We start from the raw sequence: 57671 nt of genomic DNA, 5'->3' as shown, positions 1-57671 counted from the left end.
GGCAACCCCGGTTCGGGTACCTCAGCAAGGCGCCGCCATGCAACGAGAAACGTCTCGGACACCACTTCCTGGGCAGTGTGGTGATCGACATACCTGCAGGTGTACGCGAACACCCGGCCTGCGTAGGCATTCCACAGCTCGGTAAAGCGTTCCCTGTCTCCCGGCGGTGGTGACCGGTGCGGTTTCTCTCTCATATGAAGAAGTGTCCGGTCGGGTGCTGATTCTTACAGCGGTCTTCTAATCCGGTACTCCGGCCAACTACGGTGGCGACACAGGAATCCGAGGAAGGCCGACTCCCACCGTAATGGGGGAAGGACAATGAGCCGCACCTCCCCCGAGGATGTTAGACACCGGGGCCGCGCCACCGAGGTCGTAGCGGCGCCGCGGTTTCGGAGCAGCCGATTCCGTCGTCTCACGCTGACCATCGTCGACTCGGTCGCCCGTTTCCGGGTCGGAGGATGCAGGATCAGGCCCTCCCAATTCCGCCACCGGTCGAACCTACTCGAGACGTCGTCCCAACACTCTGGCATACCGATGCTCGCCGTAGAACCCATCGGCGCTGGTGCATTGACGGCGTTGAGTAAGGCTGCGTAGGAGCGCGGAATCGGTCCTGGCAGGTCTATTTGCGGGGCGTGGCGATGGTGGTGATGGCTGTGCGTTGATGGAGTTCTACGCGAAGGTGGTGTGCTTCGAGGCTGAGTTGCTGAATTTGTGACGAAGCTAGAGCGATCTGTTCGGTGAGTTCGCGATTGCGCGTGCGCAGCTTCCGATTTTCGAGTTCGAGATTCTGGAGGTGGCTGGTTGGCTCTGCGGGGGTGGGAGTACCGCGGTCGGCTTGCCGGTGCTTCGTCAGCACCTCTACTGCCTCTGGGAAATTTCGCCTCAGCGTGGTGTTTGCGATACCGAGGCGTCGGGCGAGAGCAAGCACGCTGGGCAGGACTCCACGTTCGGCTGATTCAGCCACCAGCTCGGCCAGCTCAGCCGATACCGCTGCCGCAGTGGGCATTTTTCCGGGTTGGGTCACTGCGAGTCCCCGCTGTGGCGGTCGACGAATGCGTGAATCTGTGCCGCTAGTTCGGAGAGCTGGCTTCGTAAGAGTGGCGGGAGCGTGGGGCGCTCACGGAGTGTCTCGGCGATTTCCTTGGCTTCTGCGCTCAGCTTCGTGAGGTTTACCGACGGTGAGTGCGACGTTGGGGCAGTTGAGTGGTTGGCAGTGATTGAGCTGCGGAACTGCGCTCTTGGCGGTGTTGCTGTTCAGACACAGGGCTTTTCGGGCATCGAAGATGCACGTTGCGTATTTTCCAGGGTAGATGTCTCCGGCCTTGCTTTTCAGTACACGGGTGAGCCGTTTGGGGTCGGTGATCACAGCCCCGGCGAACTGCGGATGGCTGGCCAGCGCTGCGAGTCGCGATGCTCCTTCCACTGCGGCTGGACCGGTCAATCGGGTGTGCTCGTGTTGATCGATCATGGTCATCAGATCGTTGCCTCGTAGTAGTGCTTGCTCGGCTTCGACTTCCGCGCGGAAACCCGAATCTGAAGTTCCTGCATAGCCTTCGAACATCTGGATGCTCAAGTGACGGTATGCGATCGCGCCCGCCACGGCTCCGCCAGGTTGTCGGGCAATGAACCACGCAAGGGTTCGTCGGAACTGTCGGGTGGACAGTATCCATGGTGCGCCGTTCACCGTGGGGATGCCATCGATGCGTCCGTGTTCGGTGCAGTAGTTGTTGATCCAGTTGCACAGATCGTTGAGTTGCACATTGGTGGCGCAGGTAGTGAAAACCCGATTCGGGCGGAAACCGCTGGCTTCGTCGCGCGACTGGGTGAGAAAGGTGAACAAGTACTCGGCGCCTGGCCTGCGTAGTTCGGTGAGAACGTCGATGGCGCGGGCCACTGGCGCGCCGACTGTCCACGTAGCGTCGACGCCGTGGGGATCCTTGGCGCCCTTGAAAGCGGTGCCGGAAACTGTCCATCGGTGCGGGGTTCCGTCGGATCTGCGACGAATTGTGACGCAGCCGGGTCGCAGGCTTTTGACCTCACTCTCGCGCATGCCGGACAGATAGGCAACGAGGACGTAGCAGGCAGTGAGGAGCATCCGCGAGAGCACTCGTGCGGACCTGCTCGGATGGTTGTTCGCGCAGATCCCGCTGGTCCACGGTTCTCCGTCGAGTTTTCCCGAGATAGTGATGGGAAACCATGTGTGCGGATCGACGCCGACCAGCTTCTCGGCAGCGGCGATCGATTCCCACTGTTCAGGCTGCCGGATGCCGCTGATGCCGGCCTGCGCGGCGAGGAGTGATCGGTTCACTCCTCGCCTTGTGCCGGGTAGGGGTTGCCTGGTTCGGATGTACTGATCGAGGACCTCCGTCAGGGCTGCGTGTGCTCCGGAGTTTCGGCCGAGAGCAGAAGGCTTTGGCCGGTTCTTGATCGGCCCTCTGAGTTCGAGCGAGGTCAGAATGTCGGGCGCGAAATCGTCGACGAATCTCAATGACCAGGAAATCAGAGGACCGAGCACCTGCTCGGGGATGCGCGGGGTGATGTTCTCCGCGCGTGAGCGCGATTGCCGAGACCACCCCTCGGCCGCGTATTGAGGGTCGAAGGTGAGGGGCTCGGTAACGGCGCTTCGATACCGCCACAGCATGCGAACCGCCCGTCGGGCATTCTCGCGGTGGCCGGTGTTGGGCACATCGGAGAGCAAGAAGATGGCGTAGTCCCCGAGCATCTCGGGAGTCAGGGCGGCCAACGAGGTTCCGGGTCGAGTGTCATCGGCCCAGATCAGGAACCGTTTGATCTGCGGAAACAGGGCCGTGACGGTGCCCACGGCCAGACGCTGCTCTCCTGGCGGTAGTGGACCGGACAGGATGGCCGCGAAGAGCTCTTTCGCGGCGCTCTGATGGCGGGTGGGGATGGTGGTGAAGTCCAAGCGCTCTGAACTCAGATGCGATTGCAGCTGGGCGGCGTCGAGTTGCCACACCATGTCCGTGTATCGGGGAAGGCGATCGTCGCGGATGTCGGGGCGCAGCGGCCGTCCTGTGAGTACATGGGGGCCGGTACTGAAGTGGGGTTGTGGTTCGGTCATGGAAGGTCCCAGGGTTGTTCGACGAGGTCGAGAAGAGCATCGGCTGGCTTGATCGACTCGGCGTGCGAGACTTGTCCCGGTGTGAATTTGGGCAGAATCTCGTGATCGATGGTCGCCCACACGGGTCCATAGCGGCCCCACCAGTCGGACTCTGCGAGCACCGATCGCCGTTCGTCGAGTGCCTGTCGTAAGGCCAGCACGGCAGGAAGGTGACTCGACGAGATGACGCAATTGCCGCAGTGAAAACAGTCGAGAAATGTTGTCCGACGGCATATTCGCCCAGTGGCAGGGTGAGCGTCGGGGTCAGCGCAACCATTCCACGGCGCCTCCTTATCTGCGGGCACTGTCGCGTGTGGCACGACGTTCAGGGATCCGCCCGCGGCCGCAAGCGCGCGAGCGTGAGTATCGAGTGCCGCCCTCTCGGCGTCGGCGATGGCAGCGGTGACGGTTTCGGCGCTCCATTCTGCTGCCGAAGCATCGCCACGAAGATAATTCGCAAACAACACGCCCACGCTGTTCGAGCGCGCGGCGGAGGGCAAATGGCCACCGAACTTTTTGACTCTGGCGACTTCGATCGTGGTACGGATACGGCTGAATGTCACCGTCAGCGGGGCTCCCACCTCGGTATCGCCCTGCGGGTCGGTCAACAGCGAATGCCCGGCCGCCCATGTGCTGGGTAGCAGGGGTGGATCGGACAACGATCTGCGAAACGGAGCCATGTGTTCGGCCGTACCGGAGATGCCGCCTGCGATTCCGTTGCGCCAGATTGACCACAGCGCAGTCGATTCCGTGTAAGTTCTGCCTCTCGCCATCAACCGGTGCAGAAGCAGGTACAACCCTCCCGGGGTCTCAAGTTCGCGGTGTGGTGGACCGATTTCCCAGGTGACGGTTTCATACCAGTGTTGTTCTCCTCGCCGACGTTTCGTCAGTCGTAGTTGTACAGCCTTTCCTTCGAGGATTTTGTGTTCGGCAGGTAAGTCTTTGAGGGTTTCCACATTCCGGCCGGTCAGCGTGATCAGGAGAATGAGGATCGGAACCAGATCTCTCTTCAGAAGGAATAGTTGCTCTGCCTGCGCGAGTCGGCGTCGCCATGTCAGAGGCGTTCCGGTCTGCTGCCGTGGGATCACTCCGGTAGCGGCGAGCGTTCGCAGACTCGGCACATCTACAGCCGAAGAGGACTTTTCCGTGGTCTTGGCATCGTTGTCGGAGAGGGTTCGTTCCGATGATTCGATTCGCGATCGAATTGACGAGACGTCAGCGCGTGCAGCGCCGAGGATTCGCGCGAACTCTCCGTCCGAGTAGCCGGATGCATTCAGCTTTCTGAATTTCGGGACCGAACGAGCCAGCGCAGCGTGAATATCGGGTGAGATCATCTCGCGTAACGGAGGTTCGATCAGAAGTCTCCGAAGAATTGTCTGGCATTCGAGCGAACGGTTGATACTCGCCGTGGAGGCTCGCTGTCGGAGATAGCCCTGGACATGGTGCAGCGTCAGTGCTGCAGGGTCGTGGGGTGGATGCCGAAGGGAGTCGAGGTACCTCAGGAATGAGCCCAGGAAAAGCCAGCTCCCTTGTGCTGATCTCTCCGTCCGCAAAGTCCCGGTGGGACCCGTACGTCGAGCGAATGCAGCGAGGGTAGGTCCGTGCCAGCCGGGCATGGGCCACCGGGCGGCCGAAAATGTCCGCGTTCGCCCGTCGTCTCCGATGAACCGGACCGGAGGGGTGATCTCAACGTCGATCACAGCAGCCGGGTCCAGCGGTTCGCGGCGTTGCGAAATTTCATAGTTCCCTGAGGGTGTTTCCGCTGGTCGACCTGTATGTGTTCCAGCACCTTTGCGGGGCGTCACTGCGAAAAGTCCGCGGTCTCGGCAAGTGGCGTCCATGGAGCTGGTAGTTCACCCCAGTCGTCAGGCACCAGCGCCATCCGGGTCTCCATTTCCAACTCGGCCAGTGTGTGAAGATAGATCATCGTGGTGGTGACCGAGCGATGACCCATCCTGCGGCGCACCCAGTCGAGGGGATCGCCGAACACACGCGTGTAGTGGCCACGTTGTTCCGAAGTTTGTTCACTCAACGCCGCAATATGGCCTCGTTGAAGTTGTTCGAGAGTCACCACCGCGAACGTGTGACGCAGCATATGAGGGTGCACGCGCAACGGAACTCCAACATCGGCACACCGAACATTCGCCTCATGGAACAGTCCTTTCCACCTCGACAACGACACCGGCATCCCTCGTTCGGTCAACCAGAACGAGGCGGGTTCCAAACCGAGATCACCGGCGATGTACAGACGCCGCCGGTCCGCGTGATCCAGGTTGGAGAGCTTTACACTCACCTTGACGCCGGCGCTGGTGTAGTCGACTGCGACAGGTCGTGCAGGGTTCTCGATCACGAGTGGACGAACGATTTTGTCGTACTGCCCCCGTGCTCGAGCATCGTCGATAATCTGCCGGCGATCGATATCGCGGTAGTTGATCAGTTCTCTGACAATCGATTCCGGTACGTACACCCATCTGGTTGAAGAGCCTTTTGCGATGGACAACGGGAGTCGGAAGCGCTGATAGGACACGGGCCGGGGCTCAGTGGGCAGGTCGAAGACCGTCAGTGCGGACTGCTCGGCGAGGCGCAATCCGGTTCGGACCATGAGGTCGCAGAACGCCGCGTTGCGTGCCGCCCAGCGTCCGCGGAACGCAGGGCGAGGCAGACCATCCGCGGTCATGCCCTTCATTCCAGCATCTCTCCATTGCCGGTACGAGGCTTGCGGAATCCACTCGATGTTGTCCCTGTTGACATCTCGCGAATATGTCGTGGGACTACTTACGTGATGGTCGATACGACTCGGGGTGCGAGATCGTCCGCTGGGTGCATGGTGCGGGACCGGGCTCGCGGCGACGAAACCCTTTCGCACTGCCCAGCGATAGAAGTTGTTGACGGCCGCGACTTCTCGATTCCACGTAGCTCCGGACACTCGTGGCCCGAAAACATCCCGCCGACGCCAAACCAGGTAAGCGACGTGGTCGTCCTCATTCGCATCACGCCATGAACTACCGCTCCGCGCCGAGGTCAGAAATGACAGGAACGCTGCAATGTTGCGCGCATATCCCTGTTGGCTGATCAGCGACATCGTGACGAAACTCGGGCTTCGGAAGTACGAATTGAGGTCCACGTCGTACTCGAACAACGGAGACAACAAAAACGGTGAACCTGTAAATGGGTCGTCCGGAAAGAAACTTCTCTCGACGCCCTCCGGTACGCCGCAGTCCGGGGGACGGGAGACACGCATTTCGGTGATACACACTCGCCAGGAAGACAACGACATGACGGTTTCCCCTCTGCGGTCAATGACCGACGGTACACAAGCTCGCGTGCGTCCGGATCCACGCGACAACCGCCGGCGAGCACTCCGGACTCGATATGTGGCTCTGGGTCACTGCCGACGCCGTTTTCCCTGACCCGGAATGATCGACAATGCGGAGAGGTCGGGTTTCCTGTCGGTGCGTCCCAGCGGCGGTTGTCGGCAGCACTTACGAGAAGCAACGGAATCCGTAGACGATGGACGACTTGCAACAAAGCAACGCAACTTGACATTGTAATGTTGTGAAGTGGGGAATGTCCAGGTGGAGGGCATGAAATACGCTTTTCCGCACTACTATTCACCACATGGTTGCATTAAGGGCATCGCTGTCACAGCTGCGACAGCGCTTTCGAGTGCGTCCATTTGGGCCACAACGAGATTCGGCTCTCGTAATGGAGGGTGGCAAGTAGTGAGCAAAAATTTTGACGAAACATCGCCCGACCGAGCTATCGTCGGCGAAAAAGAGCGGTTGAGGTGGGCCGCAATGAGCTGGGCGCGTGATCGAGACGCCCGGTTTCCCGTATGGATGCGCGAGAGGCAAATGTTTGGCACTGACACTGACAAGATTATCGACGACGCGCATCGTCTGCTGATGCTCCTGACGATGGTGTGTGAGCTGCCAACGGGCAGGATTGTCGACTATGACATGGAGGACTGGGCCCTCGTCCTGGGTCAGACACCGGTGGAAACCGTCGACGCTGCGGATCTTCTTTCTTCGATGGAGTTATCTTGGCGTGTAGGCGAACTAACTCGGCCGAACAATGTCGCGATCGTTGACCTGCCGATCGCAGAGTTGATGCAAAGTTCAAATTTCCTATCAATGTGAGCCACAAGATTAGAGCGTGCCTGGCCTCGTCGGTGTTCTGCATGAGGCGCCACAGATTCTGCATTTGGGCAATGTGACATTGTCAGGTGAGTGCATGGAAACCATCGAAATTACTGCGATGTCGAACACCCCACGGCCGAGGCAGCACGCACCCCCTGGGTCGACATCTAGTAGCGCTGCCATGAATTGAGTGGTGTGCCTGCCTCGTATACAGCTACTTCCGGGTGCCTGATGACGCCGTCAGGGGTCTTCCAACCCGGGCGCAGGACCGCGGCGATGGTTCCGACCTGATACGGATCGGTGGCCCGTACGTGTTCGACGGCGAGGTGATACGACGAGTGGAACCGGACGCCGGGACGGACGGCGACGGGATGGATACCAGCGTGGTCGAGATCCTCGACTATCCGGTCGCGAATGGCGCCTTCGCCGATATCGTTGTAAATGTCGATCAATGTGTGCGTGAGGTCGCGTAAGGCCCCTGCATCGCCCGACGGGGAGGGGACGGCGTCGGTGAACTCAGTGAACGATTCAATGAATACCCGGTCGAGGTCCAGCGTGCGGCGACGCTGCCAGCGCAGCATCCACCCAGTGCCGACGCCTGCAGCGAACACGAAAAGAGCGGCGGCGGCAGTGATCAGCATTGTTGGCCCGTCGGCAAGTTGTTCGAGCAGGTCGGCACATCGCAGACGATCACCGTGCGATGGGGTAATCGATCAGTGTCGGCGTACATGTGTCCCCCTGAAAGAAAACGCAGTTGCGTGTATTCACGGCCCTATTCCCCGCAGTGACCGAACGCGCATTCTGCGGCGTAACGGACTCGACTATCCTACTGCGCGAGAAGGCAAGATGCCTGGTGGGAGCGTAAGTAGCGCAACATATTTGAAACATGAACAAGTTTGCTCACGTCCACTTGCTGCCATTTCGGAGCGTTTCGGCATGTTCGGAAGTAGATCCGGATCGAGCAAAAGGTAGCGGCACTCGACCTGGTCCAGAGAAGGGCAGAAGGGTCGAGTGCCGCTACTGGAGGACGTGCGCCACAAAGTCGGATTGCAGAGGGTGATCTGCCGGCGGACAGTTATTGGGGGCACTCCAGATGTGGATTCGAAAGAGCGGGTGGCAAATCTACTGCCGTGACACTGCGCCCGAGGCCTCTGATCAGTGGGCGGCGTCGAAAGCCGCGATGATCTCTGTTTTGATCCTCCCTCGCGGGGATACTTCGTATCCGTTGATGGTCGCCCAGTCGCGCACCGCCCCCAGTTGTTCTGCTGACCGACCGGACCCGGTCACCTTCTTCGTCACGGGCTCTTTGCGTGCGCGCCGGGATCCGACCTTCATCGCGGCTTTCACGTAGGGCGCCATGGCGGCGTCGAGCTTGGCTGAATTCGTTGCACGCAAATCGATTACGTAATCGATTCCCTGGTAAGAGAATTCGATCCTATCCTCGTAGCCGTCTTCGATTACGTTTCCGTCGAGATCGTCGATCAGCTGTCGAATCATTATCTCTGCCATAGACTGTCCTTAGAATCGATGTTCCTTCGGTGATTGGGAAACCCTACCAACCGAAATCGGTACTACGCCTGTCGATCGTGTTGGCGAGCAGCTCCGGACCGTGCGAATCGCGCACTTTGAGATTGCCGGGAACCGACAGAGCGCACTGTGCGTCTAACCAGGTGTGACCGATGACGATCGTGCCCTGCTACGTGAACTCGGCGAGGACCCCGACGATCCCCGGTGGATAGCCGACTATGCCCATCTCGACAAGGCGTTGGCCGACTATTCCACGCGCTATCACCATCACAGAAGTGGTCTCGGAATCGACGATCTCAAACAGGAATGCACGGAATAAACCGGCTCTTCCGGATCTGGAGTGCATGAGGTCGATACGGCGATGATCCGATGAGACACAAGATGTAGAGGCATACAGAGGGCCCTGGAATGTGAGGATGAAGGTTCTCACGCCAGTCCCCTCACAGCCCAGGACCCACCTTGCAGCCTATCGACCTTGTTGCCGACACCATCTGCCGAACCGTCGAACTCGGTGTGACAATCACCGGCGCCGCCATCGCGGAACAGCTCACCCACATCGAATGCCGACCCGTCGAACACGACCCGACCTGCCGAACATGCGGTCAGTCCGGCAGGCTCCGCGACCACGTCACTCGCACCCTCACCGACCTCCCCGTCGTCGGCCACCCCACCCGCCTTCACATCCGGTTACCGCGCTTCACCTGTGAGAATCCCGGCTGCGAGGTGGCGGTGTTCCGCCAGCGCCTCGACCGGGTTGCCGCGCCGAAAGCCTCGACCACTCGCCGTACTGCCGGATGGATTCTCGGGCGCCTCGCCTGCGACAAAATGCCGGTCTCCGCGGTGGCCACGGCGTTGGGTTTGGGTTGGGACGTGGTCAACTCCCTCGCCTTGTCGACGGTCCGGCACCTGGTCTATGACCAGCCCGGCCACTTCGACAGGGTGCGGGTCCTCGGGGTGGATGAACACAAGTGGAAACATGTACGCGGACAGGGTGATCCGAGCTTCGTTACCGTGATCGTGGACCTGACCCCGGTCATCGACGGTACCGGTCCTGCCCGGTTGCTCGACATGGTTCCCGGCCGAACCTCCGCCGCGCTCACAGACTGGCTCCGTGAGCGTGATCAGGCGTTTCGGGATCGGGTGAAGGTCGTCGCGATGGATGGATTCGCCGGCTACCATAAGGCAGCGAAGGACGTATTACCGCAGGCCAGGACGGTAATGGATCCCTTCCACGTCGTGCATTTGGCTGCGGAAAAGCTCACTGGGTGCCGGCAACGAGTCCAGCAGGTCACGCTCGGTCACCGCGGCCGTTCCGGTGACCCGTTGTACGGCATCAAACGGGTCCTACTGACCCGCAAGGTATTGCGTACCGACAAGCAGAAAGCGCGACTCGAGGCCGTTTCGGTGACCCGTTGTACGGCATCAAACGGGTCCTACTGACCCGCAAGGTATTGCGTACCGACAAGCAGAAAGCGCGACTCGAGGCCGTATTCGCCGACGAGCAGCACATCGATGTCGAGGTCACCGAACGCGTCTATCAGGATCTTGTTGCCGCGTACGCCGATTCGGACAAGCGGGCGGGGAAGTTGGCGATGTTCAAGGTCCTGGGACACATCAAATCCGGTGTCCCCACAGAGCTTGCAGAACTGGCGCAACTCGGCCGCAGCCTGTGGAAACGCAGGAAAGAGATCCTGGCCTATTTCGACACCGGCGCATCGAACGGTCCGGTCGAAGCGATCAACGGCCGGCTCGAACACCTCCGCGGTATCGCCCTCGGCTTCCGCAACCTCGAGCACTACATCTTGCGGTCACTGATCCACTCGGGTCAGCTCCGGGAACGAATCAATGCACTCTAAAACCGGAAGAGCCACCAAACCCATGTTCGACACCTTGCTCGACATCTACGCTGCCCCGTTTTACGTCGGTCTCGCGTTGATGGTGGCAAGTGCCACGCTCATCTCGGTCACCGAACGCAAACCTCCGAAAGAAGCTGCACCTTGGCGGAACTGGCAGATCGCACTCGGCATCATGGGTGCGCTACTCATCCTCGGCGGCGCAATCATCTCCCACGGCCCCTTGAGGATCCGCATCATGCTCATCACCGGAGAGGTGGCCTTCCTGACCTTCATCGGCTGGATCCTGTGGCGCATACCGTCCGACCAGCAAACAGGCGACTAGGAGAATGCGAATGTTGACCCTATTTCTGCTGAGCCTCGGCACCGTCGCGCAGGCCGGAGTGCTGACATCCCTGACCGCAGCGGTCGTGTTCGGCGGCTGGAAACTGGCCACCTACCTGCGATCGCAGAGACATCGGAAAGCCACTATCCGGCATGCCACCGAGCTACTTCGAGCGCGCCGCCCATCAGATGAGGATCGATGGGGCTTCGCGGACTGGGACTGGGCGCTCGCAGAGATCGCCGCACACGGACGAACACCAGGCGCGCGCACCTGATCTCCACCCCAGGCGTCACCTGAAAGGGCTTTCACCGCAACGGTGAGGGCTTTTTCGTTATTCGGCGAGTGTCCAGTGTGGCCACTGATGATCGTGGAACCACTAGAGCGCTTGCGAGAGGCGCGCGGCGGCTTGGTAGATCGCGACGCAGCCGCGCGGATCGCGCTCCATGTCCGCTGGGCTTACCGAGAATGAGTGTCATCAGCTGTCGATATGTCGTGTGATTACCGACTACTTCGACACTGTGAAGTAGTCGGACGGATCAAGGGTATTGAGTGCGATCCACCGCTGTGTTAGCGCCACGGTAGATACTCGGGTGCTACCCGATGGGGCGCGGAAGAAGTCCTGGATATCGAGCGCAATTCGAGGATCGTCATCGACACGTCGTGCCATTTCGTAAAACACGGCGAGAATGTGGATACAGCGCCCAGTGCCATTCGAGCAGGAGCAGTCGACGCCCGCGAGTTTCGGTGCAGGCCCGTGGCCTGCCTCGGTTACCGTGCGGTGTACCTCATCGGTGAGGATAGGTTGAGCACCGTATGACTGAGCGCCGTATAACTGGCCAGAGATTCTCACAATCGTCTCCCGGGGCATCGGTGCCACCTCGATGCAGGCCGCTAATGTGTTGCGGCCACGCTGGACCACGCCGCGCACGATGCGGCCGTCGATCGTGACGTGTACTCCTCCGACGCGCGCCAGCTTGCGGGCTCGCGGCAACGCCGGGTCGGGTCGGGTCTGGCGTAACGGCTGGGCGAGCCGAACCCAGTCCCGCCCCCACGCGGTGTAGCCAAAGTCATCGTCCGCCATATCAACTGGCTCGCTTCCGTCGCAGGGTGGCAATAAGCCGGTCGTCATCCAATCGGGCCAATTCGACAACTCCTGACATATCGGCAATATCGGATAGTGCGGATTTGCGCGAATGCATGGCCGCAATGTGCTCCTCCACGGTGGTATTGGTAGTCAGTGTGGTCACGGTCACAGTGCGGGTTTGGCCGATCCGATGGACTCGATCGGAGGCCTGCGCTTCCACTGCCGGATTCCACCAACGATCGAAGTGAATGACATCGGCTGCGCGGGTAAGGGTGAGCCCGGTGCCCCCAGCTTTCAGGCTGAGTATTAGCACTTTCGGGCCGTGGTCGGTCTGGAAGCGTCGGACGATGTCCGCTCGCTGTTCTTGATTCAAGCTGCCATGGAAGAACGGGACAGGCAGATCGAACTGCTCGCCGAAGTGCCGGACGAGCAGCTCGCCCGTCTTCCGATACTGGGTGAAGATCAGTGTTGGCGAACCAGTTTCGAGGTTATTGGCGACAATGTCGGTGCACAGGTCAAGCTTGCCCGACCTCCCAGATAGTTCGCCTGAGTCGTCGGGGGAGACCAGTCTCGGGTGATTACAGACCTGCTTGAGTGCGGTCAAAGCTGCAAGCACACGGGCCTGGCGCTGTGCGCCGCTACCGAAGCCATCGCTGATCGCCTTTTCCAGTAGTTGGTCGTATAGTTGCTGCTGTTCCATGGTGAGGTCGCAGATCAGGTTGGCGTGGATCTTAGGTGGGAGCGATGCTGCAACCTGAGACTTTTTCCGCATCAACACAACTGGCTCGATCGCTCCGCGCAGTCGGGTAGCGGCGGCGATGGAACCGTCCGCGATCGGCCGGATATAGCGCCGACGGAACTGCGCCTTATGTCCGAACAGCTGCGGTGCGACCAAATTGATCAGTGCCCAAAGTTCCTCAAGGCGATTCTCCACGGGCGTTCCGGTCAGCGCGATTTTCGCATCGGCCGAGATGGTTCGCGCGGCCTTCGATACTTGTGTGCGGGGGTTCTTCAGCACTTGCGCCTCGTCGAAAACCGCCGTGGCCCAGCGATGCTCCATGAGGGCAGAGCTATGTATGCGGAGCGTCGGATAGCCGGTGAGCACTACAGTTCTGTCATCTATCGTCTCCAGCGGGCCGCCACGCCAGATCATCGTCCTTAGATCAGGTGCAAACTGCGCGATCTCGTGTGCCCAGTTCCCGACCAGTGATGTGGGGCAAACCACCACCTGTGGCCCCGCATCGGCGCACCCGACGAGATAACCGATTGCCTGCAGCGTCTTACCGAGCCCCATCTCGTCGGCAAGTACCGCACCGCCGTGCGCGCCGACAGTCTCGCGTAGCCAACTCACCCCGCGGACCTGATAAGGCCGCAGCTCGGCGGTCAGTGTTGTGCGAAGTTCGGCTCCAACAGCACTAGTGTGGCGAAAGACTTTTACGGCATGCTCCGCTGATATCACGGCGGTACCAGTGGCATCGGGAATGGCATGCCCGGCGATCGGCAGGGCCGAGTCGCTGCCTGAAACCAGCTCCCGCCAAGCTTCGACCGACCGACCGGTTGATTCGAGAAGCGCGCCGTCGAGCCCGCGCGGCTCGATAAGTGCGCATTCGACGTCGGACACCTCGAATTTGGAGAGGTTCGGCGTAGGGACAACCAAGGCAACCGTCTCGACGTCACCAACGGGTGGGGCCGTCCCCACCTTGCCGCAGAACCAGGTCCATAGGGCGAACATATGACGGTCGAGGAGGTACGTGGCTTGGCTGTCAGCCCGGACATCATGTAGGTGTTGTCTGATTTCCATGGCGTCAATGGCTGCCGACATCGACCTGGGCTGCCCCAGTGTCGGAACTGCCGGCCTTGTCGTAGTCCGGCTCCGGCATCGGACCCTCCTCTTTTCTGACGGCAGGCAGAGTAATCAGCAGCACACCTGCTCCGAGGAGTGCGATGACCGCGATCCAACCTGCGCCGACATGCATGGCATGGATAAACGCATCATCAGCGGCCTGAGCGAGAGTGGGCCGGTCGATAGCGGTGGCGACATGGCGGGCCTGTTCGGCGGAAACTCGCGCCTGATCCTGCACCGCACCGGGTGCACTCTCCAGCGAAGGTTCGATCGCACGTCGGTACACGATCGACATGATCGTGCCGCCTATCGCGATTCCGATCACGCTGCCGGTTTGTCGCACGGTGTTGGTGACGGCCGATCCTGCACCGGCCTGTTCCAACGGCAGGTCGCTGATCAGTGCGGCAGTAACGGGACCGATCACCATGCCGATCGCGAGACCCTGTACCAACAAAAGGATCTCGATCCAGACGAGTGGAGTGTGCAGTCCGAGGAACCCGTACCCGCCCATGGTCAGCGCAGCCACGGTTAGCGCCGGCACGGCGACGGGGCGTAGCGACAGGCGCCGAACCAAACGCGAGCCAAGGGGCGCCCCCGCGAGCGCGCCGACTGCGGTCGGGACATTGGCCAAACCCGCCTCCATCGGCGAAAATCCGAGCGCGCCCTGCAAGTAGAACGCATTGTAGAAAGTGATGGCAGCCACACCGAAGAGCAGTAAACCAAGCGCCAAATTTCCTCCACCGAATGTGCGTTGTGCGAGCAGTCGCGGATCAAAGCTGGGCACCTTGAGACGCAGTTCGACGAGTACAAAAACGGCCAAGAGAACCAGACCGACAACGATCGGGCCCCAGACATCGGTACGAGTCCACGCAGTCACTTGTCCTGCCCGGATCAGCCCGTAGGCCAACGCCACGAGTCCACTGACCGACAGCAACATTCCAGCGGGGTCCAGTGGCCGCAGAGTGGGGCTGCGGAAATTCGGGACCAGCAAGGCGAGCCCGATCAACGCCAATACTGCGAACGGAACATTGATCAAAAAGACCGAGCCCCACCAGAAATGATTGAGTAGGAATCCCGCCAGCACTGGGCCGGCAGCCATTCCGACGCCGGCCGATGTCGAGAAAATGCTGATCGCGGCAGTCCGCGCGGGGCCGGTGAAGGTCCACATGAGGATGGCCAACATGGCGGGCGTGATCAGTGCGCTGCCCACCCCCATCACAGCTCGCGCTGTAATCAGCTGGCCCGCATCGCTTGCGTACGCCGCCCAGAGCGAGGATCCGGCGAAGATCACCAATCCCATGGAAAACACGGTCCGGTGACCGAAGCGATCGCCCAATGCGCCTGCAGTGAACATCAATGCGGCGAAGGCCAGAGTGTACGAACCTGTCGCCCATTGCAGTTGACCGGGATTAGCCCCCAGTCCGCGGACCGGGTCTGCAAGGGTCTCCAGCGTGGTACTCAGAACAGTATTGTCCAGCCAAATCAGCAGCGAACACAACATGAGAACGGCAAGAATTAATTGCTGCTTGAACTTCGGCAATGTCGGAGGCATGGTCATGAACACCTTCGTATATCGAATCGGTAAGAACCTGAACGACTAGACAATAAGCAAACCCCACGGCGCAGTCAATCTTAGAGTTTATTGTCAAATAATGTAGCGGCCGAGCAGATTACATGCCTCTGGGTCGGATTTGCGGACTGAACATTTCTGTGTCTCTGGCGACTTACGACCCGAAGGGCTTCACAATTCGGAGAGTTGCGAATTGAAGGGTTTCATGTCTCCGGCGAGCTGTAGCGCTGCATCTTGCGAGCTGATAAGCGGACATTGGCCAAGTAGAGGCAGCAATGGGCCGCCGATCCACCCCCGAACTGGACGGTTCCTGCGAATCGTGCCATGCTTATTTTGCGGGGAGGACCTTCGATTTCTACTCAAAAAATGTGTCATGCAGATGGAGGGATATCAGATAATTCTGACGTGAGTATTTTGGGTTCGCATTCAAATTTATGTCTATGCGTCGACTGGGCTAGATAGGGGCAAGGTGGTAGATCTAATGACAGTTGCGTCCCGTTTATTTCGAGGAATTAATGCCACGATTGTTGAAGTAGCATCTCTATTGGGGCATGTATTCACTGGTCTGCATATTCGAAAATTAGCTGCATTCGATTCCTGGGAGCAGGCGATTCGTCGAATCAACTCCAGAAATTTATTGATGAGCTGCGATACAACAAATCGATCGGACGTCGTCAACGTATTCGGTGGCTTCCGCGAAGAGGTTGACACCGCCGGTCATGCCGTTCGGACTTGGCGCGACGATAGTCCAGCCAGTATCTCCAGAAGCGCACTGTCTCGGACCCATGCCGGAATATTTGCAGAGGATCGCTGATATGGATAGCGTGAACGATAGACTGACGTGGCAACCGAACTCGAGCAGCGAAAATTACGAACGCTACACCCATCATCAGGCGGACTACTCGTTACCTCATATGCGTGACAGACGAGCTTCTCCGAAGGCTGGACGATCGCCGCTACAAACTGAGATCGAGGTGCAGGTCGGCACCCTCGATGCAAATCTTCAGACGATGCTGATAATCCAAGACAACATTCGTCGATACAGTATCGAGGGAATGCTTCGTTCACTCGACATCCGGTTGACAGCGAAATTCAGGACGGATATCGAAGATCTCTCGACATTCCGCAACGGCCACCTGATCATTTCATCCAAAAATGCATTGGAGCCAGTACCTGACGAGATCGCTGAAAAGCTGCGTATCCACAAAATATATGTACTGATCATGGTAGATTCGGCAGACGTTGTTGATCAATCATGGGTCGACCATGCAAACGGTTTCATGGATTGGGCAGATCTCCGTCCCGAGACCCTGCGCGAAGCGATCGTGGGCATAGAGGCTGGACGATTTCATGTATCGGACACTCTGATCCGACGATCCGTGGCGGCACTCGGCCATGCCCGTGATGGCGCCACCTCGAAGCGCGCATCCATGATTGCATTGACAGCACGTGAAAACCAGGTATTGCGCCTGATTGCCGAAGGGCTAAGTAACCGACAAGTCGCTCGCTCGCTGAGTATTTCTGAACATGGAGTTAAACGCGCGGTCGGCATCATATTGGCCAAGCTAAACTGCCCAAATCGGACTCTTGCGGTTGTTCGGGCCATAGAGTCGGGGCTCCTCCATGTGTGAGGTATCGGCCAATTGGCGAAGTCCTGTCCGTCGGCGCGGCTAGTTGTTGCACTGTCCAGTTGTATGAGGCGGTGACGTTAGTTGCGCGGTGCCGGCGGTACGCGGCAGGCGGTCGTCCTCCGCGTGTTGAATGCGGTCGGTGGTAATTGTAGTGAACATTTCACACCTCGACGGCGGGGCGCCGTTGTTGCTCGCTGGTGTATTCGCGGGAGTACAGTAGTTCTTCGGCGAGGATGCGGTTGTAGCGTTCAACTTTCCCATTGTGTTTCGGGGTGTACGGCTTGATGCGGTAGTGCCGAGCCTCGCGGAGTGAAGACGTGAAATCGGCTGATCGATAACATGATCCGGTGTCGGTAATCACGCGCTCGATACGAGTGATGCCATGTGCGGCGAAGTACACGCGGGCGTTGTTCATGAAATCGATTGCTGTTGCTGCGGTTTCGTTGTCGCGTGCCTCGGTGTACGCCAGGTGTTCCCGTCGATCGCGGAATGCAGGTAGGTGTAACCGGCACGTGCATGCTTGTTCTTCGTTTTCCGGCGCTGGGATCGTTTGGCCCGCTCGGACCCGCGACCGTGGGCACGGCAGCCACCGCCGTCGGGGATCTTCCCGACTTTCTTGATATCGACGTGGACCATCTGGCCTGGTCGCATCGCGACGATAACCTGGGGGTCACGGTTGGTTTCGCCGTTCGGGTCGATGAACCGGCGGCGGTGCAATCCCAGGTTTCGCAGGATTTTCGTGACGGTTCGGCGGGCAACGACAGTTCCATCCATTCGGAGTTCGAACGTGATTCGTGAGGCCGACCATTTTCCGCGTCCGCCGCATCGCTTCGATCTCGGCCATGGTCTCCGCTGGTGTGGCGGTCGGTGGGTGTTTCGGTGTGCTGGATCGGTCCTGTAGTCCCAGGTCGCCGTATTTGCGATACCGGTTGACCCATGTGGAGGCGCATTGGCGGGAGATACCCATTTCGGCGGCTACGTGGGCGATCGGACGACTCTGGCACCGCTCGATCAGGCGGCGTCCTCCTCCCACTGTCAGCGGAGCATTACGATGTGTCACAGGGCTGGTCCTTTTTGGTCGAGAACGGTTGTGTCGCAACTCCTATCCTTACGCCGAGGACCAGCCCGTCTGCTTCAGTCCCACGTCAGCAATGTCCATGCCTACAACAACTAAAGTTGTTGAGAATGCCAGATCGGGAATGATCCGATGATGTTGTCTACGTAAGGGTTCCGGTTACCGTGGGAGATCATTTCCCTTTGCGTATGGCTCTACCACCGGTTCACACTTTCGTTCCGCGAGATCGAGTTATTCATGGCCGAGCTTGGAATCGAAGTGACGTACGAGACGATCCGCACCTGGCGTGCGAGGTTCGGTCCCGAATAGGCCCGCAGGCTAGGCCGACATCCACCACAGGCCGGGAACAAAGTGGCATCTCGGCGGGGTGTTCGTCAAGATCGGCGGAGGTCATCGGGCCAGCTGCTGCCCAATGTCTTTGAGCACCGCCGCCTGGTGTTGGACGAGATAGAAGTGGCCGCCGGTGTACTTCTGCAAGATGAACTCGCCGGAGGTGTGTTTTGACCAGTCGCGCGCTTCGTCCTCGGTCACCATCGGGTCGGTGTCGCCGATGTAGGCGTGAATCGGGCAGCCGAGTTCCGAGCCGGCCTGGTACGTATAGGTCTCGGCAGCCTTGTAGTCGTTGCGTATCGTCGGCAGTGTGAGGCGCAGCAAGTCCTCATCCTCGAAAAACTGCTGGTCCGTGCCACTCAGAGAGCGCATTTTTGTAATCAAATCAGCGTCGTTGAGGTGTGCGGTTTGCCCGGCGCGGTGCCGCGAGGGCGCCGGGCGGGCGGAGACGAATAGCCCGTGCAATGGTAGGCCCGATGCCTCGAAGCGTCGGGCGAGTTCGAACGAGACGGTCGCGCCCATGCTGTGTCCGAACAAGGACAGCCTGCCCGACTCGGCGTGCGGCCGAAGCAGCGGGAAGAGCCGATCGACGAGCGCATCGATGGAGTCGAGCAGTGGCTCGGTACGTCTGTCCTGGCGGCCGGGATACTGAATTGCGAGGACCTCGACCGAGGGGTGACAGGGCCCGCGCCATTGGGAAATAGAACGTCGCGCTGCCGCCCGCGTGCGGCAGGACTACGAGCTTCGGCGCTCCGGGGTCCGCCGGATGATAGCGGCGTATCCAAAGGTCGCTAGTGGTTTCGGTGGCAGTCATTGCTCGTACTGTCCTTTCTGTGACCCGCAGCGCGCCCGGGCTGAGTCGTAGGGCGAGGATCGAAAAGATTCGGCGGTGATCCTGGACGTACCGATCGGCAAGTTCGGCAGGACAGGATGGTTGGCAAGAATCTGTACCGGACCGATAGCAGCCAAAGGCCGAACACCGACGCTGGCTTTTGGTCACGAACGCGGCTTGACATGTTTTGGCAGTCTGTCGAGTGTAACCGGACAGTTCACGGAGGATCCGTCGAGACGACGCCGATGCGGGCGAACGCAACCGACATCGAGTACCGCTGTGCCCCACTACCCAGCCGCCGCAGCGGTATCGCTCACACCAAATCGCAGGTCATTCCCTTAAATCGAGAACGCCGACATCTAGGTAGCCGAATGGCTACCTAGATCGGGACCTCGTCCGACGCACCGTTATAGCCAGTCGAACGATCTACCACTTACTTCAACTGCATGACGAAGATTGAGTTGCCCAATCGGACAACATCGCGATAGTTGGCGAATCAAAGGAAGGTCCCATGAGCCTGCCCAACCATTGGTGGAGTTCGAGTCGAAGTTATGTCTCGGAGATCCTCGCACTGCTCGCGGCCGCGCCGGATCGCGATGTCGCTCATTGGCGAGGCGAAGCCTTCTCTGGCGGTGACCTGACTCGGTCTGTAACTGAAACATTCATTGCGCTGCGCAATCGCGGAGTGGGTAGGGGCGATGTAGTAGCCATTCTGGTCGCGCCCAACAGCCCTGAGATGCTCACCGTGCGGTACGCGACACATCTGCTCGGTGGCGCCGTGTGCTATTTGCGAACCACTAACCCTGGTACCAAGGCAACGGTCCTTCCACTGGATCACCAGCTTCAAATCTTGCGTGACACAGAAGCAGTGACCGTCTATGCCGATGCCGAATATTCGGAGCGCGGGATGGAGCTCGCTGATGCTAGCGGGATTCCTGTAACGCGACTACAACATGGGGACCGCAATGAGGCCGGCCGAGTCGATCCTATCGATCCCCCGGAAGCCGTGGTGTGGGAGCCGGATGCGCTGGCCGTCATCAGCTTTACGAGTGGCAGCACCGGACGGCCCAAAGGAATCCGTTTGGCGGGTCGCGCGTGGGAAGCCACGCTGCGTGGATGGATGGATCTCGGTCGTGAATCCAACTGCGCGTCGATGCTGGTGTCGACCCCGCTGAGCCATGGCGTTGCCGCAATGGCAGACGCAGTCCTCGCCGCGGGCGGAGCGCTCCATCTCCACGAGACATTCGAAGCCGAGAAATTCGTGCACACCGTCTCGACAGAAGAAGAGATTTCGTGGACGTTCATGGCTACAAACCACGTCTTCCAACTCATCGACCATCTGCTCGAGCGGGAAATTCGCGACAGAGACGCTGTGGAGGCCGCGGGCTTGTCTTCGCTGAAGCGGATTGTCTACGGCGGCAGCCCCGCGGCACCCGCTAGAACTACACAGGCATTTCGGCTTTTCGGCCCTGTTCTGTGGCAGGGGTATGCCACGACTGAGTCCGGTCGAATCACGACCCTGGCACCTTCGGAGCACTCATCAATGGAGCTTTCAGCCACTGTCGGTCGACCGTTCCCTGGGGCGGAGGTCGTTGTCTACAGCTCAGATTCGGGGGCGGAATCCGCGGCGGGGGAAATCGGTGAGGTCCGCGTCCGCTCGCCTCAGATGATGGACGGCTATAACGGAAACCCGGAATTAACTGCACAAGTTCTTCATGACGGCTGGTATCTCACCGGAGATATCGGTTATCTCGACGAGCGAGGATATCTGACTCTCTTGGGTCGAGTGGCTGACGTCATCAAGGTCGATGGCGTCAAGGTTCATCCAATTGTTGTCGAGGCGGAAATTCTTTCCCACTCAGGCGTCCGACACGCCGCCGTCTACGGCGTGCGAGACGAGGATGGTAGCGAGCATATCCACGCTGCGATCGAATGCGATCCGGCAGGAGTGGTCGAAGTGGAAAATATTCGCGCCGGAATTGCTGAGACGCTATCCCCGATTCACGTGCCCGAGAAGATAAAGATCTTGGCCGCGCTGCCGATGAATAGCAACGGCAAGCCCGACAAAGTGTTCCTACGGTCCAAATGTATCTAGCGTCGACCTCTTAGTTCCTATCTCAATCCAACCGCTACGTCGAGAAAGAGATGAAATGAACGTTCACCTGGAATCATATCTCAGTGGGAAAACCGTTGAAGATCTAGCTGAAAGCAAACGCGATTTCCTGGAGATCGGCCGTCGTTCCGGTAATTATCCGATGGCCACTGCACGGCGCGATGGGACGGTTTCTGAAGTAAGTGTCTGGTGCAGCAACGACTACCTGGGAATGGGCCAGAATCCTCAGGTGATAGCGGCCATGCATGCTGCGATCGATACCCATGGCGTAGGCTCCGGAGGTTCCCGGAATATCGGTGGAAATAACCATTATCATGTGCTTCTGGAAAATGAACTGGCGGATCTGCACGGCAAGGAATCTGCGCTACTTTTTACATCGGGATACACGGCCAACGATGGCTCTCTTTCCGTGTTGGCGGGGATGCCGAAAGATACCATCGTATTTTCCGATGCGAAGAACCATGCCTCGATTATCGACGGTCTCCGACATAGCGGCGCAAAGAAGCACATCTTCAGACACAACGACGTCGCTCATCTGGAAGAATTGATCGCGGCCGCTCCCGCTGACTGCCCGAAGCTTATCGTCGTGGAAACGGTCTATTCCATGTCGGGCAATATCGCTCCGCTCGCCGAGATTGCCGATATTGCGGACAAATATGGTGCCACGACCTTCATCGACGAGGTCCACGCGGTCGGCATGTACGGCCCGCAGGGTGCCGGTATCGCCGCGCAGGAAGGCATCGCTGATCGGTTCACAGTCGTGATGGGTACCTTGGCAAAAGGTTACGCAACGGTCGGCGGCTACATCGCGGGACCTGCGGCTCTCGTAGATGCAGTGAGGACCTATTCGCGCTCGTTCGTCTTCACCACCTCGTTGCCGCCGGCGATCGCAGCCGGTGCGCTGGCGTCGGTTCAGTACCTGCGGTCGTCCGATGTCGAACGAAAGGCTCTTTCGGGGAATGCGCGGCTTCTGCACAGCCTTCTGGTCGCGGCCGACATCCCGTTCATTTCGACTGACTCCCATATCGTTTCGGCCTTCGTCGGTGACGACGATATTTCCAAGCGGGCGTCCCAGATGCTGTTCGAGCGGCACGGGATCTACGTCCAGTCCATCAACGCTCCGAGCGTGCCGGCTGGCGAGGAGATCCTGCGGATCGCTCCGTCTGCTGTGCATAATCAGAACGAAGTCGAGGACTTCGCCCGCGCTCTTTCTGGAATCTGGAACGAATTGAACATCCCGACCGCGAGCGCCCGAGATTGGTTCACGTCCCCGCTCTGCGGTGGATCCCGCACTGCGACGAAAGACGGACTGCTGACGCAATGACCGTGTCAGTTGCCGCCGTGCTGGCCGACACGGCGGCGCGGCAACCGAACCACTCTGCCGTGATTTACGACTCCGAGCATTTCACCTACGGGTGGCTGTGGGAACAGGCACGTCGCTACTCATCCGTGCTGCGAGCCAACGGAGTACGTCCAGGAGACCGAGTCGCTATGCTCCTGGTCGACACCCCTCAGTTTCCTGTTGTGTACTTCGGCATTTTGGCGGCCGGCGCCGTCGCGATCCCGCTGAATGTCATGTCGACCGCCTCGGAGATCGAGCATGTACTGACCGATGCCGCTGCCCATTTTCTCGTGTGCGCTGCCTCGTTACTCGCGAAGGCGACAGAGGCGGCGGAGCCGCTCGGTACTGTGCTCCTCACAGTCGGCCGGGGCCCCGGGGGCACTGTTGATCTGGAGAATGCGGCGCAGGACACAGCGCCGATCGACGATTTGGCGCTACAGGAACCCGACGATGTCGCTGTCGTGTTCTACACGTCTGGCACGACGGGTGCCCCGAAGGGGGTGATGCTCACCCACCGAAATATTCTGTACAACGTCGACCGGATGGTCGCCACTCCGTTTGCGTTCAGGAGTGACGACATATTGCTCGGGTGTTTGCCGCTATCACACAGCTTCGGTCAGATTTGCGTCATGCTGACTGGTTTCCGTGCCGGCATATCCATTGTCATGATGCCAAGGTTCTCCGGGCGAGAGGCACTCGCTCTGATGACGAACCACCGATGCACGGTGTTCATGGGGGTGCCGACAATGTACTTGGCGTTGCTCGATGCGGTACAGGGAGATCAGGTTCCCCAGCTCGACCGTGTGTACAGCGGCGGATCGGCGCTTCCGGTCAAGACTCTCGACGATGTCCGAAATGCCTTCGGATGTCCTGTGTATGAGGGCTACGGGTTGACCGAGACCTCCTGCAGCGTTGCCTACCATTATCCCGGCCTACCTTTTCGATCTGGAACTGTCGGTGTTCCAATCAATGGCGTCACCGTCGGAATAACTCGTCCGAACGCCGAGGACATCGATCTCCTGCCCGCCGGTGAGGTGGGCGAAATCGTGGTGCGTGGCCCGAACGTCATGATGGGATATTTCGATCGCCCAGCTATCACTGCCGAGGTTTTGATCGACGGCTGGTTCCTCACCGGCGATCTCGGCAGGCTGGATGGCGACGGCTATCTATCGGTCGTGGGCCGGAAGAAAGACTTGATTCTGCGTGGCGGCTACAATGTTTATCCACGTGAAATCGAGGAGATCTTCGTAGAGCATCCGGCAGTGGCGCAAGTGGCGGTTATCGGTGTTCCGCACCTTGTTCTAGGTGAGGAAGTATGGGCAATTGTTGTTCCTGCCCGGCCGGAGGACGTTACCTCTGGATTAGGTAAGGAAATCATCGAATGGGGTAAACAGCGTCTCGCCGCATATAAATACCCTCGTCGAGTCGAGTTCATCGATGCTCTACCGATAGGTACCAGCGGAAAAGTTCTCAAACGGATGCTTGTCTCGAAATACGAGTCGGACGCCAGCGCGTAGCCGAAAATGAAAGATTCTATTCTGAGTGGAAAGACCATGTATTCAGGTCGCCGATAATTTACTGATCGGCGATTCTCGAAGAAATGCGGGTAATCGGGCCGACACATAATCAAATTGGCAATGGATCCGCTCAAACATCGTAATTGACAATAGGTAGGGCAGCTCGATCATGGTTGAATTCCGAACGGACACCTCGACATCGACCGAGGCGATCGCCATCGTCGGCATCTCCTGTCGACTGCCACATGCGGAGAACCCCGCTCAGCTGTGGCAGCTGCTGCGCGACGGCCGCAGTGCGATTAGCGCGCCCCCGGCAAGCCGCCCGGAACTGCCCTCTCGGCCGGGAGGCTACCTGAAGGATGTAAGCGGTTTCGATGCAGCCTTTTTCGGCATCAGTCCACGTGAGGCATCGTCGATGGATCCGCAGCAGCGGCTCATGCTCGAGCTCGCCTGGGAGGCACTGGAGGACGCCAAGATCCTCCCAACCGATCTTGCCGATAGTCGGACCGGTGTCTTCGTCGGTGTTATCGCCGACGACTATGCCGCTCTCACCCATCAGCACGGACTCGACGGCATCACCAGCCACACCCTGACCGGTCTCAACCGCGGCATCGTTGCCAACCGGATCTCCTACACCTTGGGTCTGCGCGGACCCAGTGCGGCAGTAGACACCGGCCAGTCCTCTTCGCTGGTCGCTGTGCACCTGGCAGTCGAGAGCCTTCGCCGCGGCGAGTCCGCCATGGCCATCGCCGGCGGCGTCAACCTCAATTTGATGCCGGATAGCACCATCGGCGCGGAGCGGTTCGGCGCACTTTCACCAGACGGTCTCAGCTTCACTTTCGACGCGAGGGCGAATGGATATGTACGCGGTGAGGGCGGCGCGTTCGTGGTCCTCAAGCCGCTGCATGCCGCCCTAGCAGACGGCGACTCAGTCTACTGCGTGCTACATGGCAGTGCGATGAACAACGACGGGACGACCGAAGGTCTTACCGTGCCGAGTCCGGCTGGCCAGCAGGATGTCCTACGGCAAGCGTACGAACGTGCCAAGGTGTCCGCGGAGCAAGTGCAATACGTCGAACTGCACGGCACGGGTACCAAGCTGGGCGACCCGATCGAAGCGTCGGCTCTGGGCGCGGTGTTCGGTAACGGACGCGCGGACGGAGCCGAGCTGCGGGTCGGATCGGTCAAAACCAACGTCGGACACCTCGAGGGTGCCGCTGGCATCGTCGGCTTGCTGAAAGCGGCGCTCTGCATCCGTAATCGCGAGCTGGTGCCGAGCCTCAACTTCGAAACCCCCAACCCCGACATTCCGTTCTACGAGTTGAAGCTCGCCGTACAGCGAAGCGTCGAGCCATGGCCTCGGCCGGACGAGCCGCTCTACGCAGGTGTCAGCTCATTCGGTATGGGCGGCACAAACTGCCACATCGTGCTTTCGGACATACGCGCTGAGTTGCCCGCGAATGAGTTGCCTAGCGCTGAATTGGGCTCAGGTGTGGTGCCGTGGGTCGTGTCGGGTAAGTCGGTTGAGGCTGTGGCTGGTCAGGCGGAGCGGTTGTTGTCGTTTCTGGAGGAGCGGCCGGAGCTGGATGTCGCGGCTGTAGGTCGTTCGCTTGCGGTGTCGCGTGCTCGTTTCGATCATCGTGCGGTGGTTGTCGGGGAGTCTCGTCAGGAGCTTCTGGCGGGTGTTCGGGCGTTGGCTGCGGGTGCGCCTGCAGCTGGTGTGGTGGCGGGTCGTGTGGTGGCGGGTGGTGCAGTGGCGTTCCTGTTCTCCGGGCAGGGTAGCCAGCGTGTGGGTATGAGTCGCGAGCTGTATGTGAGCGAGCCGGTGTTCGCGGCTGCATTCGATGAGGTTGTTGCGGCTCTTGATGCGTATTTGGATCGTTCTCTTGCTGCGGTGATGGAGGGCGAGTCAGAGCTTTTGGAGCGAACTGTTTTTACCCAGCCGGCGTTGTTTGCGGTTGAGGTGGCGTTGTTTCGTCTGTTGGCTCATTACGGGGTGGTGCCGGATTATCTGCTGGGTCACTCGGTGGGTGAATTGGTTGCGGCTCATGTGTCGGGTGTGTTGTCGCTTGAGGATGCGGCGCGATTGGTGTGTGCGCGGGCGCGGTTGATGGAGGGTTTGGCCGCGGGTGGGGCAATGGTTGCTCTCAACGCGGGTGAAGTGCGGGTCGCGGGCTGGCTTGAGGGTCGGGCTGGTGTGGGTGTGGCTGCGGTCAACAGTCCTGGGAGCACGGTGGTTTCGGGTGACGAGGCGGCGGTGTTGGAGGTGTTGGAGCTGGCTCGTGCGGAGGGTACGAAGGCGACTCGTTTAAAGGTGAGTCACGCTTTCCATTCCGCGCATTTGGATGCGATGTTGGAGGAGCTCACGGAGGTTGCGCAGGGATTGACATATTCGGCTCCGCAGATTCCGGTGGTGTCGAACGTGACGGGTGGGCTGGTCGAGGAGTTCTCGGCGGAGTATTGGGCTGTTCAGGCTCGGTCGGCGGTTCGGTTCGCGGACGGTGTCGCGACGCTGACAGGTCTGGGTGTGTCGGCTTTTGTGGAGCTGGGTCCGAATGCGACGTTGGCGGGTCTGGCGGGTGAGTGCCTGACGGGTGTCCAGGATGTTGTGGTGGTTCCGGTGTTGCGTGGGGGACGTCCGGAGGGCCGTTCTCTGTTGACCGCTTTGTCCGTGGTGGATGTGCATGGTGTCGGGGTGGAGTGGGAGCGGGTCCTGCCAGGTTCAGGATTGGTGGATTTGCCGACATACGCCTTCCAGCGCCAGCGCTTCTGGCTCGACGAGTCAGTGATCGGGCCGGTCCAGATCCGGACCGTTGCGGCAAGGCAGAGCGGTCCGAAGCGGTCCGCGGCGCAAGGCGATGAGCTGGAGCTGGTGCGTGCCCACGTGGCAGCTGTGCTCGGCTACGGATCGGCGCGAGACGTGGATGTCGACACGACCTTTAAGGACCTGGGCTTCGACTCCCTCTCGGCCGTCGAGCTTCGGAACGCGCTGAATACGGCCACAGGGCTCTCGTTGCCATCTGGTCTCCTTTTCAACTACCCGACCTCGGCCAGACTCGCCGAACACCTCGGTGATCAGCTCCTCGGCCTGGACCAGGGCCACGATGACGGCGCGGACGAGGCTAAAGCCGTTGAGGAGCCGATCGCGATCGTGGGCATGGCATGTCGGCTGCCGGGCGGGGTCGCCTCTCCCGAGGACCTGTGGCGTCTGGTTAGCAGCGAGGTCGATGCAGTCGACGAATTCCCGAGCAACAGAGGCTGGGACCTTGATTCGCTCTTCGCCCCCGATCCGGGCAGCCCCGGCCAGACCTATGTCACCAAAGGCGGTTTCCTGCACGATGCGGACCGGTTTGATGCAGAGTTCTTCGGCATCAGCCCCCGCGAAGCGGCGGCGATGGATCCCCAGCAGCGGCTGCTGCTGGAGACGGCCTGGGAGGCCTTCGAGCAGGCGGGAATCAACCCCGCCGCGCTGCGTGGCACCCGCACCAGTGTGTATGTGGGCGCGACGGCACAGGAATACGGGCCGCGGCTGCACGAGCCGTCCGGCGGATACGACGGCTACCGGCTGACCGGCAACACCGCTAGTGTGGCCTCGGGTCGGCTGGCCTACATCTTCGGGCTGGAGGGCCCGGCGGTGACGGTCGACACCGCCTGCTCGTCCTCGCTCGTCGCGCTCCACCTCGCCGCGCAGTCGCTGCGCCAGGGCGAGTCCTCCATGGCCATCGCAGGCGGTGTATCCGTCATGGCCACGCCTGGCATGTTCGTTGAGTTCTCCCGGCAGCGTGGACTGTCACCGGACGGGCGTTGCAAGGCGTTCTCCTCGTCGGCGGACGGTACGGGCTGGGCCGAGGGTGTAGGTCTGCTGGTGCTGGAGCGGCTATCGGACGCGGAGCGCAACGGGCACCAGGTGCTCGCGGTGATCCGTGGTTCCGCCGTGAACCAGGATGGTGCGAGCAATGGTCTGACGGCCCCGAACGGGCCTTCGCAGGAGCGGGTCATCCGCGCCGCGTTGGCCAACGCCCGACTGTCGGCGTCCGAGGTGGACGCGGTGGAGGCACACGGCACGGGCACCAAGCTAGGCGACCCGATCGAGGCGCAGGCGCTGCTGGCCACCTACGGCCAGGACCGCAAAGTTCCGCTTCGGCTCGGCTCTCTGAAGTCGAACATCGGTCACACGCAGGCCGCGGCAGGTGTCGCGGGCGTGATCAAGATGGTCATGGCCATGCGTAATGCGGTTCTCCCGGCGACACTGCACATAAGGGAGCCGACCTCACACGTCGATTGGTCGGCCGGATCTGTGGAGCTGCTAACGCAGGCCCAGGAGTGGCCGGAGCTCGACCGTCCGCGCCGTGCAGGTATTTCGTCCTTCGGCATCAGCGGTACCAACGCACACCTCATCGTCGAGCAGATCACGAAGATCGAAGCACCGGTTGAGGAGCTTTCGGTGTCGGGTCCGGTGCCGTGGGTGGTGTCGGGAAAGTCGGGGGCTGCTCTGTCGAAGCAGGCGGATCGGTTGGTGTCATTCCTGGAGGAGCGCCCGGAGCTGGACGTCGCGGCTGTGGGCCGTTCGCTGGCTGTATCGCGTGCTCATTTCGATCACCGGGCGGTGGTTGTGGGGGAGACCCGTGAGGAACTCCTGGACGCGCTGCGGGCGCTGACCCCGGGCAAGGGTGTCTCGACGGGTTCGGTCGCGTTCCTGTTCTCCGGGCAGGGTAGCCAGCGTGTGGGTATGAGCCGTGAGTTGTATGCGGCGGAGCCGGTGTTCGCGGCTGCTTTCGACGAGGTTGTCGGGGCGTTGGACGTCCACTTGGAACATTCGCTTGCTGGGGTGATCCAGGGTGAACCGGAGCTGCTTCAGCGGACGGTGTTCACCCAACCGGCGTTGTTCGCGGTCGAGGTGGCCCTGTTCCATCTGCTGTCTCATTACGGGGTGACCCCCGATTATCTAGTGGGTCATTCGGTGGGCGAGCTGGCGGTGGCCCATGTCGCGGGTGTGCTGTCTCTTGAGGACGCTGCGCATTTGGTGTGTGCGCGGGCGCGTCTGATGGAGGGTGCTGCCACAGGTGGGGCAATGGTTGCCCTGAACGCAGGTGAAGCGCGCGTTGCCGGGTGGCTTGAGGGTCGTCCCGGTGTGGATGTGGCCGGGTTCAACAGCTCTGCCAGCACCGTGATTTCGGGTGACGAGACGGCAGTGCTCGAAGTCCTCGAGCTGGCTCGCGAGGAGGGCGTGAAGGCGACGCGGCTGAAGGTGAGCCATGCTTTCCACTCCGCGCACATGGACGGAATGCTGGCGGAGCTCACCGAGGTAGCCCGGACTCTGACCCATTCGTCTCCCCGGATCCCGGTCGTTTCGAATGTCACAGGTGAGGTGATCGAGGAGTTCACTGCCGAGTACTGGGCTGTTCAGGCCCGCTTAGCGGTCCGGTTCGCCGACGGCATCGCCACCCTGGAAGGACTGGGTGTGACGACGTTCGTGGAGATAGGGCCCGACGGGACGCTTGCGGGTCTGACAGGCGAATGCCTGGCCGACACCGAGGGCATCGTCGTGGTTCCGGTGCTACGCAAGGACCGTGCTGAGAAGCGTTCCCTCCTCGCAGCCCTGGGCATGGTGTACGCACACGGTGTGGGTGTGGACTGGGAGAGATTCGTGCCGGGTTCCGATCTGGTGGAGCTGCCGACGTATGCGTTCCAGCATGAGCGCTTCTGGTTGGATGTGCCGCGTTCCGGTGATGTGGCCAGTCTGGGTCTGACGGCTATGGACCATCCGTTGTTGGCTGCGCTGATCACGGAGCCCGATGGTGATGCGGTGCAGTTCTCGGCGTCGATGTCATTGTCTTCGCATCCGTGGCTGACTGATCATGCGATTGGTGGGACGGTCCTGGTTCCGGGGACGGTTTTCCTAGAGCTCGCGGGCACCGCAGCAGAGCAGCTGGGTTACGTCACAGTCGAGGAACTCATCCTCCAAGCACCCCTCATCCTCTCGGAAAAAGTGGGCTCTCAGCTGCGGCTGTCCGTTGACCGCGCCGACGTACGCGGCGATCGTCAGTTCACCGTGTACTCGCGGACCGGCGAAGAGCAGTGGACCGCCCACGCGGCTGGCCGGCTCACGTCCTCCGTCCCCTCGCCAGGCGTTTCACTGGACCAGTGGCCCCCGGCCGATGCCACCCCTATCCCGATGGACGGCGTCTACGACCGCCTCGATGACTTGGGCTACAGCTACGGGCCGGCTTTCCACGGATTGCGCGCCGCCTGGAGCGCCGGTGACAACCTCTTCGCTGAGATCGCCCTGCCCGACCAGCTCCACACCGAAGCGCGCGGCTTCGGTGTGCACCCCGTTCTCCTCGACGCGGTTCTGCACCCGCTCGTGCTGGAAGCCGCGGCCTCGGCGCATGACGACAGCACGATCCTTCTGCCGTTCTCGTTCTCCGGCTTCGTGCTCCACGCGGTCGGTGCTACGGTGCTGCGCGTCCGCTGGACCCGTACCGGTCAGGACACGGCCCGTCTCGCTCTCGCCGACGGCGCCGGCGCTCCGGTGGCGACGATCGAGTCGGTAGCCCTGCGGCCTATCGCCCGCGATCGGCTGGCCGTTGTCGGCCCGGCCGTGGAGTCCCTGTACCGAGTGGCCTGGGAAGACGTCCCGGCGGGCGAGCCGGTCGCCGACCAGCGATGGGTCCGGCTGGGCGAGGCGCCCTACGCCAACCTTGCCGCGCTCAGCGCCGCAGTCGACGCCGGATCTTCCGTACCGGAGTTCGTGGTGATCGGCGAGCGGGAGTTCGTCGTCGACACCACCGGCGATGTACTCGATCAGACCCACGCCACGGCGGTGCGCGGGCTGGAAGCGGTGCAGGAATGGCTGGCCGCCCCGCAGTTCGCGGAAAGTCGTCTCGTCCTCGTCGTTCCGGACGGCGCGCTGCACACGGCCCCGCTCGTGGGCCTGATCCGTACTGCGCAGACCGAGCAGCCAGGCCGACTGGTCCTCGTCCACGTGGAACAGGGTGATCTGGAGCTGCTGCCAGCCGCGTTGACTTCCGGTGAGCCCGAGGTGGCGGTGCGGGGTGGCCGGTTGTTCGTGCCGCGTCTTGCGCGCGCTGCGGGTGTCGTGGCGGGTGTGGTGGAAGGTCTGGATCCAGAGGGTACGGTCCTGGTGACCGGCGCTCTGGGTACGTTGGGCCGTCGGGTGGCGCGTCGGTTGGTGACGCATCACGGTGCACGGCACCTGCTGTTGGTGTCGCGCCGTGGTAGTGAGACTCCGGGTGCGTCCGAGTTCGTGGCGGAGCTGGTGGAGCTGGGCGCGCGGCCTGTGGTGGCGGCGTGTGACGTGGCGGACTTTGACGCGCTGGTGGGCCTGTTGGATGACGTCGCGGTCGACCGTCCGTTGACTGCCGTGGTGCATACGGCGGGTGTGCTGGACGATGCGACGGTCGCGTCGCTGTCGGCTGCTCATCTGGAGCGGGTAATGCGTCCGAAGGTGGACGCGGCCTGGAACCTTCACCGCCTCACCGAGTCCCTCGGCCTCGCCTCGTTCGTCATGTTTTCGTCCATCGCGGGTCTCATGGGCAACGCCGGCCAGGCGAACTACGCGGCCGCGAACACCTTCCTCGACGCACTCGCACAGCACCGCCGCGCCCAGAACCTGCCAGCCACCTCCCTCGCGTGGAGCCTGTGGGACAGCGCCGACGGCATGGCCGGAACCCTCACCGACGCCGATGTCGCGCGGTGGAAGCGGAGCGGAATCGTCCCGCTGGACCCGGAACTGGGTCTCGATCTGTTCGACGCAGCACTCACCTCGACGGAGCCTCTGCTGGTGCCCGCCCAACTCGACCTGTGGGCCCTGCGTGCCCAGGCCGAGGAGAACGCGCTCCCCGCGCTATTCAGCGGCCTGGTGCGCGTCGGCCGCCGGCAGGCGGCCGACGCGCACCGCGGCGCCGACTCGTCCTGGGTTCAACGGCTGAGTGCGCTGGCCAGGGAGGAGCGGGAGCAGGCCATACTCAAGACCGTACGGGAGACGGTGGGGCTGGTTCTCGGGCACGCGGCCAACGCCGACATCGACCCGACCAAGGCATTCAATGAGACCGGCTTCGACTCCCTCGCGGGCGTCGAATTGCGCAACCGGCTCAACTCGGTGACCGGTCTGCGTCTACCCACCACCCTCGTGTTCGACCACCCGTCGCCCCAGGCGGTGACGGACTTTCTGCTGAACCGGCTCGACGCGACCGGAACGGCCGTCGTCCGGTCGGTGATCGCCCACGCCCCGGGACTGGACGAGCCGATCGCCGTGGTCGGTATGGGTTGCCGTTACCCGGGCGGGGTCTCCTCGCCAGAGGACCTGTGGCGGCTCGTGGCGGAGGGCAGGGACGCGATCGACGAGTTCCCGTCCGACCGTGGCTGGGACGTGGAAGGCCTCTTCGACCCGGACCCCGAGAAAATCGGCAAGTCGTACACGCGCAAGGGCGGGTTCCTCTACGAGGCCGCGGAGTTCGATGCCGAATTCTTCGGTCTGAGTCCGCGTGAGGCGATTGCGACCGACCCACAGCAGCGTGTCTTGCTGGAGGTCGCTTGGGAAGCCCTGGAACGTACGGGAATCGACCCCGCCTCTCTGCGCGGGTCCGCGACCGGTGTCTACGCGGGTGTGATGTACAACGACTACGGGTCGCGACTGGGAAGTGCTCCGGATGGCTTCGAGGGGCATTTGCTGACGGGCACGATCGCGAGTGTCCTGTCGGGTCGGGTGGCTTACACATTCGGTCTTGAAGGGCCGGCGGTGACGCTGGACACGGCGTGTTCCTCGTCGCTGGTAGCGGTGCACCTGGCGGCTCAGGCGCTGCGACTGGGCGAGTGCTCGATGGCACTCGCTGGCGGTGTCACCGTGATGTCCACGCCGACGACCTTTATCGAGTTCTCGCGTCAGCGTGGTCTCTCGCCGGACGGGACTTGCAAGTCGTTCGCGGCTTCGGCGGACGGCACGGGATGGGCCGAGGGCGCGGGCCTACTGGTGCTGGAGCGTCTGTCTGACGCTCGGCGGCTCGGGCACAACATCCTTGGTGTGATCCGAGGTTCCGCGGTCAACCAGGACGGTGCGAGCAACGGTCTCACCGCCCCCAACGGGCCCTCGCAGGAACGTGTTATCCGCCAGGCCCTCGCCAACGCCCGCCTCGCTCCACACGAGGTGGACGCAGTCGAGGCGCACGGCACTGGCACCCGGCTCGGTGATCCGATCGAGGCCAACGCGCTGCTGGCCACCTACGGTCAGGACCGCGAAGAGCCGCTGTTTCTTGGATCGATCAAGTCGAACATCGGTCACACGCAGGCTGCCGCGGGCGTTGCGGGCATCATCAAGATGCTGATGGCGATGCGCAACGGTGAGCTCCCGGCGACGCTGCACGTGGACGAACGGACGCCGCACGTCGACTGGTCGACGGGTGCGGTGGAGCTGATCACCGAGCGTCAGGCGTGGCCGGAGGTGGCACGTCCGCGTCGTGCGGCCGTCTCCTCGTTCGGTATCAGTGGTACGAACGCGCATGTGATCCTGGAACAGGGCCCGGAGCCAGTCGTGCCCGATGAGCGGGTGGTGGCGGGGCTTCCTCTGGTGGTCTCTGCGAAGAGTGAGGCGGCCTTGGCGGCGCGTGCCCGCCAGATACGTGAGCTGCTGGCCTCGGAGATCGTCGATTCGGCTCGGGTGGCTTCTGCTCTCGCGACCAGGGCTCCGCACCTCCCCTTCCGAGCGATGGTTTCGGGCGCCGGCAGGGATGAGCTCTTGGAGGGTCTTGACGCGCTGGCCGCGGGTGGGTCCGCGGCCAACCTGGCGCAGGGTGCAGTTACTGGCTCGGGCAAGACGGTGTTCGTGTTCCCAGGTCAGGGTTCGCAGTGGCAGGGCATGGCTCTGGAACTCTTTGACTCCTCCTCGGTGTTCGCCACCCGGTTGGTGGAGTGTGGGCGGGCGTTGGCGCCGTTCACAGACTGGTCGCTGCTGGACGTTCTGCGCGGTGTGGAGGGGGCGCCCAGTTTCGATCGGGTGGAGGTGGTGCAGCCAGCGCTCTGGGCGGTGATGGTGTCCCTTGCCGCGTTGTGGCGTTCGGTGGGTATCGAGCCGGATGCGGTGATCGGTCACTCGCAGGGTGAGATCGCGGCGGCCGCAGTGTCGGAGGCACTGTCGCTGGACGACGCGGCGAAGGTCGTGGCGTTGCGCAGCCGGGCGATCGTGAAGTTGGCGGGTACGGGCGGGATGGTCTCGGTGGCTCTACCTGCCGACGAGGCCCGCGAGCTCATCGCCCGTTGGAACGGCGCCATCGGTATCGCCGCACACAACAGCCCGCGTTCTGTGGTGGTCGCCGGCGGGGTGACCGCTCTTGAGGAGATGCTCGCCTACTGCGAGGACAACAACATGCGTGCCAAGCGCATCCCAGTCGACTACGCCTCCCACTCCGCGCACGTCGAAAGCGTGCGAGACGAGCTTCTCGACGCCCTGTCCTCGCTCACCCCGCGTGCCGTCACGGTGCCCTTCCTTTCCACCGTAACCGGGCAGCCGCTGGACGGCACAGAGCTCGACGGCTCCTACTGGTTCCGCAACCTCCGTCAGACCGTCCAGCTCGAGGAGGCCACCCGGACCCTGCTCGACCAGGGCCACCACGTCTTCATCGAGGCCAGCGCCCACCCGGTGCTGACCATCGCTCTCCAGGAGACGATCGACAGCACGCCGTACGACACCGCAGTCACCGTGCCCTCGCTTCACCGTGACGAGGGTGGACTCGACGACTTCCTCGCCTCCGCGGCCAAGGCACACGTCTCGGGTGCCTCGCTCGACTGGACTGCCGTGGTCGGCGGACCCGGCGAGGTCGTAGACCTCCCGACCTACCCCTTCCAACGTCGGCGCCATTGGCTGGAGGGCCCGGCGCTGGCAGGGGACGCGGGCGGGCTCGGAATGGCCGCCGAGCGGCACCCGCTAATCGGCGCCGCGCTCTGGATGGCAGATGAGGACAGGCTGATCCTGAGCAGCAGGATCGCCTTGAACACGCATCCCTGGCTGGCGGACCACGCCGTGGCCGGCACCGTGCTGCTCCCCGGTAGCGCCTTCGTGGACATCGCCATCCGGGCGGGTGACCATACGGGCCTCGACCAGCTCGACGAGCTGACACTCCAGGCGCCGCTGGTGCTCGATGGTCACGGAGTCCAGCTCCAGGTGATGGTCGACGCTCCGGACGAGGAGGGTCGGCGTGTGCTGTCGGTCCACTCCCGCCCGGAGCCCGAGTCCGACGACGACGCGAGCCACCTGTGGACTCTGAACGCCACCGGCATTCTGGGTCACGCTGAAGGACGTGCGGGCGTACCGGCCGACACCACCTGGCCCCCGACCGGCGCCGAGCCGGTCGATCTGACGACGGCGTACGATATTTTGGCCGAACGGGGCTTCCAGTACGGGCCCACGTTCCAGGGCCTGCGGGCACTGTGGCGCGTCGGCGAGGAGATGTTCGCCGAGGTCGCGCTCCCGAAGGACGTCCCACTGAGCGAGTTTGGGATCCACCCGGCAGTCCTCGACGCCGCCCTGCACCCGCTGGCGCTCGCGGCCGATGGTCCCCTGGTGCTGCCGTTCGCCTGGAACGGCGTTCGGCTGCACGCCGTGCAAGCCAGCGTGCTACGCGTACAGATCACCCCAGAAGGCTCGGGCGTTGCTCTGTCCCTCTCCGACGCGAGCGGTGCGCCGATCGCGTCAGTGAAGACGCTCAGCCTACGGGCCGTGGACCCCGCGCAGTTGGCCGCCTCGGCCACACCTAGCCAGCCGCTGCTTCAGGTGGAGTGGACGATCGCTCCGGAGGCCACCCCGGCCACCGGATGGGCAGTCCTCGACGAGTACGGCTACGGTCTGCCCGCCCCCCTGGGCAGCTACTCTGACCTCGCCGACATTGTCGGAACCACTCCGCTCGTCGTGGTCCCCTTCCCCGGCGAGGACGGGCCCCGCGCCGAGGCACACCGGGCCCTGCGACTGGCCCAGGAGTGGCTCGCCGAGGAGAGGTTCGCCGCCTCACGCCTGGTCTTCGTGACCCGTGACGCGACCACAGCCCGTACTGAGGCCGGACTCGGGTCGGCTCCTGTCTGGGGGTTGGTGCGTACCGCCATGGTCGAGAACCCCGACCGGTTCGGTCTGCTGGACCTGACAGACTGGGACCTCTCCGCGACCGACCTCGGCCGCGCGCTGGCCGTACCGGACGCGCAGGTGAGTCTGCGGGACGGGAAACTGCTGGTACCCCGGCTGGTCAAGTCGCCTCCGACGGACGACACGTTGCCCGCCCTGAATCCCGAGGGCACCGTGCTCGTCACGGGTGCCACCGGCACCCTGGGCCAGCTGTTCGCCCGCCACCTTGTCGCCGAACACGGTGTACGGCATCTGCTGCTGGTAAGCCGGCGCGGCAGGGATGCGCCGGGCATGTCGGAGTTGGAGGCCGAACTCACAGCCCTCGGAGCCGACGTGTCCGTGGTTGCCTGTGACACAGCCGATCGCACGGAGGTCGCGGCGATGTTGGATGCGATCCCCTCGGAACACCCGCTCACCGCGGTCCTGCACACCGCCGGCGTCCTCGACGACGGCACGCTGCACGCACTCACGGCCGAGCAGCTCGACACTGTACTGCGCCCCAAGGTCGATGCTGCCTGGAACCTGCACGAGCTGACGTCCGATCTCGAATTGGATGCGTTCGTCCTGTTCTCCTCGCTGGCCGGTACGGTCGGCGCCGCAGGACAGGCCAACTACGCTGCTGCCAACACTTATCTGGACAGCCTCGCGCACCACCGACAGGCCCTTGGCCTGCCCGGTACGTCGCTGGCCTGGGGCCTGTGGGCCAAGGGCAGCGGGATGACCGGTCACCTGACCGAAGCTGACCTCGCCCGTATGGCCCGGGGCGGCATCGCCCCCATCGGCAGTGAGCAGGGGCTGGCGCTGTTCGACGCGGCCCTCGCAACCCGTCAGCCGGTGCTTGTTCCGGCGCTGCTGGACCTCACCGGACTGCGGGCACAGAGCGAGGACGGCACCCTGCCCGCGATCTTCCACGGCCTGGTGCGCCCGGCGCGGCGCGCCGCCGTCGGCGAGCAGGTGGGCGGGGACTCCCTCCAAGAACGCCTGGCGCCCCTGGCCCCCGAGGACCAGGAGCGCGCACTGCTGGAACTGGTCCGCGGTGTGGTGGCCTCCGTACTGGGATACGCCGACGCCGACCAGGTCGAGCCCGACCGGGCCTTCAACGGGCTGGGCTTCGACTCGCTCAAGGCAGTGGAACTACGCAACCGGTTGAACGCGGCCGTAGGTCTGAAGCTGCCCGCGACGCTGGTGTTCGACTACCCGAACATGGTCGAGCTGGCAGGCTTCCTGAGGACTGAACTGCTCGGCTCGGACGCCGCGGTGGCTGTGGCCGAAACGGTCGTCCATGCCTCCGACGAGCCGATCGCGATTGTCGCGATGGCCTGCCGATACCCGGGCGAAGTCAACTCCCCGGAGGAGCTGTGGGCGCTGCTGTCCGACGAGCGGGACGCCATCGGCCCGTTCCCGAACGACCGCGGCTGGGACCTGGACAACCTGTACGACACGGACCCCGACCACGTGGGCACCTCGTACACCCGGCACGGCGGATTCCTCTACGAGGCTCCGCAGTTCGATCCCGAACTCTTCGGGGTGAGTGCCCGGGAGGCCACCGCCATGGATCCACAGCAGCGCCTGCTGCTGGAAATCTGCTGGGAGGCCTTCGAGCGCGCGGGCATCGCCCCGACATCTCTGAAAGGCAGCCAGACCGGGGTGTTCGCCGGTGTCATGGCCAACGACTACGCAGCACGCTTGAAGGACGTTCCCGATGCCTTGGAGGGCTACCTGTCGGTTGGCAGCACGGTCAGTGTCGCCTCCGGCCGCGTCGCATACACCCTCGGCCTGCAGGGACCGGCGATCACTGTCGACACCGCCTGCTCCTCCTCACTCGTCTCCATCCACCTCGCCGCGCAGGCGTTGCGAAACGGCGAATGCGGGCTGGCCCTTGCCGGCGGTGTGACCGTACTGGCCGCGCCCACGCTGTTCGTCGAGTTCAGCAGGCAGCGCGGCCTGTCGCCTGACGGCCGATGCAAGTCCTTCTCCGCGCAGGCGGACGGGGCGGCCTGGGCCGAAGGCGCCGGAATCCTCTTGCTGGAGCGGCTCGCCGACGCACAGCGCAACGGCCGCCGGATCCTCGGCGTGATCCGCGGATCCGCCGTCAACCACGATGGCGCGAGCAACGGCCTCACCGCCCCCAATGGCCCCTCGCAGGAGCGGGTGATCCGCCAAGCCTTGACCAATGCGGGCCTGACCACCGCGGACGTCGACGCGCTGGAGGCCCACGGCACCGGCACCACGCTGGGCGACCCGATAGAGGCCCGGGCCGTACTCGCCACCTATGGGCAGGAGCGCCCGTCGCCCCTACTGATGGGCTCTCTGAAGTCCAACATCGGGCACTCCCAGGCCGCCGCCGGCGTGGCCGGCGTCATCAAGATGGTCATGGCGATGCAGCACGGGATGCTCCCCAAGAGCCTCCACATCGACGAGCCCAGTCCGCACGTGGACTGGGCCGCCGGTGAGGTGGAACTGCTCACCGAGGCGGTGCCGTGGCCCGAGTCCGAGCGGCCGCGTCGGGCGGGCGTGTCCTCCTTCGGCATCAGCGGTACCAATGCCCATGTCATCGTGGAGCAGCCGCCGACCGAGGCTACGGCCCCGCCGCCAGAGCGGATGCCGGTCGTGCCGCTGCTGCTGTCCGCCCACAACGCCGCGGCCCTGATGGCACAGGCCGACCAGGTGGGTGCGGCCCTCACCGACACCCGACAGCAGGTCCTGGCATCAACGGGCCGGACCCTAGCCTTCGGGCGGGCCAGACTGCTGCACCGCGCCGTGGTGGTGGCCTCCACCGTCACCGAAGCGGTCGACGGACTCGCGGACCTGACCGTGCGGGGTACACCCGTGGATGGGCGCACGGCCTTCCTCTTCGCCGGTCAGGGCAGCCAGCGACTCGGCATGGGCCGGGAGCTGTACACGGCCTACCCCGTCTACGCCGATGCCCTGGACGCCATATGCGAAGAGCTCGACCAATGGCTGGACACGCCACTGCTCGACGTCCTCTTCGGTGAGGACCCGGCGCTGCTCGACCAGACCGGCTTCACGCAAGCTGCCCTGTTCGCAACCCAGGTCGCGCTCTTCCGGCTCCTCGAAGGCTGGGGCATAAGGCCGGACTTCCTCGCGGGTCACTCAATCGGTGAGCTGGCCGCCGCACACGTCGCTGGCGTCCTCTCGCTGGCGGACGCGGCGCAGCTTGTCGCGGCCCGCGGCCGGCTGATGCAGGCATTGCCCGGCGGCGGCGCGATGCTTGCCGTACAGGCCGAGGAGCAGGAGGTGCTGCCGCTGCTCGCTGGACGGGAGGACTTGGTGGGCATCGCCGCCGTCAATGGCCCCACCTCCGTGGTGCTCTCGGGCGACGAGGAAGCCGTCGAGGCCATCGGAGCCGAACTCGCCGCGCAGGGACGCAGGACCAAGCAACTGCGGGTCAGCCACGCTTTCCACTCCCCACGAATGGACGCGATACTGGACGAATTCGAAACGGTCGCGGCGGGGCTCACGTTCGCCTCGCCCACCATCCCGATCGTCTCCACTCTGACCGGGCAGCTGGTCGGCGCCGAGGAACTGACCACGCCTGACTACTGGGTCCGGCACGTTCGCTGGCCCGTGCGCTTCCTGGACGCGGCACGCGCCCTGGAGGCCGAAGGCGTACGGACCTTCCTGGAGCTAGGCCCGGACGGCGTGCTCAGCGCAATGGGGCAGGACTTCCTCGGCGACGGATCGCTCCTGGTCCCGGTTCTGCGCGTCGGGCGCCGTGAGCCGCATTCCGTAGTCGCCGCTCTGGCCCACGCCCACGTACGGGGCGTGCCGGTGGACTGGCGCGCACTGTTCGGCGAGAACGCCGGACCTGCTGCGGACCTGCCGACCTACCCCTTCCAACGCCAGCGTTACTGGCTCATGGAGGGGCCCCGCGGCGGCGATGTCACTTCGGCCGGATTGGACTCCGCAAGGCACCCGCTGCTCGGGGCCGCGGTTCCGCTGGCCGACTCCGACGGTGCCCTGTTCACCGGCCGGATCTCGGCCCGAAGCCATCCCTGGTTCGCCGACCATACGATCGCCGGCACCCTGCTGGTCCCGGGCACGGCCCTGGTAGGCCTCGCGCTCCACGCGGGCGCCGCAGTCGGCTGTGAGCGGCTGGACGAACTCGTCCTTCAGACACCCTTGGTCCTTCCCGACGAGGGTGCGCTCCAGCTCCAGATCACCGTCGGGGGCCCCGACAGAGACGGCCGCAGGCCTGTCTCCATCCACTCGCGCGGGGACCAGGTAGGCGACGTCTGGAACCGGCATGCCACCGGAACCGTGGTGGCCCCCGTTCCAGGCGGCCCCGAACCCGACCTCGTGTCCTGGCCGCCGGCCGGCGCTGAAGCCCAGCCTGTCGAGGGCCTGTACGACCGCCTCGCCGACAAAGGCTACGGCTATGGTCCCACCTTCCAGGGCCTCCAGGCGGTATGGCGCTCTGGCGAAGACCTCTACGCCGAGGTACGGCTATCCGTCGAAACTGATGGATTCGCCCTGCACCCGGCACTATTCGACGCCGCGCTGCACGCGCTACTACTCAATGAGTCGGCCGAACTACGGCTGCCCTTCTCCTTCGGCGGTGTCCAGCTGACCGGGTCTCAGGCCAGCACCCTGCGGGTCAAGCTGGCGGCCGGCCCTGACGGAACGGTCGCGGTCAGCATCGCTGACGAGACGGGTGCGCCGGTCGGCACCGTCGCATCGCTCGCCCTGCGGGCCCTACCAGCGGGGACCGCACTGACTCGGCCCCTCCGACCAGCGCGTTTACGCGGTGGAGCGGGCTCGTGTGGAACTCCGCACTGGTGGCGACACGACCTTCGTGTTCCTCGGTGAGGCCGACCTCGGACTCGCCGGGGAGCACCACGCCGACCTGGCCGACCTGGCCGCCTCGACGGCGGACGGTGCGGATGCACCCGACGTGGTCGTCCTTCCGGTACGCCCAGCCACTCCGCAGGAGACCGGCCGGGTCACGGAGGAGGTGCTGGCGGTACTGCGGCAGTGGCTTGGGGTCGACGCGCCGGCCGGAGGTCGGCTCACCGTGGTCAGTACAGGGGAACTGGCGCACAGCGCACTCACTGGGCTGATGCGGACCGCCGAGTCGGAACACCCGGGACGTTTCCAGCACGTGATCATGGAGGACCTGTCGGCCGGCCGCGAGCTCCTGGCCGCAGCCCTGGCTGACTCCCGACCACAGCTCGAGCTGCACGGGGGACAGGCTTACGTGACCCGCCTCGCTAGGGTCCCGTACCCGGTCTGGAGCCCGGACGTCGACGATGCGTTCGACCCGGAGCGTACGGTGCTGATCACCGGTGGCACGGGCGCACTCGGAGCCCAGGTCGCCCGGCACCTGGTGACCGGCCGCGGTGCCCGTCGTCTGCTTCTAACCAGTCGACGAGGTAGGGCGGAGGGCCTGGTTGCCGAACTGACGGCGCTCGGTGCCGACGTACGGGTCGTGGCATGCGACGCGGCCGACCGCGACGCGCTGGCCGGGCTGCTCGCCTCGATTCCGGACGAGCACCCGCTCACTGCGGTCGTACACGCGGCCGGAGTCGTAGAGGACGCCACGCTAGAGGCTATGAGCCCCGACAGCCTCTTCCGGGTCATGCGGCCGAAGGTGGAAGGCGCCTGGAACCTGCACGAGCTGACCGCCGGACTAGAGCTGACGGACTTCGTCCTTTTCTCTTCCATCGCCGGTCTAGTTGGCAACGCCGGACAGGCCAACTACGCCGCCGCCAACACCTTTCTGGACGCGCTCGCCAAACACCGACGCGCTGAGGGCCTGCCCGCAGTGTCCCTCGCCTGGGGCATGTGGCAGGACGGTATGGCGAGCGATCTCGACGGTGCCGACCGGGCAAGGCTCGCACGCAATGGGATCCTGCCGATGCCGACTGACCGGGCACTTGCGGCCCTCGACAGCGCCCTGGCCGGCGCCAAGGCGCCACAGGCCGACAGCGAGGCGGGGACACGACCAGTACTCGCGCCGGTGGCACTCGACCTCGCGGTACTTCGGAGCCTCGGGGACGCACTGCCCGAGCTGTACCGGGGCCTGGTGAGCGCCCAGCGCCGAGCGGGCCGAGGCACCTCCGCTCCTGCGGAGATTCCGCTGGCGCAGCGGCTCACGGGCCTGACTGTGGAAGAGCAGCTGCTGCTGCTGCTCGATTTGGTCAGGGAACAGGTCGGCATCGTCCTGGCTCACCCCGCCCCGCGGACGATCGACGTCCAGCGCGGACTGCTGGACCTGGGCTTCGATTCCCTCACCGCAGTCGAACTGCGCAACAGGCTGAACACCACCACCGAACTGCGGTTGCCCAGCACGCTCGTCTTCGACCACCCGACCACTCACGCTGTCGCCGAATACCTGCGCGGCGAGCTGGTCGGCGAAGTGGCAGACCCGGTCCAGGCAGCGTTGGACGCACTTGAGACCGCTCTCGCGGCCGGACTTTCGTCGGACGGCGACGGCTCAGCAGGAACATACGCCGCGCGACTGCGCGGCCTGCTTCGGACGGTGGACGCCGGACCCGACGGCACCGATCTCGGCCTGGCAACCGACGACGAACTCTTCGCAGCATTTGACAACGAACTGAGCAGGTAGACATGGACAACGAGCAGAAACTTCGCGACTACCTCAAGCGGGCAATGGTCGATCTGCGGGGGAGCCGTCAGCGTGTGCAGGATCTGGAGGATTGCGCACATGAGCCGATCGCGATCGTGGGTATGGCATGCCGACTCCCGGGCGGTATCGCCTCCCCGGAAGACCTGTGGGACCTGCTGAGCTCCGAACGTGACGCAGTTGGTCCCTTCCCCCAGGGCCGCGGCTGGGACCTGGAAAACCTGTACCACCCAGACCCCGACCACCTCGGGACCTCGTACACCCGTGAAGGTGGGTTCCTGTATGAGGCGGATCGGTTTGATGCTGAGTTCTTCGGCATCAGTCCTCGCGAGGCTGCGGCGATGGACCCCCAGCAGCGGTTGCTGCTGGAGACGGCCTGGGAGGCATTCGAGCACGCAAGCATCCCCCCGGCCGCGCTGAGGGGTACTCGAACCGGGGTGTACGTGGGCGTCATGTACGACGACTACGGCTCCCGGATCCCCGATGCGCCCGAGGGTTTCGAAGGCTATCTGCTGACCGGAAGCGCGGGCAGTGTCGCGTCGGGTCGTTTGGCCTATACCTTCGGGTTGGAGGGGCCGGCGGTGACGGTCGATACCGCGTGTTCGTCCTCGTTGGTCGGTCTTCATCTTGCTGTTCAGTCGCTGCGTCAGGGTGAGTGTTCGATGGCGCTTGCTGGTGGTGTGACGGTGATGGCGACACCAGGCACGTTCGTGGAGTTTTCTCGGCAGCGTGGGTTGTCGTCGGATGGGCGGTGTAAGGCGTTCTCGTCGTCGGCGGATGGCACGGGTTGGGCCGAGGGCGTGGGTGTGTTAGTGCTGGAGCGGCTGTCGGACGCCGAGCGCAGTGGGCATCGGGTGCTGGCGGTGATTCGTGGTTCCGCGTTGAATCAGGATGGTGCGAGCAGCCGGCTCACTGCGCCGAATGGGCCTTCTCAGGAGCGGGTCATTCGGGCTGCGTTGGCTAACGCCCGCCTGTCGGCGTCCGAGGTGGATGTCGTGGAGGCGCACGGTACGGGTACGCGGCTTGGTGATCCGATCGAGGCGCAGGCGCTGGTGTCAACTTACGGCCAGGCCCGTGGGGACGACAACCCGTTGTGGTTGGGTTCTGTCAAGTCGAATATTGGTCACACCCAGGCCGCAGCGGGTGTCGCGGGCGTGATCAAGATGGTTATGGCGATACGTGAGGGGGTCATGCCCTCGACGTTGCACGTGGACAAGCCGACTCCCGAGGTCGATTGGTCGGCGGGCACGGTGAAACTGCTAACGCAGGCTCAGCAGTGGCCGGAGCTTGATCGTCCGCGCCGAGCGGGGGTGTCGTCCTTCGGGATCAGTGGGACCAACGCGCACGTGATCCTCGAAGAGGCGCCGCGCGAAGGTGCTGTCGATCGTGTGACTGGACCGAATACTGTTGTACAACAGTCAGAGTCGGGCCCGCCGACGCTGCGCACACCGTGGTTGCTTTCGGCCAAGTCGGAGACCGCACTCCGAGCACAGGCGAGCCGGCTGTTGACCTGGCTCGCCGACCATCCCGAGGTAGATGACGCCGATGTCGCTGCGGTCTTGACCACTGCGCGCGCTCAACTGGATCGACGCGGCGCGGTGCTCGGCGCCGACGGGGTCAGTCTGCGCGCTGGCCTCACGGCCCTGGCCGCGGGCTCGGCATCTCCGCATGTTGTGTCAGATGTCGCCACCACCGGCGAGACGGCTTTCCTGTTCACCGGTCAGGGCGCGCAACGTGAAGGTATGGGCGCGGGGTTGGCTGCCGCGTTCCCAGTGTTCGCCGCTGCCCTCGACGAGGTGTGCGGGGAATTCGATGCCTTGCTAGGGGTATCGCTACGCGAGGTTATGTTCGGCGACACTGATGGTGCCGGGAACAGTGTTGGCAACATCGAGCGCATGACCCTGCTTGACCGGACGGAGTTCACGCAGCCTGCGCTGTTCGCGTTCGAGGTGGCACTTTATCGCCTCTTGGAGTCGTTCGGCGTGACCCCGGATTTGGTAGTCGGGCATTCGATCGGTGAGCTGGCCGCGGCCTATGTGGCCGAGGTGTGGTCGCTGGCTGACGCGTGTCGGCTGGTTGCCTCCCGTGGTCGATTGATGGGTGCGCTGCCGACAGATGGTGCGATGCTCGCCGCCACGGTGTCGGAGGAGCGGGCGCTGGAACTACTCGCGACGGGGACGGTCTCCTTGGCGGCGGTGAATGCGCCTGCGGCGATGGTGTTCTCGGGAGAGACGAGGGCGATCGTCGCACTGGAGGACCGGCTGGCGGACGAGGGTGTGAAGACGACACGGCTGACGGTCAGTCACGCCTTCCATTCGGCGTTGTTGGAGCCGATGCTCGCCGAGTACGAGCAGGTCGCCAGATCGGTGGCGTATCAGGCGCCACGAATTGGTGTGTGCTCCACGGTATCCGGTGCACCAGCCGGTCCCGAACTGCTGACGCCGCAGTATTGGGTGCGGCAGGTACGCGAGGCCGTGCGGTTCGCCCCGGCTGTGCAGTCACTCGTGGACGTCGGCGTGCGCCGGTTCGTCGAGGTGGGCCCGGACGCGGTACTGGCGGCGCTGACTCGACAGACACTGAGCGACGAGATGGCATCCCGCTCGCTGGTCGTGGCGGCCTCACGGCGCGGCGTCGATGAGGTCGACCAGTTCCTGCGATTACTCGCCGCCGCCCATTGCTCGGGCGTTACCGTTGATTGGGCGCCGCTGTCACAAGGAAGACCGGTCACCCACCTCGATCTGCCTGCCTACGCTTTCCAGCATCGCCGCTACTGGGTGCAGCCCGACGGTGGTGCGCTCGGTGACATGGGCCGCGCCGGCCTCGCCGCGCTCGATCATCCGATGCTGCGCGTCGTATCGCAGCTTGCCGGTCGCGACGAATGGCTGTTCAGCGGCAGGCTCTCCACCACCGACCAGCCGTGGATCGCGGACCACACGGCCTTCGGAGCGATGCTTTTGCCCGGCACCGGGTTCGTGGATCTCGCGTTGGCCGCGGGTAGCCGCCTGGAACTGCCCGTCGTGGACGAACTTGTCCTGACGACGCCGCTGCTGTTCGACGGTGCGGCTGCCGTGGACGTGCAGGTCTCGGTGACCGAGCTCGACCACACCGGCCGTCGCAGCCTGTCGATCTACTCGCGTGCCGTCACCGGAACCGCGCGGTCCAACGCGGGCGAGCAGGACTGGACGCTGCATGCCACCGGTACCCTCGCCCCCGCCGACGGCGTGACGCCGGACTGGATCGACCCTGACTGGCCGCCCACTGACGGCAGGCCGATCGACGGGACGCATTTGTACGACCGGCTCGCCGACCTGGGATTCGGCTATGGCCCGAATTTCCGAGGCGCGCGCGCCGCCTGGACCATTGGTGACGACGTTTTCGCCGAAGTGGCCCTGGACGAGACGACAGCGGGCCGGGCGGCGGGATTCGTGGTGCATCCGGCGCTACTGGACGCGATCTTCCACGCTGTCATCGATGGACTCGCCGACGACTTACCTGACGGCAGGTTGCCGCTTCCGTTCTCCTTCGGCGGCGTCCGGGTGTTCCGGCACGGAGCCACCGCGGTCCGCGCCCGCATCAGCCGCTTGGATGCCGAGAAGGTGCGCATCGACGCCTGTGACGCCACCGGCGTCGCGGTGCTGTCGGTCGACGCCGTGCTCGCCCGCCCCGCGGACGCGCGCGTTCTAGCCGGTGCCCGCAGCCCGCTCTACGCTCTCGACTGGACACCGGTGACGGCACCTGCGGCGTCGGACCAGCAATTGGTCGCACTGGGTCGACCAGTCGCAGGTTGCGCTGTGACGTTCGGGGATGTCGCGGCGTTCGCGACGGGCGGGGGCCACGCAGGCGCGGCTGTTGTCTGGTCGCCCGAAACGGCGTCGGCGGACGGCGACGATGTCCCCGCGACTATCCGCACTGCCGTGCACAACGCCCTCGCGGTGCTGCGCGACTGGCTCGTCGAGCCGGGCTGCGCCGACTCGACGCTGATCGTGCTGACCCGCAATGGCGCGGGTCTGCCCGGTGAGACACCAGACCTCGCGGCAGCCGCCGTCCGCGGCCTGGTACGGAGTGCGCAATCGGAACATCCGGGGCGCATCGTGAACGTCGACCTTGACGACAACGACCTCGTGGACCTACACCAGCGGATCGCCGCCGCGGTTGCCACGGATGAACCACAGCTCGCGATCCGTGCCGGCGCCACGGTGGCACCACGGCTGATTCGTACGACCACCGTCGAATCGACCGGCGAGCCCTTCGGTGATGGCACGGTTCTGATCACCGGCGGTACAGGTGGATTGGGCGCCGTCACCGCACGCCACCTGGTCACCCGGCACAGGGTGCGCAGACTGATGCTCGTCTCCCGCCGTGGCTTCGCCGCGCCGGGCGTCGCGGAGCTGGTCACCGAGCTGACCGGGCTGGGCGCTGCCGTACGCATCGCCGCGTGCGATGTCAGCGACCGTGCCGCGGTCGCTGCGCTACTGGAATCTGTACCGGCGCATGAATCGGTGACTGCGGTCGTGCACACCGCGGGTGTGGTCGACGACGGCACCATCGAGACCTTGACCGCCGAGCAGGTGGATCGGGTGCTCGCCCCGAAGGTTGATGCAGCCTGGCATCTGCACGAGCTCACACGTGACATGGACCTGTCCGCGTTCGTGCTGTTCTCCTCTGCCGCGCCGTTGCTCGGCGGGCAGGGCCAGGGCAATTACGCGGCCGCGAACTCGGCGTTGGATGCGCTTGCCCAGAAGCGCCGCAGTGCCGGTCTTCCCGCGCATTCGCTGGCTTGGGGGCTGTGGATGCTCGGCATGGCCGAGTCATTGAACGACCCGGGTGCCGATCATCTGGTGCGTCAGATCCGCACGCGTCTCGGTTTGTCCCCGATCGAGCCGGACACAGGCATGCAGATGTTCGACAATGCGTTGGCCACCGGTGAACCGATGCTGATGACGGCGCTGCTCGATGCACCCGCCCTCACCTCTCTGGGTCGTCTCGGCACGCTACCTTCAGTACTGCGTGGCCTGATTCATGTCCCGTCGCGCGGCCAGATCGCCGACAGCCCATTGCGCCAGCGGTTGCTCGACGCCCCCGCCGATCAATGGGAGGAGCTGATCCGTAACGAGGTCCGCGCGATCGCCGCCGTGGTCCTCGGCCACGAGTCGGCCGACGCCATCGACTCCGAAACACCGTTCACAGAACTAGGCTTCGACTCGCTCGGCGGAGTCGAGTTCCGTAACCGAGTGACTGCCATCACCGGTGTTCAGCTTCCGTCCACGCTGGTGTTCGACTATCCAACCACCGCCGCTGTTGCGGGCTTCCTGCGTACCCGGGTCGACGGTTCGGCGCCGACGCGATCTCGCCCCGCCGCGACCAGGGCCAAAGCCACGGCTGACGAGCCAATCGCGATCGTTGGCATGAGCTGCCGGTATCCCGGCGGCGTCGAGAATCCTGACCAGCTCTGGGAATTGATCGCCGGACGCGTCGACGCGATCACCCCGATCCCGGGCGACCGCGGCTGGGACCTCGACCACCTGTACGACACCGACCCCGGAAAACCTGGCAAGATCTACACCCGAGAAGGCGGATTCCTGCAGACCGCAGGTGATTTCGATGCCGCTTTCTTCGGAATCGGACCCCGTGAGGCGGCTGCGATGGACCCGCAGCAGCGGCTGCTGCTTGAGGCGTCCTGGGAAGCGCTCGAAGATGCCGGTATCGATCCGACCTCACTGCGGGGGAGCGATACCGCTGTGTACGCGGGCGTCATGTATCAGGACTACGGCTACTTGGCGCGCGACGCAGCCGACGGCGCTGCAGAAGGCTACTTGGCGACCGGATCGGCCGGCAGCGTCGTCTCCGGCCGGGTGTCCTACACCCTGGGTCTGGAAGGACCCGCGGTGACAGTGGACACGGCGTGCTCGTCGTCGTTGGTGGCCCTGCATCTGGCGGTGCAGGCATTGCGCGCCGGGGAGACGTCGCTTGTGCTGGTCGGTGGGGTGACAGTCATGTCGACTCCGATGCTGTTCTTGGAGTTCTCCCGCCAACGGGCGCTGTCACCGGATGGGCGCTGTAAGGCGTTCTCCAGTGCCGCGGACGGTGTCTCGTGGTCCGAGGGCGTCGGCGTGCTCGCCCTCGAACGGTTGTCCGACGCGCAGCGTAATGGGCGCCCGGTGCTGGCTGTAATCCGCGGTAGCGCAATCAATCAGGACGGTGCGAGCAATGGCTTGACCGCCCCGAACGGTCCGTCCCAAGAGCGGGTGATCGTGCAGGCGCTGGTCAACGCAGGGGTAGCTGCGGCCGAGGTGGATGCAGTGGAGGCGCACGGCACGGGCACCACGTTGGGTGACCCGATCGAGGCGCAGGCGCTGATCAACGTCTACGGACAGGATCGCGCCAAGCCGCTGCGGATCGGATCGTTGAAGTCGAACATCGGGCACACGCAGGCGGCTGCCGGTGTCGGCGGTGTGATCAAGATGGTGCAGGCGCTGCGGCATGAGATGTTGCCGTCCACCTTGCATGTTGACGCGCCGTCGCCGCACGTGGATTGGTCGGCGGGCGCGGTACGGATCCTGACCGAGGCCGAGCAGTGGCCGATCGGGGCGCGTCCCCGCCGGGCGGGAGTGTCGTCGTTCGGGATCAGCGGGACCAACGCGCACGTGATCCTCGAAGAGGCGCCCGCGGCCCCGCCGCCGCCGCCGGTCGATCTACCGCGCCCGGCGGTCGTGCCGTTGCTGCTGTCCGCGCGGACAGCACCTGCGCTGCGGGCCCAAGCGCGCCGTCTGTACGACACGCTGCGCGAACGTCCGGAGCTAGACCTGACCGACGTTGCGGTGAGGCTGGCGCTTCACCGCGCGCGGCTTGAAAAGAACGCCGCCGTCGTGGGCTCGGATCGGGAGACATTGCTGGCGGCCTTGGCGCGCCTGGCAGCCGACGAGCCGGGACCCGGCATCGTCAACGGCACTAGTCAGACAGGCACGACAGCGTTCATGTTCACCGGTCAGGGCGCGCAGCGGATCGGGATGGGCTCTGGGCTGTATCGGGCATTCCCAACTTTCGCGGCTGCCCTCGACGAGGTGTGCGCGGAATTCGATGCATACCTGGGGCATTCGCTGCGGGATGTGATGTTCGGCGAGACTGCCGAGACTCTGCTGGACCGCACCGAGTACACCCAGCCCGCCTTGTTCGCGTTCGAGGTGGCGATGTATCGCCTTGTCGAGTCGTTGGGCGTGACGCCGGATGCGGTGGCCGGGCATTCGATCGGCGAGCTGACCGCGGCGTATGCGGCCGGTGTGTGGTCGTTGTCGGATGCATGCAGACTCGTTGCGGCCCGGGGTCGATTGATGGGGGCTCTGCCGACAGGTGGAAGCATGTTGGCCGCCGCGGTGCCGGAGGAGCAGGCCGTGGAACTGCTGGCTGCGGGTAATACTGATTCGGCGGTCGTCGCGGTCTCCCTTGCCGCGGTGAACGCTCCCGATGCGGTGGTCTTCTCCGGAGACACCCAAGCGGTATCAGCGCTCGAGTCGAGGTTGGTGGCCGAGGGTGTCAAGACCACCAGGCTGCGGGTGAGCCACGCGTTCCACTCCGCCTTGATGGATCCGATGCTGACCGAGTTCGCGGAGATCGCCGCAGGCCTGACATACCACAATCCGCGAATACCTCTGTGCTCCACGGTTTCCGGCGAATTCGCCGTCGAATCTTTGAGTACGCCTGAATATTGGGTTCGGCAGGTGCGCGAGGCAGTACGCTTCGCGCCGGCGGTGCAGTCACTGCTCGATTCGGGTGTGCGCCTGTTCGTTGAAATGGGCCCGGACGCGGCACTGACGACCATTACACGCGCCACTCTTGCGACAGATCTCGTAGCGGGCACCTCTGTGGTCGCGGGATCCCGTCGCACAGTTGCCGAACCCGAGCAGCTGGTCGTCGCGCTGGCAACCGCGCACTGCGCGGGTCGGCCGGTGCGGTGGGCGACCTACTTCGGATCTCGACCGCAGACACGGATCGCGTTGCCTACCTATCCCTTTCAGCACGAACGATTTTGGCTGTTGCCCGCGGATGCTGCCGCGCCACTCGCCGGTGCCGACTCCGCCGCCCATCCGCTGCTGCACTCCCAGGTGCAGCTCGCAGGTAAGGACGAGTGGCTGTTCACCGGCAGGCTCTCGCTGCGTACGCACCCATGGCTCGCCGACCACGCTGTCTTCGACACGATCTTGATGCCAGGTACCGGATTCGTGGAACTGGCTCTGGCCGTTGGTACCCGGCTCGGCGTGCCGCGCCTCGCGGAGTTGGTTCTCGCGACGCCGCTGATTCTCACCACCGATGGTGCTGCCGCGGACATCCAGCTCGCCGTGGATCAACCTGACGCCGATGGGCACCGGGCCGTGGTCATCCACGCCCGCGCCGCCGACGCCTGGGTGCTGCATGCCCGCGGCATACTCTCGCCCGCCGTGCCGACCGCGCCGCCGAGCTGGTCCCAGGCGTGGCCTCCGGTTACGGGCGATCCGGTCGACGTGCAGCAGGTGTACCGAGCGCTAGACGATGTGGGCTTAGGGTACGGCCCGGTGTTCCAGGGTGTTCGCGCCGCGTGGTCGTGTGGGGAGGAAGTATTCGCCGACCTAGCACTCGACACCGAAACTGCAGCGCGCGCCACCGCGTTCGGGCTGCATCCGGCACTGCTGGACGCGGTATTCCACGCCGCCATCGACAATCTTGCCGATGGCGGGCCGGACGGAGGGGTTCCACTGCCCTTCGCCTTCGACGGTGTCCAGCTGGCACAGTCCGGCGTGGGTGCCTTGCGAGCACGCATCGCCCGCGTCGCACCGAACACCTTTTGCGTTGAGGCGGTCGACTCGACCGGTGCCCTCGTGCTGAACATCGAGTCGGTGCAGGCTCGCCCGATCGAGCGGCAGACCTTGGCACAGCTGCGCGGCCCGGCACCGTTGTTCGACCTTGAGTGGATTGCCATAACCCTCGTCTCCACAACGGACACCGGGCGCCTTGTTGTGCTCGGCGACCCGGCGACCGTCACAGCCTGTGAGCCCTTGACATGCTGTGACGATCTGGCCCAGCTCATTGTGCTGGAGGATGTTCCCGACGCAGTGGTGTGGCGGGCGCCCCGAGAAACCGGTGCTGGGGCGGCGGACATACACGCCGGCGTACTGACGACTCTCGCACTGTTGCAGGGCTGGATAGGCGCCGAACACCCTGGTCGACTCGCGATCGTGACACGCACAGCCGCCGGACTGCCCGGCGAGGTACCCGATCTGGTCGGAGCCGCCGTGGCGGGCCTGGTGCGCAGCGCACAGTCTGAGCACCCGGGCCGGTTCCTGCTCATCGACCACGACAGCGACGCCCTGCCGATTAAGTCGCTCGCCGACGCCTTGGCCCAGGACGAACCACACATCGCCGTCCGCGAAGGTCGGCTCCTGACACCGCGATTGCAACCGCTGGCAGCAACAGAACCGGGTGTGCCACCGTCATTCGACCGGGGCACGGTGCTCATCACCGGCGGCACCGGCGGCATCGGCGCAATTGTCGCCCGACATCTGGTCACAGCACACGGCGCACGACGGCTGCTGCTGGCATCGCGGCGCGGTGACACCGCGGACGGCGCCGCCGAACTGGTCGCCGAGCTGACCGACCTCGGCGCCCGCGTCCGGGTGGTGGCGTGTGACGTCACCGAACGTGCCGCGGTTCACGCCCTCCTGGCCGACATTGATACCGAAGCCCCGCTGACTGCCGTCATCCATGCGGCGGGCGTCCTGGACGACGGCACGCTCGACACCCTCACCACCGCGCAAACGACTCGGGTGCTGGCACCGAAAGTCGATGCGGCACTAAACCTGCACGAGTTGACCCGCGACCTGGATCTGTCGGCGTTCGTACTGTTCTCGTCCGCGGCGCCGTTGCTCGGCGGACAAGGCCAGGGCAACTACGCCGCTGCGAACAGCGTGCTAGACGCGCTAGCACGCGTGCGGCGCAGTGCAGGCTTGTCCGCGCACTCACTGGGCTGGGGACTGTGGACTGTGGGCATGGCACGGATACTCGGTGGCGACGACGCCAATCAATACGCGCGCCAGATTCGGGCCAGGCTGGGCCTGATCCCGATCGACCCGGAGTCCGGGATGGCGTTGTTTGACAACGCACTCGCGACTGATCGGGCGACACCGACAACGGCACTGCTGGACACGGCGGCGCTCACTGCACTGGCGCGCGGCGGCACACTACCCGCGATCCTGCGCGGCATGATTGGGGTTCCCCCAGCCGACGTTAGTGCCGGCGTCAGCCTGGCGCTGCAGCTGGCCTCACTGCCGGACGCCGACCGCGACGTAATGACCGTGCGAGAGGTGCGCAACGTCGCCGCGGTAGTCCTCGGCCACCTGTCCGGTTACGCGATCGACCCGGACGCGCCGTTCACCGAGCTCGGTTTCGACTCCCTCGGTGCCGTCGAATTCCGGAACCGGCTCGCACAGCTGACCGGGCTGGTGTTGCCGTCGACGCTGATCTTCGACTACCCGACCGCCGCGGATGTGGCGAAACTGGTGCGATCGCGCATGGAGGAATCTGACACCAGTGTGGACAACCAGGCGCCGGTCGGCCCGCGCGGAACGATCACTGACCTGGTGTCGGCAGCGCAACGCCGCGGTGAGCTGGCAGGGGCGATGCCCCTGCTGAGCGCGAGCTCGGCTCTGATGACGACATACCCTGCCGAGGAGGCTGCTGCACAGCGTCCGGCTGTGCAGCTCCTGGCACGGGGCGCCGCGACACCGGCACTGATCTGCATACCCTCGTTCCTCGCGGGATCGGGCCCACACCAGTTTGCCCGCCTTGCCCGCGAACTTGGCGGCGAGTGGCAGGTCAGTGCGTTGCGGCTGCCCGGCATGCGCGCAAGCGACAACTTGCCGGCGACATGGGCAGCGGCGATCGAGAGCCTTGCGGCCGCCGTCGCATCGGAACTTGAACAAAGCCCGGTGGCGCTCATCGGCTATTCGATCGGTGGTGCGTTGGCTCATGCGGTCGCACGGCGGCTCGAAGACGACGGTGGTGAGCTTGTGGGCGTCGCGATGATCGATACCTACTCGCCGGAAGATCTCGAGCTGAACCGCCTAGTGCTCACCGATGCATTGGGGCAGATCCTGTCGCGGGACAACGCACTGACTCCCGTGGACGACCACGGCCTGGTCGCCATGGGTGGCTATGTTCGGATATATTCCGAGCGCGAGGCCAAGTCGATCGCCGCGCCGACGCTGAATCTGCGGGCTACCGTGACGCTGAGCAACTTCGGAGATGTCGATCCTGTCCCCGGCTGGCAACACCGTGGACCGATCGAGAGCATCGAGGCAAATCATTTCTCGATCATCGAGGAACAGGCAGCAGAAACCGCCGCGCACCTCCGGTGCTGGCTCGATTCACTCAGCGGCCATTGATTGGCATTGTCAAGTTGTTCGAGCGTTGTCGCCGCCGCTACCCGACTGCGCGGAGCGATCGTAGATCCTTCCGCGTTTAAACCATTTGAGAAGGCAAACGTTGCAGCGGTACGTGACCACTTCAAGCCCTTCTTTCGTCGGTGAGTGCGACGAAGTATTTGTTGAACACGATGTTGCCCCACTGCAGAACGTATGAAGGAGTCCTCGTGAGAGCGCTGCACAGTGTCGGGCGGATTTGTCTTGGCGTCGCCGCTGTGACCGCGGTGACGCTCGGAACGGGCGCCTGTAGCAGCGACGAAGGGAAAGCCGTCTCTCTCGATGCTTCGACCATGACGCAAGCTCTGACTGATCGCGGTCTCACCGTCTCACGGTCCTTCACTTTCGCCGATGGCTACGGGGTCAAAGGGTTTGTCGGGACGGCATCGTGCGGGGCGAGATACGACGGTTCGGAACCTATCGACCGCGCTGGAGCGGAGATCGTGGATGTGAATCCGACGTTCCCCGCCATGCAACCGATCTCGTGCGCGGATCCCGTACTTGTGAGCCCTGATCGGCCCACGGATTTCGGACACTGGACCCGCTTACGATAGGGATCTACTGAAATGAGTCCGACCAGCATGAGCAGATCACGGAGATCGTTCTCGACAGAGTTCAAGGACGAACTGTGCCGAGAGGTCGTCGAGTCGTCCAAGCTGGTCAGCGAAGTCGCCAAGGCCTACGGGGTCGGTGACGACAGCCTGCGGCGCTGGCTCGTCAAGTACCGCGAAACCCACGGCGGTGCTGCCGACGGGGATCTCACGCTCACCGAACGCGCCCGCCTCAACCAGCTCGAACGCGAGAACCGTGAGCTTCGGGCAGAAGCGGCCTTCCTGAAAAAAGCGGCCTCGTACTTCGCGCGGGAGCCACGGTAGTGGCGAAGTACGAGTTCGTCGACTCCTACGTCACCGACGACTCCACGACCGTCTCGATAGTCGACCGATGCCGCTGGCTCGAGGTGTCGACGTCCGGTTTCTACCACTGGCGCAGCCGACCACAGTCCGCCACTTCCATCCGCAGAGATGTTCTTGCAGAACAGATTCGATCGTTCTTCGGTGCATCGAACGGAACCTACGGCTACCGCCGCATCCATGCAGATCTCGCCGCAGCCGGCGTCGAGTGTTCCCCGGAATTGGTGCGTTCGATCATGCGAGAACACGACCTGATCCCGTGCCAGCTGCGTCCGTTTCGGGTCACCACCGATTCCGCCCCGGACGGTGAACCGGTCGTTCCGGATTTGCTGCTGCGGGACTTCACCGCGGACCGTCCGGGGATCACGTTCGTCGGCGACATCACCTACGTTCACACTTGGCAGGGGTTCGTCTATCTCGCGACGGTCATCGATTGCTTTTCTCGCAAAGTCGTGGGGTGGTCTATCGCAGATCACATGCGCACCGAGCTCGTCGCGACTGCGTTGACGAACGCAGCGGCAACGACCCTCATCGAGCCGGACGCGATCTTTCACTCCGATCGCGGCAGTGTCTACACCTCTCGGGCCTACCGGACTCTGGTGAGCTCTCTGGGCATACGGTCGTCGATGGGACGGACTGGGGTGTGTTGGGACAACAGTATGGCCGAAAGTTTCTTTGCGGCACTGAAGAACGAGCGCATCTACCGAACAGTCTATCCCACCAAAGACAAAGCGCGACAAGACATCATCAAGTACATCGAAGGCTTTTACAATTCGAGGCGTCGACATTCAGCACTCGGATACCGGTTCCCGAACGATGTCCACTACAGTTACAAGCAGCTCGCGATCACGGCCTGAATTAGTCATCTCCATTGTCCGAAATCCCCGCGGCAGATCAGGAACGCTAACGAAATCATGAGGCGGGTAACCGGATATCAACACATGGCCGATACCCTCGAAGAGCTCGACAAGGTCACCATTGCAAAAGTTGATGGTTTCGCAGTCGGTGGAGGTCTGGAAATTACCATGGCGTGTGATTTCGTCGTAGCCGCAGCCAGTGCGAAATGGGGCATGCCGGAGGTGGACGTCGGAATCACGCCCGGTTGGGGCGGAACCACCCGAATGGTGAGACTGATCGGACGGCGTCTGACGAAAGAGGTCAACCTTCTGGGAGCTTTGCACCCGGCCTCGCGGGCGGCGCAGCTGACGCTGTGGAATCGTGTCGTAGACGACGAATTCCTCGATAGCGCAGTCGAAGAATTAATCGGTGTGGTGTTGAGTAAGAATCAACAAGCGCTACGGCAGCTAAAATTTATCATCAATAATGGCGCCGAGGCCGACCTGAAAACAGCGCAAGCTTTCGAGAAACTCTCTGCTGGACTCACCGGGGCAGTTAACGGGGCATGGGAGGTTTCCGATGCGGACCAGGCAGCCGGAGTTGTTGGTTTCCGGGAGAAGAACGAGCTGTGGAACGATCGCCGCGGTCGTGCCCGCACTTTCTGGACCGATGGACCCACGCCCTGACTGCGGTAAGGGTTGATCTGCTTACCTGAGCTATATCGCCCGCAATGACCGCGGTCTGTTCCCCGCCCGGCTGGCGGTCATTGCGAGGTGATTCGGGCGGTTTGATCAAAGTGTTCGCGCGTAGCGACTGCAAGATGTGTTACTCGTGTGCTGGCGTGCGTTTGTGACGTTTACCTGCGGTGATGACACGTCCCTGGGTGGCTGTTGGGGAGCCTGGCGGTGGGGCGCCGGCGTTTTTGGGTGCCGGCGGGGGCCGGCGGGGTGTTCGGGTTGGGTGGTGTGGGGGTGTTGTGGGGCTCGTTTTTAGGTGTTTTGAATGTTGTTGTGTGTCAGCATGTTTCGGTATTCGGTTGGTGTTGTGTGGGTTTCGTTGGTTATGCACGATGGTGTTTTAATCAACGTCGAATGTTGTTGCGGTGATGAGGGTTTCGGTGTTTTGTGTTTTCAGATTGTTTTGCGGTTTGGTGGGTGGGGGTGTATGATTGAGAGCATGATGATGACGAGGCAGTGGACGCGAGACGGGGCGCTTTTCGTAACCCCTCCCTCCTCCCCAGCCTCGTTCGGGTGTCGGGTACCAGTTCAGGTGTCACGATGAATTCGATTGGTGAGAACCAAGATTCGGAATTCAGAGGAGCGAAGCGACTCGATCGACGGCAACGGCACTCGACCCACTGCGAGCCGCACAGCGGCTCCCTGGCGGGGAGCGCAGCGACTCGCTCCCGTCTCCCGACGCGAAGCGTCGGGAGGAGCGCCGCGG

General features: G+C 63.5%; 24 protein-coding genes and 4 pseudogenes (1 of these 28 running past the window's edge). 16 read left to right on the top strand and 12 right to left on the bottom strand.

Annotation, left to right across the window (positions count from 1 at the left end; all coding sequences use genetic code 11):
* The 5 genes from ABH922_RS25240 to ABH922_RS25220 form a co-directional block, all read right to left on the bottom strand.
* A protein-coding gene (locus ABH922_RS25240) for an RNA polymerase sigma factor (RefSeq protein WP_424809806.1) crosses the window boundary here: on the bottom strand, positions 1-194 show its start. Its footprint begins 376 nt before the window's first position; the window shows 194 of its 570 coding nt (coding positions 1-194); it begins with the start codon at positions 192-194; the stop codon falls past the left edge of the window.
* Between the two features lie 425 nt (positions 195-619).
* The gene (locus ABH922_RS25235; RefSeq protein WP_424809805.1) at positions 620-1024 is read right to left on the bottom strand and encodes a hypothetical protein; all 405 of its coding nucleotides are present in this window, start codon (positions 1022-1024) and stop codon (positions 620-622) included.
* Positions 1025-1117: 93 nt separating this feature from the next.
* Complete coding sequence (locus ABH922_RS25230) at positions 1118-3079, bottom strand: hypothetical protein (protein WP_424809804.1); 1962 nt, start codon at positions 3077-3079, stop codon at positions 1118-1120.
* Positions 3076-4452, bottom strand: a complete 1377-nt coding sequence (locus tag ABH922_RS25225; RefSeq protein WP_424809803.1) for a hypothetical protein — start codon at positions 4450-4452, stop codon at positions 3076-3078. Before ABH922_RS25225 ends, ABH922_RS25230 begins: the two co-directional genes overlap by 4 nt.
* Before the next feature lie 467 nt (positions 4453-4919).
* On the bottom strand, positions 4920-6395 hold the full coding sequence (locus ABH922_RS25220) for a tyrosine-type recombinase/integrase (RefSeq protein ID WP_424809802.1): 1476 nt from the start codon (positions 6393-6395) through the stop codon (positions 4920-4922).
* Positions 6396-6840: 445 nt separating this feature from the next.
* Here ABH922_RS25220 and ABH922_RS25215 point away from each other — a divergent pair, with 445 nt between their 5' ends.
* A complete protein-coding gene (locus ABH922_RS25215) occupies positions 6841-7257 on the top strand; it encodes a hypothetical protein (protein WP_424809801.1) in 417 nt (138 codons plus the stop codon).
* 167 nt (positions 7258-7424) lie between these two features.
* On the opposite strand, the gene grpE is transcribed toward ABH922_RS25215, so the two are convergent.
* Positions 7425-7898: a nucleotide exchange factor GrpE gene (grpE, locus tag ABH922_RS25210; protein ID WP_424809800.1), complete on the bottom strand. Its 474-nt coding sequence runs from the start codon at positions 7896-7898 to the stop codon at positions 7425-7427.
* Between the two features lie 514 nt (positions 7899-8412).
* Positions 8413-8766: a histone-like nucleoid-structuring protein Lsr2 gene (locus ABH922_RS25205; RefSeq protein ID WP_424809799.1), complete on the bottom strand. Its 354-nt coding sequence runs from the start codon at positions 8764-8766 to the stop codon at positions 8413-8415.
* Positions 8767-8929: 163 nt separating this feature from the next.
* Here ABH922_RS25205 and ABH922_RS25200 point away from each other — a divergent pair, with 163 nt between their 5' ends.
* From ABH922_RS25200 to ABH922_RS25185, 4 genes and pseudogenes are all read left to right on the top strand, one after another.
* Positions 8930-9103, top strand: coding sequence for a hypothetical protein (locus ABH922_RS25200; protein ID WP_424809798.1), 174 nt, complete (start codon positions 8930-8932; stop codon positions 9101-9103).
* A gap of 140 nt (positions 9104-9243) precedes the next feature.
* Positions 9244-10640: pseudogene (locus ABH922_RS25195) on the top strand (ISL3 family transposase).
* 22 nt (positions 10641-10662) lie between these two features.
* Complete coding sequence (locus tag ABH922_RS25190; RefSeq protein ID WP_424809797.1) at positions 10663-10962, top strand: hypothetical protein; 300 nt, start codon at positions 10663-10665, stop codon at positions 10960-10962.
* Positions 10963-10972: 10 nt separating this feature from the next.
* The gene (locus tag ABH922_RS25185) at positions 10973-11236 is read left to right on the top strand and encodes a hypothetical protein (RefSeq protein WP_424809796.1); all 264 of its coding nucleotides are present in this window, start codon (positions 10973-10975) and stop codon (positions 11234-11236) included.
* Between the two features lie 231 nt (positions 11237-11467).
* Here the strand turns inward: ABH922_RS25185 and ABH922_RS25180 are convergent, their stop codons facing one another.
* From ABH922_RS25180 to ABH922_RS25170, 3 genes are all read right to left on the bottom strand, one after another.
* Positions 11468-12043 carry a hypothetical protein gene (locus ABH922_RS25180; protein WP_424809795.1) on the bottom strand — a complete coding sequence of 192 codons (576 nt, stop codon included), beginning with the start codon at positions 12041-12043 and terminating at the stop codon, positions 11468-11470.
* Position 12044: 1 nt separating this feature from the next.
* Positions 12045-13778 carry a DEAD/DEAH box helicase gene (locus ABH922_RS25175; protein ID WP_424810310.1) on the bottom strand — a complete coding sequence of 578 codons (1734 nt, stop codon included), beginning with the start codon at positions 13776-13778 and terminating at the stop codon, positions 12045-12047.
* A 73-nt stretch (positions 13779-13851) separates the two neighbouring features.
* On the bottom strand, positions 13852-15447 hold the full coding sequence (locus ABH922_RS25170) for an MFS transporter (RefSeq protein WP_424809794.1): 1596 nt from the start codon (positions 15445-15447) through the stop codon (positions 13852-13854).
* Between the two features lie 493 nt (positions 15448-15940).
* Here ABH922_RS25170 and ABH922_RS25165 point away from each other — a divergent pair, with 493 nt between their 5' ends.
* Both ABH922_RS25165 and ABH922_RS25160 read left to right on the top strand, forming a co-directional pair.
* On the top strand, positions 15941-16273 hold the full coding sequence (locus ABH922_RS25165) for a hypothetical protein (RefSeq protein WP_424809793.1): 333 nt from the start codon (positions 15941-15943) through the stop codon (positions 16271-16273).
* Between the two features lies 1 nt (position 16274).
* Positions 16275-17090, top strand: a complete 816-nt coding sequence (locus ABH922_RS25160; protein WP_424809792.1) for a response regulator transcription factor — start codon at positions 16275-16277, stop codon at positions 17088-17090.
* Positions 17091-17148: 58 nt separating this feature from the next.
* Here ABH922_RS25160 and ABH922_RS25155 read toward each other — a convergent pair.
* Positions 17149-18150, bottom strand: a pseudogene (locus tag ABH922_RS25155) (IS481 family transposase); the annotation flags it as partial.
* A gap of 405 nt (positions 18151-18555) precedes the next feature.
* Positions 18556-19149, bottom strand: coding sequence for a thioesterase II family protein (locus ABH922_RS25150; protein ID WP_424810309.1), 594 nt, complete (start codon positions 19147-19149; stop codon positions 18556-18558).
* Between the two features lie 689 nt (positions 19150-19838).
* Here ABH922_RS25150 and ABH922_RS25145 point away from each other — a divergent pair.
* From ABH922_RS25145 to ABH922_RS25105, 9 genes and pseudogenes are all read left to right on the top strand, one after another.
* A complete protein-coding gene (locus tag ABH922_RS25145; protein WP_424809791.1) occupies positions 19839-21422 on the top strand; it encodes a class I adenylate-forming enzyme family protein in 1584 nt (527 codons plus the stop codon).
* A 55-nt stretch (positions 21423-21477) separates the two neighbouring features.
* Positions 21478-22764, top strand: a complete 1287-nt coding sequence (hemA, locus tag ABH922_RS25140) for a 5-aminolevulinate synthase (RefSeq protein WP_424809790.1) — start codon at positions 21478-21480, stop codon at positions 22762-22764.
* Positions 22761-24299, top strand: a complete 1539-nt coding sequence (locus ABH922_RS25135) for a long-chain-fatty-acid--CoA ligase (RefSeq protein ID WP_424809789.1) — start codon at positions 22761-22763, stop codon at positions 24297-24299. Before hemA ends, ABH922_RS25135 begins: the two co-directional genes overlap by 4 nt.
* Positions 24300-24468: 169 nt before the next feature.
* The gene (locus ABH922_RS25130; RefSeq protein ID WP_424809788.1) at positions 24469-41256 is read left to right on the top strand and encodes a type I polyketide synthase; all 16788 of its coding nucleotides are present in this window, start codon (positions 24469-24471) and stop codon (positions 41254-41256) included.
* Between the two features lie 250 nt (positions 41257-41506).
* Positions 41507-42772, top strand: a pseudogene (locus tag ABH922_RS25125) (type I polyketide synthase); the annotation flags it as partial.
* A gap of 231 nt (positions 42773-43003) precedes the next feature.
* Positions 43004-46254: pseudogene (locus ABH922_RS25120) on the top strand (type I polyketide synthase); the annotation flags it as partial.
* Complete coding sequence (locus tag ABH922_RS25115; protein WP_424810308.1) at positions 46255-54444, top strand: SDR family NAD(P)-dependent oxidoreductase; 8190 nt, start codon at positions 46255-46257, stop codon at positions 54442-54444. It begins immediately after the preceding pseudogene.
* A 617-nt stretch (positions 54445-55061) separates the two neighbouring features.
* A protein-coding gene (locus tag ABH922_RS25110; RefSeq protein ID WP_424809787.1) for an IS3 family transposase occupies positions 55062-56248 on the top strand; the annotation gives its coding sequence in 2 pieces (ribosomal slippage) (positions 55062-55323 and positions 55323-56248; 1188 coding nt in all).
* 84 nt (positions 56249-56332) lie between these two features.
* Positions 56333-56914 carry an enoyl-CoA hydratase/isomerase family protein gene (locus ABH922_RS25105; RefSeq protein ID WP_424809786.1) on the top strand — a complete coding sequence of 194 codons (582 nt, stop codon included), beginning with the start codon at positions 56333-56335 and terminating at the stop codon, positions 56912-56914.
* Positions 56915-57671: the final 757 nt, after the last annotated feature.

The sequence above is a fragment of the Rhodococcus sp. 27YEA15 genome (assembly GCF_049739425.1).
Taxonomy (GTDB): Bacteria; Actinomycetota; Actinomycetes; order Mycobacteriales; family Mycobacteriaceae; genus Rhodococcus_F.
The sequence above is the reverse complement of the archived record's forward strand: the minus strand, read 5'-3'. Positions and strand labels throughout refer to the sequence as shown.

Coding starts and splice junctions, on each gene's coding strand:
- ABH922_RS25230 (WP_424809804.1), bottom strand. CDS start 3,079: ATGACCGAACCACAACCCCACTTCAGTACCGGCCCCCATGTACTCACA.
- ABH922_RS25225 (WP_424809803.1), bottom strand. CDS start 4,452: ATGATCTCACCCGATATTCACGCTGCGCTGGCTCGTTCGGTCCCGAAA.
- ABH922_RS25220 (WP_424809802.1), bottom strand. CDS start 6,395: ATGTCGTTGTCTTCCTGGCGAGTGTGTATCACCGAAATGCGTGTCTCC.
- grpE (WP_424809800.1), bottom strand. CDS start 7,898: ATGCTGATCACTGCCGCCGCCGCTCTTTTCGTGTTCGCTGCAGGCGTC.
- ABH922_RS25205 (WP_424809799.1), bottom strand. CDS start 8,766: ATGGCAGAGATAATGATTCGACAGCTGATCGACGATCTCGACGGAAAC.
- ABH922_RS25190 (WP_424809797.1), top strand. CDS start 10,663: ATGTTCGACACCTTGCTCGACATCTACGCTGCCCCGTTTTACGTCGGT.
- ABH922_RS25185 (WP_424809796.1), top strand. CDS start 10,973: ATGTTGACCCTATTTCTGCTGAGCCTCGGCACCGTCGCGCAGGCCGGA.
- ABH922_RS25180 (WP_424809795.1), bottom strand. CDS start 12,043: ATGGCGGACGATGACTTTGGCTACACCGCGTGGGGGCGGGACTGGGTT.
- ABH922_RS25175 (WP_424810310.1), bottom strand. CDS start 13,778: ATGTTCGCCCTATGGACCTGGTTCTGCGGCAAGGTGGGGACGGCCCCA.
- ABH922_RS25170 (WP_424809794.1), bottom strand. CDS start 15,447: ATGACCATGCCTCCGACATTGCCGAAGTTCAAGCAGCAATTAATTCTT.
- ABH922_RS25165 (WP_424809793.1), top strand. CDS start 15,941: ATGACAGTTGCGTCCCGTTTATTTCGAGGAATTAATGCCACGATTGTT.
- ABH922_RS25160 (WP_424809792.1), top strand. CDS start 16,275: ATGGATAGCGTGAACGATAGACTGACGTGGCAACCGAACTCGAGCAGC.
- ABH922_RS25145 (WP_424809791.1), top strand. CDS start 19,839: ATGAGCCTGCCCAACCATTGGTGGAGTTCGAGTCGAAGTTATGTCTCG.
- hemA (WP_424809790.1), top strand. CDS start 21,478: ATGAACGTTCACCTGGAATCATATCTCAGTGGGAAAACCGTTGAAGAT.
- ABH922_RS25135 (WP_424809789.1), top strand. CDS start 22,761: ATGACCGTGTCAGTTGCCGCCGTGCTGGCCGACACGGCGGCGCGGCAA.
- ABH922_RS25130 (WP_424809788.1), top strand. CDS start 24,469: ATGGTTGAATTCCGAACGGACACCTCGACATCGACCGAGGCGATCGCC.
- ABH922_RS25105 (WP_424809786.1), top strand. CDS start 56,333: ATGGCCGATACCCTCGAAGAGCTCGACAAGGTCACCATTGCAAAAGTT.